This is a genomic window from Pseudomonas sp. B3G-3 (genome assembly GCF_028640915.1).
Lineage (GTDB): Bacteria > Pseudomonadota > Gammaproteobacteria > Pseudomonadales > Pseudomonadaceae > Aquipseudomonas > Aquipseudomonas chlororaphis_I.
Genome location: NZ_JAQZAB010000118.1, coordinates 1 through 54094, shown reverse-complemented (window position 1 = coordinate 54094; position 54094 = coordinate 1). Strand labels below are relative to the sequence as shown.

General features: G+C 62.3%; 62 protein-coding genes (1 of these 62 cut by a window edge). 14 read left to right on the top strand and 48 right to left on the bottom strand.

All coding sequences use genetic code 11. The features are described from left to right. The 3 genes from mprF to PVZ80_RS22670 form a co-directional block, all read left to right on the top strand. A protein-coding gene (gene mprF, locus PVZ80_RS22680) for a bifunctional lysylphosphatidylglycerol flippase/synthetase MprF (RefSeq protein ID WP_009047343.1) crosses the window boundary here: on the top strand, nucleotides 1-2434 show its 3' portion. 215 nt of this gene lie to the left of the window's left edge; only the last 2434 of its 2649 coding nucleotides appear in the window; the start codon falls outside the window, past its left edge; its stop codon occupies nucleotides 2432-2434. Next, complete coding sequence (locus PVZ80_RS22675) at nucleotides 2434-3729, top strand: virulence factor family protein (RefSeq protein WP_273864583.1); 1296 nt, start codon at nucleotides 2434-2436, stop codon at nucleotides 3727-3729. Before mprF ends, PVZ80_RS22675 begins: the two co-directional genes overlap by 1 nt. Before the next feature lie 497 nt (nucleotides 3730-4226). Then, nucleotides 4227-4502 carry a DUF3077 domain-containing protein gene (locus tag PVZ80_RS22670; RefSeq protein ID WP_016702028.1) on the top strand — a complete coding sequence of 92 codons (276 nt, stop codon included), beginning with the start codon at nucleotides 4227-4229 and terminating at the stop codon, nucleotides 4500-4502. Nucleotides 4503-4701: 199 nt separating this feature from the next. On the opposite strand, the gene PVZ80_RS22665 is transcribed toward PVZ80_RS22670, so the two are convergent. Next, nucleotides 4702-6543: a potassium transporter Kup gene (locus PVZ80_RS22665; protein WP_371920935.1), complete on the bottom strand. Its 1842-nt coding sequence runs from the start codon at nucleotides 6541-6543 to the stop codon at nucleotides 4702-4704. 391 nt (nucleotides 6544-6934) lie between these two features. Here PVZ80_RS22665 and rimO point away from each other — a divergent pair, with 391 nt between their 5' ends. From rimO to tsaA, 6 genes are all read left to right on the top strand, one after another. Then, complete coding sequence (gene rimO, locus PVZ80_RS22660) at nucleotides 6935-8272, top strand: 30S ribosomal protein S12 methylthiotransferase RimO (protein ID WP_016702026.1); 1338 nt, start codon at nucleotides 6935-6937, stop codon at nucleotides 8270-8272. Nucleotides 8273-8378: 106 nt separating this feature from the next. Then, nucleotides 8379-8852 (top strand): GNAT family N-acetyltransferase, encoded by a 474-nt coding sequence (locus PVZ80_RS22655; RefSeq protein ID WP_009047338.1) that lies wholly within the window; start codon nucleotides 8379-8381, stop codon nucleotides 8850-8852. An 82-nt stretch (nucleotides 8853-8934) separates the two neighbouring features. Then, nucleotides 8935-9645: an rRNA pseudouridine synthase gene (locus tag PVZ80_RS22650; RefSeq protein ID WP_009047337.1), complete on the top strand. Its 711-nt coding sequence runs from the start codon at nucleotides 8935-8937 to the stop codon at nucleotides 9643-9645. 66 nt (nucleotides 9646-9711) lie between these two features. After that, on the top strand, nucleotides 9712-10173 hold the full coding sequence (locus PVZ80_RS22645) for a DUF1456 family protein (RefSeq protein ID WP_009047336.1): 462 nt from the start codon (nucleotides 9712-9714) through the stop codon (nucleotides 10171-10173). A gap of 133 nt (nucleotides 10174-10306) precedes the next feature. Beyond that, the gene (locus PVZ80_RS22640) at nucleotides 10307-11077 is read left to right on the top strand and encodes an SDR family oxidoreductase (protein ID WP_038630765.1); all 771 of its coding nucleotides are present in this window, start codon (nucleotides 10307-10309) and stop codon (nucleotides 11075-11077) included. An 86-nt stretch (nucleotides 11078-11163) separates the two neighbouring features. Continuing rightward, nucleotides 11164-11859 carry a tRNA (N6-threonylcarbamoyladenosine(37)-N6)-methyltransferase TrmO gene (tsaA, locus tag PVZ80_RS22635; protein ID WP_273864654.1) on the top strand — a complete coding sequence of 232 codons (696 nt, stop codon included), beginning with the start codon at nucleotides 11164-11166 and terminating at the stop codon, nucleotides 11857-11859. 72 nt (nucleotides 11860-11931) lie between these two features. On the opposite strand, the gene fpr is transcribed toward tsaA, so the two are convergent. Beyond that, on the bottom strand, nucleotides 11932-12711 hold the full coding sequence (gene fpr, locus PVZ80_RS22630; protein ID WP_009047333.1) for a ferredoxin-NADP reductase: 780 nt from the start codon (nucleotides 12709-12711) through the stop codon (nucleotides 11932-11934). Between the two features lie 133 nt (nucleotides 12712-12844). Between fpr and PVZ80_RS22625 the strand changes: the two genes are divergently transcribed. Next, nucleotides 12845-13771 (top strand): LysR family transcriptional regulator, encoded by a 927-nt coding sequence (locus PVZ80_RS22625; protein WP_009047332.1) that lies wholly within the window; start codon nucleotides 12845-12847, stop codon nucleotides 13769-13771. Here PVZ80_RS22625 and PVZ80_RS22620 read toward each other — a convergent pair. The 3 genes from PVZ80_RS22620 to PVZ80_RS22610 form a co-directional block, all read right to left on the bottom strand. Then, a complete protein-coding gene (locus PVZ80_RS22620) occupies nucleotides 13768-14130 on the bottom strand; it encodes a diacylglycerol kinase (RefSeq protein WP_009047331.1) in 363 nt (120 codons plus the stop codon). The two genes, PVZ80_RS22625 and PVZ80_RS22620, sit on opposite strands and share 4 nt — an antisense overlap. Nucleotides 14131-14206: 76 nt before the next feature. Next, on the bottom strand, nucleotides 14207-14857 hold the full coding sequence (gene erdR, locus PVZ80_RS22615; protein ID WP_009047330.1) for a response regulator transcription factor ErdR: 651 nt from the start codon (nucleotides 14855-14857) through the stop codon (nucleotides 14207-14209). Nucleotides 14858-15191: 334 nt separating this feature from the next. Next, nucleotides 15192-15902, bottom strand: coding sequence for a tRNA-uridine aminocarboxypropyltransferase (locus PVZ80_RS22610; RefSeq protein ID WP_103331124.1), 711 nt, complete (start codon nucleotides 15900-15902; stop codon nucleotides 15192-15194). Between the two features lie 189 nt (nucleotides 15903-16091). Here PVZ80_RS22610 and PVZ80_RS22605 point away from each other — a divergent pair, with 189 nt between their 5' ends. Continuing rightward, complete coding sequence (locus PVZ80_RS22605) at nucleotides 16092-16514, top strand: PA3611 family quorum-sensing-regulated virulence factor (protein ID WP_007923938.1); 423 nt, start codon at nucleotides 16092-16094, stop codon at nucleotides 16512-16514. A gap of 1 nt (nucleotide 16515) precedes the next feature. Here PVZ80_RS22605 and PVZ80_RS22600 read toward each other — a convergent pair whose 3' ends face one another. Next, nucleotides 16516-16710 (bottom strand): hypothetical protein, encoded by a 195-nt coding sequence (locus tag PVZ80_RS22600; protein WP_009047328.1) that lies wholly within the window; start codon nucleotides 16708-16710, stop codon nucleotides 16516-16518. A 483-nt stretch (nucleotides 16711-17193) separates the two neighbouring features. On the opposite strand from PVZ80_RS22600, the gene PVZ80_RS22595 reads away from it, so the two are divergent. Further along, a complete protein-coding gene (locus PVZ80_RS22595) occupies nucleotides 17194-18309 on the top strand; it encodes a TIGR00730 family Rossman fold protein (RefSeq protein WP_016702021.1) in 1116 nt (371 codons plus the stop codon). Between the two features lie 45 nt (nucleotides 18310-18354). Here PVZ80_RS22595 and recX read toward each other — a convergent pair whose 3' ends face one another. The 42 genes from recX to PVZ80_RS22385 form a co-directional block, all read right to left on the bottom strand. Beyond that, on the bottom strand, nucleotides 18355-18822 hold the full coding sequence (recX, locus tag PVZ80_RS22590) for a recombination regulator RecX (RefSeq protein WP_016702020.1): 468 nt from the start codon (nucleotides 18820-18822) through the stop codon (nucleotides 18355-18357). 8 nt (nucleotides 18823-18830) lie between these two features. Beyond that, nucleotides 18831-19883, bottom strand: coding sequence for a recombinase RecA (gene recA, locus PVZ80_RS22585; protein ID WP_009047325.1), 1053 nt, complete (start codon nucleotides 19881-19883; stop codon nucleotides 18831-18833). An 83-nt stretch (nucleotides 19884-19966) separates the two neighbouring features. Next, entirely contained in the window at nucleotides 19967-20467 is a 501-nt protein-coding gene (locus PVZ80_RS22580; RefSeq protein WP_028681826.1) for a CinA family protein, read from the bottom strand. 82 nt (nucleotides 20468-20549) lie between these two features. Then, on the bottom strand, nucleotides 20550-21086 hold the full coding sequence (locus tag PVZ80_RS22575) for a lysis system i-spanin subunit Rz (RefSeq protein WP_110175495.1): 537 nt from the start codon (nucleotides 21084-21086) through the stop codon (nucleotides 20550-20552). Beyond that, nucleotides 21068-21631, bottom strand: coding sequence for a glycoside hydrolase family 19 protein (locus tag PVZ80_RS22570; protein ID WP_110175494.1), 564 nt, complete (start codon nucleotides 21629-21631; stop codon nucleotides 21068-21070). The genes PVZ80_RS22575 and PVZ80_RS22570 overlap by 19 nt, the downstream gene beginning before the upstream one ends. 39 nt (nucleotides 21632-21670) lie before the next feature. After that, a complete protein-coding gene (locus PVZ80_RS22565) occupies nucleotides 21671-22141 on the bottom strand; it encodes a tail fiber assembly protein (RefSeq protein ID WP_273864582.1) in 471 nt (156 codons plus the stop codon). A 1-nt stretch (nucleotide 22142) separates the two neighbouring features. After that, the gene (locus tag PVZ80_RS22560; RefSeq protein ID WP_016702015.1) at nucleotides 22143-23507 is read right to left on the bottom strand and encodes a hypothetical protein; all 1365 of its coding nucleotides are present in this window, start codon (nucleotides 23505-23507) and stop codon (nucleotides 22143-22145) included. 379 nt (nucleotides 23508-23886) lie between these two features. Then, the gene (locus PVZ80_RS22555; protein ID WP_016702014.1) at nucleotides 23887-24528 is read right to left on the bottom strand and encodes a hypothetical protein; all 642 of its coding nucleotides are present in this window, start codon (nucleotides 24526-24528) and stop codon (nucleotides 23887-23889) included. 4 nt (nucleotides 24529-24532) lie between these two features. Further along, nucleotides 24533-25387, bottom strand: coding sequence for a glycine-rich domain-containing protein (locus PVZ80_RS22550; RefSeq protein WP_016702013.1), 855 nt, complete (start codon nucleotides 25385-25387; stop codon nucleotides 24533-24535). An 11-nt stretch (nucleotides 25388-25398) separates the two neighbouring features. Continuing rightward, nucleotides 25399-25998, bottom strand: coding sequence for a YmfQ family protein (locus PVZ80_RS22545; protein WP_016702012.1), 600 nt, complete (start codon nucleotides 25996-25998; stop codon nucleotides 25399-25401). Continuing rightward, nucleotides 25986-27026 (bottom strand): baseplate J/gp47 family protein, encoded by a 1041-nt coding sequence (locus PVZ80_RS22540; protein ID WP_273864581.1) that lies wholly within the window; start codon nucleotides 27024-27026, stop codon nucleotides 25986-25988. Before PVZ80_RS22540 ends, PVZ80_RS22545 begins: the two co-directional genes overlap by 13 nt. After that, on the bottom strand, nucleotides 27016-27414 hold the full coding sequence (locus PVZ80_RS22535) for a phage GP46 family protein (protein ID WP_007923962.1): 399 nt from the start codon (nucleotides 27412-27414) through the stop codon (nucleotides 27016-27018). Before PVZ80_RS22535 ends, PVZ80_RS22540 begins: the two co-directional genes overlap by 11 nt. Next, the gene (locus PVZ80_RS22530; RefSeq protein ID WP_273864580.1) at nucleotides 27414-27923 is read right to left on the bottom strand and encodes a phage baseplate assembly protein V; all 510 of its coding nucleotides are present in this window, start codon (nucleotides 27921-27923) and stop codon (nucleotides 27414-27416) included. The genes PVZ80_RS22535 and PVZ80_RS22530 overlap by 1 nt, the downstream gene beginning before the upstream one ends. 117 nt (nucleotides 27924-28040) lie before the next feature. After that, on the bottom strand, nucleotides 28041-29081 hold the full coding sequence (locus tag PVZ80_RS22525) for a phage baseplate assembly protein (RefSeq protein ID WP_009047313.1): 1041 nt from the start codon (nucleotides 29079-29081) through the stop codon (nucleotides 28041-28043). A 3-nt stretch (nucleotides 29082-29084) separates the two neighbouring features. After that, nucleotides 29085-30323, bottom strand: coding sequence for a DNA circularization protein (locus PVZ80_RS22520; protein WP_273864579.1), 1239 nt, complete (start codon nucleotides 30321-30323; stop codon nucleotides 29085-29087). Continuing rightward, nucleotides 30310-32064: a phage tail protein gene (locus PVZ80_RS22515; protein ID WP_273864578.1), complete on the bottom strand. Its 1755-nt coding sequence runs from the start codon at nucleotides 32062-32064 to the stop codon at nucleotides 30310-30312. The genes PVZ80_RS22520 and PVZ80_RS22515 overlap by 14 nt, the downstream gene beginning before the upstream one ends. 130 nt (nucleotides 32065-32194) lie before the next feature. Then, nucleotides 32195-32491: a phage tail assembly protein gene (locus tag PVZ80_RS22510; protein WP_007923972.1), complete on the bottom strand. Its 297-nt coding sequence runs from the start codon at nucleotides 32489-32491 to the stop codon at nucleotides 32195-32197. Next, entirely contained in the window at nucleotides 32488-32835 is a 348-nt protein-coding gene (locus PVZ80_RS22505) for a phage tail tube protein (RefSeq protein ID WP_007923973.1), read from the bottom strand. Before PVZ80_RS22505 ends, PVZ80_RS22510 begins: the two co-directional genes overlap by 4 nt. 66 nt (nucleotides 32836-32901) lie before the next feature. Further along, nucleotides 32902-34398 (bottom strand): phage tail sheath subtilisin-like domain-containing protein, encoded by a 1497-nt coding sequence (locus tag PVZ80_RS22500; RefSeq protein ID WP_028681834.1) that lies wholly within the window; start codon nucleotides 34396-34398, stop codon nucleotides 32902-32904. Continuing rightward, complete coding sequence (locus tag PVZ80_RS22495) at nucleotides 34398-34580, bottom strand: DUF2635 domain-containing protein (protein WP_007923975.1); 183 nt, start codon at nucleotides 34578-34580, stop codon at nucleotides 34398-34400. Before PVZ80_RS22495 ends, PVZ80_RS22500 begins: the two co-directional genes overlap by 1 nt. Further along, nucleotides 34577-35161, bottom strand: a complete 585-nt coding sequence (locus tag PVZ80_RS22490; RefSeq protein ID WP_257374685.1) for a phage tail terminator protein — start codon at nucleotides 35159-35161, stop codon at nucleotides 34577-34579. Before PVZ80_RS22490 ends, PVZ80_RS22495 begins: the two co-directional genes overlap by 4 nt. A 142-nt stretch (nucleotides 35162-35303) precedes the next feature. After that, complete coding sequence (locus PVZ80_RS22485) at nucleotides 35304-36320, bottom strand: phage late control D family protein (protein ID WP_273864577.1); 1017 nt, start codon at nucleotides 36318-36320, stop codon at nucleotides 35304-35306. A 9-nt stretch (nucleotides 36321-36329) separates the two neighbouring features. Continuing rightward, nucleotides 36330-36542: a tail protein X gene (locus PVZ80_RS22480; protein ID WP_009042420.1), complete on the bottom strand. Its 213-nt coding sequence runs from the start codon at nucleotides 36540-36542 to the stop codon at nucleotides 36330-36332. Then, nucleotides 36535-36918: a phage tail protein gene (locus PVZ80_RS22475; RefSeq protein ID WP_016702001.1), complete on the bottom strand. Its 384-nt coding sequence runs from the start codon at nucleotides 36916-36918 to the stop codon at nucleotides 36535-36537. The genes PVZ80_RS22480 and PVZ80_RS22475 overlap by 8 nt, the downstream gene beginning before the upstream one ends. Beyond that, a complete protein-coding gene (locus PVZ80_RS22470; RefSeq protein WP_273864576.1) occupies nucleotides 36918-39125 on the bottom strand; it encodes a phage tail tape measure protein in 2208 nt (735 codons plus the stop codon). The genes PVZ80_RS22475 and PVZ80_RS22470 overlap by 1 nt, the downstream gene beginning before the upstream one ends. Before the next feature lie 6 nt (nucleotides 39126-39131). Further along, nucleotides 39132-39257: a hypothetical protein gene (locus PVZ80_RS22465; protein WP_016701997.1), complete on the bottom strand. Its 126-nt coding sequence runs from the start codon at nucleotides 39255-39257 to the stop codon at nucleotides 39132-39134. Further along, nucleotides 39254-39865: a phage tail assembly protein gene (locus PVZ80_RS22460; RefSeq protein WP_016701995.1), complete on the bottom strand. Its 612-nt coding sequence runs from the start codon at nucleotides 39863-39865 to the stop codon at nucleotides 39254-39256. The genes PVZ80_RS22465 and PVZ80_RS22460 overlap by 4 nt, the downstream gene beginning before the upstream one ends. A 126-nt stretch (nucleotides 39866-39991) precedes the next feature. Beyond that, a complete protein-coding gene (locus PVZ80_RS22455) occupies nucleotides 39992-40498 on the bottom strand; it encodes a phage major tail tube protein (RefSeq protein ID WP_038581734.1) in 507 nt (168 codons plus the stop codon). Continuing rightward, nucleotides 40498-41664, bottom strand: coding sequence for a tail protein (locus PVZ80_RS22450; RefSeq protein ID WP_041985709.1), 1167 nt, complete (start codon nucleotides 41662-41664; stop codon nucleotides 40498-40500). The genes PVZ80_RS22455 and PVZ80_RS22450 overlap by 1 nt, the downstream gene beginning before the upstream one ends. Nucleotides 41665-41666: 2 nt before the next feature. Beyond that, nucleotides 41667-41888 carry a hypothetical protein gene (locus tag PVZ80_RS22445; RefSeq protein WP_150085063.1) on the bottom strand — a complete coding sequence of 74 codons (222 nt, stop codon included), beginning with the start codon at nucleotides 41886-41888 and terminating at the stop codon, nucleotides 41667-41669. 99 nt (nucleotides 41889-41987) lie between these two features. Further along, a complete protein-coding gene (locus PVZ80_RS22440) occupies nucleotides 41988-42404 on the bottom strand; it encodes a phage tail protein (protein ID WP_273864575.1) in 417 nt (138 codons plus the stop codon). A gap of 1 nt (nucleotide 42405) precedes the next feature. Then, the gene (locus tag PVZ80_RS22435) at nucleotides 42406-43968 is read right to left on the bottom strand and encodes a phage tail protein (RefSeq protein ID WP_273864574.1); all 1563 of its coding nucleotides are present in this window, start codon (nucleotides 43966-43968) and stop codon (nucleotides 42406-42408) included. Beyond that, a complete protein-coding gene (locus PVZ80_RS22430) occupies nucleotides 43969-44604 on the bottom strand; it encodes a phage tail protein I (protein WP_038630731.1) in 636 nt (211 codons plus the stop codon). It abuts the gene before it with no gap. After that, nucleotides 44601-45596 carry a baseplate J/gp47 family protein gene (locus tag PVZ80_RS22425; RefSeq protein WP_273864573.1) on the bottom strand — a complete coding sequence of 332 codons (996 nt, stop codon included), beginning with the start codon at nucleotides 45594-45596 and terminating at the stop codon, nucleotides 44601-44603. Before PVZ80_RS22425 ends, PVZ80_RS22430 begins: the two co-directional genes overlap by 4 nt. Then, nucleotides 45593-45925 carry a phage baseplate protein gene (locus PVZ80_RS22420; RefSeq protein ID WP_007924012.1) on the bottom strand — a complete coding sequence of 111 codons (333 nt, stop codon included), beginning with the start codon at nucleotides 45923-45925 and terminating at the stop codon, nucleotides 45593-45595. The genes PVZ80_RS22425 and PVZ80_RS22420 overlap by 4 nt, the downstream gene beginning before the upstream one ends. A gap of 13 nt (nucleotides 45926-45938) precedes the next feature. Beyond that, entirely contained in the window at nucleotides 45939-46547 is a 609-nt protein-coding gene (locus tag PVZ80_RS22415) for a phage baseplate assembly protein V (protein WP_273864572.1), read from the bottom strand. 3 nt (nucleotides 46548-46550) lie between these two features. Continuing rightward, nucleotides 46551-47075: a hypothetical protein gene (locus PVZ80_RS22410; protein WP_273864571.1), complete on the bottom strand. Its 525-nt coding sequence runs from the start codon at nucleotides 47073-47075 to the stop codon at nucleotides 46551-46553. A 221-nt stretch (nucleotides 47076-47296) separates the two neighbouring features. Continuing rightward, nucleotides 47297-48061 (bottom strand): N-acetylmuramoyl-L-alanine amidase, encoded by a 765-nt coding sequence (locus PVZ80_RS22405; RefSeq protein WP_041985726.1) that lies wholly within the window; start codon nucleotides 48059-48061, stop codon nucleotides 47297-47299. A 166-nt stretch (nucleotides 48062-48227) separates the two neighbouring features. Further along, on the bottom strand, nucleotides 48228-48575 hold the full coding sequence (locus tag PVZ80_RS22400) for a phage holin family protein (protein WP_009047293.1): 348 nt from the start codon (nucleotides 48573-48575) through the stop codon (nucleotides 48228-48230). Between the two features lie 102 nt (nucleotides 48576-48677). After that, complete coding sequence (locus PVZ80_RS22395; protein WP_009047292.1) at nucleotides 48678-49259, bottom strand: DUF642 domain-containing protein; 582 nt, start codon at nucleotides 49257-49259, stop codon at nucleotides 48678-48680. An 8-nt stretch (nucleotides 49260-49267) separates the two neighbouring features. Further along, complete coding sequence (locus tag PVZ80_RS22390) at nucleotides 49268-49456, bottom strand: Com family DNA-binding transcriptional regulator (RefSeq protein ID WP_080577932.1); 189 nt, start codon at nucleotides 49454-49456, stop codon at nucleotides 49268-49270. 543 nt (nucleotides 49457-49999) lie between these two features. After that, complete coding sequence (locus PVZ80_RS22385) at nucleotides 50000-50734, bottom strand: LexA family transcriptional regulator (RefSeq protein ID WP_028681850.1); 735 nt, start codon at nucleotides 50732-50734, stop codon at nucleotides 50000-50002. 187 nt (nucleotides 50735-50921) lie between these two features. Between PVZ80_RS22385 and mutS the strand changes: the two genes are divergently transcribed. Next, nucleotides 50922-53501, top strand: coding sequence for a DNA mismatch repair protein MutS (gene mutS / locus PVZ80_RS22380; RefSeq protein ID WP_038630722.1), 2580 nt, complete (start codon nucleotides 50922-50924; stop codon nucleotides 53499-53501). Nucleotides 53502-53643: 142 nt separating this feature from the next. Beyond that, nucleotides 53644-53967, top strand: coding sequence for a ferredoxin FdxA (gene fdxA / locus PVZ80_RS22375; RefSeq protein ID WP_007924025.1), 324 nt, complete (start codon nucleotides 53644-53646; stop codon nucleotides 53965-53967). Nucleotides 53968-54094: the final 127 nt, after the last annotated feature.

Below are 54094 nucleotides of genomic sequence, written 5' to 3'. Positions count from 1 at the left end.
CGTGCCTAAACCGGCCCTGCTCGGCGCACTGGCCGCGACCGTGGTCGGCTTCGTCATCCTGCTCGGCTACGAATGGTCCGCCAGCCGCTACGCCGGGGTGAACCTGCCGCCGCGCACCCTGGCCCTGGGGGGCTTCACCGCCTTTGCCATCGGCAACGCCATCGGCCTGTCGCTGCTCTCCGGTGGCTCGGTGCGTTACCGACTCTATGCCCGGCATGGCGTGGGCGCTGGCGACGTCGCCCATATGACGCTGTTCGCCAGCCTGTCCCTGGGTTGCGCCCTGCCACCGCTCGCGGCCCTGGCGACCCTGAGCAACCTGCCCGCCGCGTCCGCCGCCCTGCGCCTCTCCGAAGGCCTGCTGGCCAGCATTGCCGGCGCCGTATTGCTGCTCTGCGCGATCCTGGTCATCGGTATCTACCGGCGCCGCCTGCCCGAACAGCCATTGCCGGACAACCTGCTGGTCAAGGCCGGGCGCCGCACCCTGCGCCTGCCGGGACGCCGCCTGACGCTCCTGCAACTGCTGATCACCGCCCTCGACGTCGCCGCCGCAGCCACCGTGCTGTATCTGCTGCTGCCCGAAGCACCGCCCTTCGGCGCCTTCCTGCTGGTCTACCTGCTGGCCCTGGCGGCCGGCGTGCTCAGCCATGTACCCGGCGGCGTCGGGGTGTTCGAAGCGATTCTGCTGGCCGCCTTCGCCGACAAGCTCGGCGCGGCGCCACTGGCCGCCGCCCTGCTGCTGTACCGGTTGATCTACGTGATCCTGCCGATGCTGGTGGCCTGCGTCCTGCTGCTGATCAATGAAGCCCAGCGCCTGTTCCAGACCCGTCAATCGCTGCGGGCGGCCTCGGGCCTGGCGGCGCCGATCCTCGCGGTACTGGTGTTCCTGTCCGGCGTGGTGCTGCTGTTTTCCGGCGTGACTCCGGAAATCGACACCCGCCTGCAACACATCGGTTTTCTGATCCCGCACCGCCTGGTGGATGCCTCGCACTTCGGCGCCAGCCTGGTCGGAGTGCTTTGCCTGCTGCTGGCCCAGGGCCTGCGCCGGCGCCTGTCCGCGGCCTGGATCCTCACCACCATCCTGCTGCTGGTCGGCGCGGTGCTCTCGCTGCTCAAGGGCTTCGACTGGGAAGAAGCCAGCCTGATGACCCTGACCGCCAGCCTGCTGGCGATCTTCCGGCGCTCCTTCTACCGGCCGAGCCGCCTCACCGAACTGCCGTTCTCGCCGCTGTACCTGGTGGCCAGCGTCTGTGTGCTGGGTGCGTCGATCTGGCTGCTGCTGTTCGCCTACCAGGACGTGCCCTACAGCCATCAGCTGTGGTGGCAGTTCACCCTCGACGCCGATGCCCCGCGGGGCCTGCGTTCGCTGCTGGGGGCCGCGGTACTGCTGGTGGTGGTGTCCCTGACCTGGCTGCTGCGCACCGCGCGCCCGGTGATTCACCTGCCCAATGGCGAGGAACTGGACCGCGCGGCGAAGATCCTCATGGCCTCGTCCCAGCCCGATGGCGGCCTGTCCCTGACCGGCGACAAGGCCCTGCTGTTCCACCCCAACGACGATGCCTTCCTCATGTATGCCCGGCGCGGCCGCAGCCTGGTGGCGCTGTACGACCCGATTGGCCCGACCCAGCAACGGGCCGAGATGATCTGGCAGTTCCGCGACCTGTGCGACGTCCACCATGCGCGTCCGGTGTTCTACCAGGTGCGCGCGGAAAACCTGCCGTACTACATGGACATCGGCCTGACCGCGATCAAGCTTGGCGAAGAGGCCCGGGTCGACCTGAATCGCTTTGACCTCGAAGCCAAGGGCAAGGAGATGAAGGACCTGCGCTACACCTGGAACCGTGGCACCCGGGACGGCCTGTCGCTGGAAATCCATGAGGCCGGGCACGCGCCGATGGACGAACTGAAAGTCATTTCCGATGCCTGGCTGACCGGCAAGAATGTCCGCGAGAAAGGCTTCTCCCTCGGACGTTTCAGCGAGGACTACCTCAAGCATTTCCGTATCGCGATCATTCGTTTTGAAGGACGTCCGGTGGCCTTCGCCAACCTGCTCGAGACCTACAGCCATGACCTGGCCAGCCTCGACCTGATGCGCGCCCACCCGGAGGCTCCCAAGCTGACCATGGAGTTCATGATGGTCGGCCTGATCCAGCATTATAAAAACCATGGGTATGCCCGCTTCAGTCTGGGCATGGTGCCGTTGTCGGGCCTGCAACCCCGGCGTGGCGCGCCACTGACCCAGCGCCTTGGATCGATGGTTTTCCGTCGGGGTGAGCAGCTGTACAACTTCCAAGGGTTGCGCCGTTTCAAAGACAAATTCCAGCCTGACTGGGAACCTCGTTACATGGCCGTGCCCGCCGGACTGGATCCGCTGGTGGCACTGGCCGATACCGCCGCCCTGATTGCGGGCGGCCTGACTGGATTGGTGAAACGCTGATGATTCAACGCTCCTGGCGGTATGTACTGGCCACTCTGGTGGTGTTTGCCCTGATAGCGGGAGGCGGCTACTGGTACTGGAATCGTCCGGCGCCCCAACCGACCCTGGAACACCTGGCCCAGACCGATGGTTCGACCCTGACCCGCGTCACCCCGGCCGCCCAGGCCAAGGCCCGGGTCGCCGTGGCCGTCCTCGCCGACGAAGCCCTGACCGATACTCAACTCATGGCCCTGAGCCGCGGCGGCGCGGCGCAGATCGTCCAGGTGATCCTGCCCAAGGACGATTGCAAGCTGCAGGAACAAGCCCTGCAGAACGCCCTTGGCCAACTCAAGGGCCCGGCGACCCTGGTCAGCGGCATCGGCCCTGGCGCCGCCCTGGCCTGGCGCTGGATCGCCACCCAGAACGATGACAAGGCCCAGGCCGTGTCGGTGGGCTTCACCATCAACCCGGCTCCGGGTTGCACCGACCCACTGCCCAAGACCCTGGCCCACGGCCACTGGCTGGTGGCCTGGAACGACAACCCGGATGACGAAAGCGCCGGCTTCGTGCGTGACACCCCCAATGCCACCACCAGCATCAGCGACTACGACATTCACCTGCCCCAGGTACTGAACAACGAGTTGCGCAAGCTGCTGGTGGGCTCGGACAACGGCGGCCTGAACATCCCGGTGGTCGAAGTACCGGCCGGCCAGGCCAAGGACACCGTGACCCTGTTCCTCTCCGGCGACGGCGGCTGGCGCGACCTGGACCGCGACGTGGCCGGCGAGATGGCCAAGATCGGCTACCCGGTGGTCGGCATCGACACCCTGCGCTACTACTGGCAGCACAAGACCCCGGAACAGAGCGCCACCGACCTGACCGAACTGATGCAGCACTATCGGCAGAAATGGGGCACCAAGCGCTTCGTGCTGACCGGCTATTCGTTCGGCGCCGATGTCTTGCCGGCCATCTACAACCGACTGCCGGAAGCCGAGCAGCAGCGGGTCGACGCCATTATCCTGCTGGCCTTCGCCCGCACCGGCAGCTTCGAGATCGAAGTCGAAGGCTGGCTGGGCAACGCTGGCAAGGAAGCCGCCACCGGCCCGGAAATGGCCAAGCTGCCAGCGGCCAAGGTGGTGTGCATCTATGGCGAGGAAGAAGTCGACGAAAGCGGCTGCACCGACAAGACCGCCGTCGGCGAAGCCATGAAGCTACCGGGCGGCCACCACTTCGACGAGAACTACCCGGCCCTGGCCCAGCGCCTGGTCAACGTCATCGAGAAACGCCAGGGTAAGGACAAGGTCGCCGACGAGTGATCTGATTGCCGTTGTATCAAAAGCCCCTGCAGCCTGATGGTTGCAGGGGCTTTTTTACGCCTGCTGAAAACGCAAGGCCGACCCGTTGGAACCTCCCCGCCAGCACGCTGCCGGAACGCCTCAAGGTGCCAAACGAAGGTGAAACATCGCAATGCCGGATGACTCCCGCGGAGGTTGTAGGCAAACTCCGAACATTGCGTAAGGGGATGCGCTAGAGCACTTTGCTGCCTTGTTGGCCTTCGCTTCGACGGGATAGGCTCCAGACGTCGCTGACTATTCAGCGATCGGGCTTGGAAACCCGAAGAGTCTGGGCAACTAGCACCCCATAGTGATTGCAGGCGAATTTAGCGCCTGCAATCCATCAGTTATGGCGGCTGTGCGTGGGAGACCTTCGGGTCTGCCGGTTTCCTGGATTCCCGGTTTTCCAACCTGCGTACAGCTGCCACCCATTCGCTTGGAAACGAACGTGGCAGCTCCTCAAATTCAGGAGTTGGTCCATGAACAATGCAAATCCGCCCCAATCTTCAAACCTGACAACAGTCGGCTTAACCCCTTTCCTCTACTGCTCAGAACGCCCGCTGTTCCACGTCAGCGCCGGCGTCCCCATTGGCGACGCCCTGGCCCAAGCCTCCGACCTGCTGTTCCTGGCCAAGGCCTTTGCCGAGGACGCCGCCTACACCAAAGACACCGACCGCCACGCCTGGGCTGCGCATTACCTGACGGCCATGGGCAAGGCCGTGATTGATGACGTGGTGAAGGTGTTGAGATTATGACCAGCTCGCCCAAAGATCAGGCCTGACCGCAGTTCTTCTGTAGGAGCGAGCTCGCTCGCGAAAAACTCAAACACAGCGCATTTCTTCAATGCCTACGCATTATCGTTGGCCATCTTCGCGAGCAAGCTCGCTCCTACAAGGGCCACAAAAAAGCCCCCGTCACCACTGAGGTGACGGGGGCTTCTGCTGTCGCGCCAGCTTACATCTCGATCTGCGTACCCAGCTCGATCACCCGGTTCACCGGCAGCTTGAAGAAGCGCAGGTTGCCGTTGGCGTTCTTGAGCATGAAGGCGAACAGCGTCTCGCGCCAGCGCGCCATGCCGACGATCTTGGAGGTGATGACCGTCTCGCGGCTGAGGAAGTAGGTGGTGCGCATCGGGCTGAAGTCCAGTTCGTCCAGGTGGCACAGCTTCAGCGCTTCAGGCACGTCCGGCTCGTCGGTGAAACCGAAGTGCAGGATCACCCGGAAGAAGCCTTCGCCATAGGAGTCCACCTCGAAGCGCCGTTGCGTCGGCACCCGTGGGATGTCTTCATAGACCACGGTCAGCAACACCACTTGCTCGTGCAGCACCTGGTTATGCAGCAGGTTGTGCAACAGCGCATGGGGCACGGCGTCGGAGCGTGCAGTGAGGAACACCGCGGTGCCCTGGACCCGATGCGGCGGCTGCACACGGATGCTGTTGATAAAGATCGGCAGCGGCAACGCGCCCTCGCCGAGGCGCTCCATCAACAGTTCCTTGCCGCGCTTCCAGGTGGTCATCAGGGCGAACAGCACAATCCCCGCCACTACCGGGAAAGCACCGCCCTGGAAGATTTTCGGCACGTTGGCGGCGAAGAACAGCCCGTCCACCAGCAGGAAGCCCACCAGGATCGGCACCGTCAGCACCGGCGACCACTTCCACAGCAACAGCATCACCGCCGACACCAGGATGCTGGTAATCAGCATGGTCCCGGTCACCGCCACGCCGTAGGCCGAAGCCAGTGCGCCGGAAGACTCGAAGCCCAGCACCAGGAGGATCACACCGACCATCAGCGCCCAGTTCACCGCACCAATGTAGATCTGCCCCTGCTCCGCGCTGGAAGTGTGCTGGATGTACATGCGCGGGATATAACCCAGCTGGATCGCCTGGCGGGTCAGGGAGAACGCGCCGGAGATCACCGCCTGGGAGGCGATCACGGTGGCCAGTGTGGCCAGCACCACCAGCGGGATCAGGGCCCAGCTCGGTGCCAGCAGATAGAACGGGTTACGCGCCGCTTCCGGGTTCTCCAGGAGCAAGGCGCCCTGGCCGAAATAGTTGAGCACCAGCGCCGGCAGCACCAGGGCGAACCAGGCGCGGGCGATCGGCTTGCGACCGAAGTGGCCCATGTCGGCGTACAGCGCTTCGGCACCGGTCAATGCCAGCACCACGGCGCCCAGAATGGCCACGCCCATGCCCGGATGCACGATGAAGAACCGCACACCCCAGACCGGGTTCAGCGCCTGCAGCACTTCCGGATGCTGGGCGATGCCGTAGACCCCCAGCCCACCCAGGGTCACGAACCACAGGACCATCACCGGTCCGAACAGCTTGCCGATGCGATCGGTACCGTGCTTCTGGATCAGAAACAGCGCCACCAGCACGATCAGCGCCATCGGCACGACCCAGTGCTCGAGCCCGTCGAAGGCAATCTCCAGCCCCTCTACCGCCGACAATACGGAAATCGCCGGGGTGATCATGCTGTCGCCGTAGAACAAGGCCGCGCCGATCAGGCCCAGGATGACCAGAACCACCCGCAGCCTCGGATAGGGCGTCGACGCCCGCCGGGCCAGGGCGGTCAAGGCCATGATGCCGCCCTCGCCCTGGTTGTCGGCCCGCAGGATGAACAACACGTATTTGATCGAGACCACCCAGATCAGCGACCAGAAGATCAATGCAAGAATGCCGAACACACCGTCGTGGTTGACCGGAACCCCGTAATGCCCCGCGAATACCTCCTTCAAGGTATAAAGCGGGCTGGTCCCGATGTCGCCATAAACCACCCCGACCGCCGCCACCAGCATCCCCAGGGGCCTGGCCCTGGAATGCTCGCTGCCTACCGCCTGACTACTTGCCTGACCCATCCACCACTCCTACTACCCAGATCGGGGCTTCTTATAAAAGGCATGACATTCAAGACAACGCTAAGCTTGCAAGACTCTCGTGAATGCCCATGCAGCATGCACCCTTTTACTTACAGTTACAGACGTTCTGTTGACTATAAGAATTCACCCGGGCGCAACGGCGCGAAGCATAACGCAGCACTCGTCGTATTTCCCTGCATAAAGCTGGTCAAGTGCGCCAGCCGTCGCTAGAATTGCGCACTTTTTGATCAGAGGCGCCCCTAGCGCCCGTTCGTCGCCAGCGGTTTTATCCAGATCGCCGAGCGACCCGACACCTATACCGAGGTTAGACATGTCCACCCCTACCGCGCCAGCCAACCCCAAGGTCGGCTTCGTTTCCCTGGGTTGCCCGAAAGCGCTGGTCGATTCCGAGCGCATCCTCACGCAACTGCGTATGGAAGGTTATGACGTGGTGTCCACCTACCAGGACGCCGACGTCGTGGTGGTCAACACCTGCGGTTTCATCGACTCGGCCAAGGCCGAATCCCTGGAAGTGATCGGCGAAGCCATCAAGGAAAACGGCAAGGTCATCGTCACCGGCTGCATGGGCGTGGAAGAAGGCAATATCCGCGACGTGCACCCGAGCGTGCTGGCCGTGACCGGTCCGCAGCAGTACGAGCAAGTGGTCAGCGCGGTGCACGAAGTGGTGCCGCCGAAACAGGACCACAACCCGCTGATCGACCTGGTACCGCCACAAGGCATCAAGCTGACCCCGCGTCACTATGCGTACCTGAAGATTTCCGAAGGCTGCAACCACAGCTGCAGCTTCTGCATCATCCCGTCGATGCGCGGCAAGCTGGTCAGCCGCCCGGTCGGCGATGTGCTGGACGAGGCCCAGCGCCTGGTCAAATCCGGAGTCAAGGAACTGCTGGTGATTTCCCAGGACACCAGCGCCTACGGCGTCGACGTCAAGTACCGCACCGGTTTCTGGAACGGCGCGCCGGTGAAAACCCGCATGACCGAGCTGTGCGAAGCCCTCAGCACCCTGGGCGTCTGGGTCCGTCTGCACTACGTCTACCCGTACCCGCACGTCGACGAGCTGATCCCGCTGATGGCCGCCGGCAAGATCCTGCCGTACCTGGACATCCCGTTCCAGCACGCCAGCCCGAAAGTGCTCAAGGCCATGAAACGCCCGGCCTTCGAAGACAAGACCCTGGCCCGGATCAAGAACTGGCGCCAGATCTGCCCCGAGCTGATCATCCGCTCGACCTTCATCGTCGGCTTCCCCGGCGAAACCGAAGAAGACTTCCAGTACCTGCTCGACTGGCTGACCGAAGCCCAGCTCGACCGCGTCGGCTGCTTCCAGTACTCGCCGGTGGAAGGTGCGCCGGCCAACGACCTGGACCTGGAAGTGGTCCCGGACGAGGTCAAGCAGGACCGTTGGGAGCGCTTCATGGCGCACCAGCAGGAAATCAGCTCGGCGCGCCTGCAACAGCGCATCGGCAAGGAAATCGAAGTGCTGATCGATGAAGTCGACGAACAGGGCGCGGTGGGCCGCTGCTTCTTCGACGCCCCGGAAATCGACGGCAACGTGTTCATCGACGGTGCCGGCGACCTCAAGCCAGGCGACAAGGTCTGGTGCCGGGTGACCGACGCCGACGAATACGACCTGTGGGCCGAAGTCCTGTAAGGCGTAAAAAACCGCACAGCCCCGCTCTCTTCGTGAGATGCGGGGCTTTTTTACGTCTATCGTTTGCTCAGGACCACGGATGCGTCACCACACAGGAGCAGGCGGCATGCGCCATCATTCGGTCATCCATACCCCGAAACACAGCGACTACCCGGAACTGACCCGGGTCTGGGAAGCCTCGGTGCGCGCCACCCACGACTTCCTGCCGGACAGCTACATCGAACTGCTGAGAAACCTGGTGCTGAACCGCTATCTGGATGCGGTGATGCTGATCTGCACCCGGGACCAGCGCCAGCACATCACCGGCTTCGCCGGGGTCGCCGCCGGCAAGATCGAGATGCTTTTCATCGATCCCGACCATCGCGGCCAGGGCCTGGGCAAGCAATTGCTCAGGTACGCCATCGAACACCTGAACGCCGACGAGCTGGACGTCAACGAGCAGAACCCGCAAGCCCTGGGCTTCTACTTCAAGCAGGGCTTCGAGATCATCGGCCGCTCCGAGCACGACGGCATGGGCCAGCCCTACCCGCTGCTGCACATGCGTCTGAAACAGCCCCAGCAGCAGGCACTGCGCGGCTAAAAGCCACAGCGGGCAAATGGACCCGCGATTAACCGGCGCCGGGCAGGTACAATGCCTGCCCCCTTTTGTTACGGCCCCTGTCATGACTGACCCGATTCGTCTCTCCAAACGCCTCATCGAACTCGTCGGCTGCTCCCGCCGGGAGGCTGAGCTGTTCATCGAGGGCGGCTGGGTCACCGTGGATGGCGAGGTCATCGACGAGCCGCAGTTCAAGGTCGACACCCAGAAAGTCGAGCTCGACCCGCAGGCCAAGGCCACCGCACCGGAGCCGGTGACCCTGCTGCTGAACGTGCCGGCCGGCCAGGACGTCGACAGCGCCATGCAGTCGCTGGGCGCCGCCAGCCTGTCCGAGGAACACCGCTTCGGCAAACGGCCGCTCAAGGGCCACTTCCTGCGCCTGACCGCCAGCGCCGACCTGCAAGCCAACGCCAGCGGCCTGCTGGTGTTCACCCAGGACTGGAAGATCCTGCGCAAGCTGACCGCCGATGCGGCCAAGATCGAGCAGGAATACGTGGTCGAGGTGGAAGGCGAGATGGTCGCCCACGGCCTCAACCGCCTGAACCACGGCCTGACTTACAAGGGCCGGGAACTGCCGCCGGTCAAGGCCAGCTGGCAGAACGAAAACCGCCTGCGCTTCGCCATGAAGAACCCGCAACCGGGCGTGATCGCCCAGCTCTGCGAAGCGGTAGGCCTGAAGGTCGTCGCCATTCGCCGCATCCGTATCGGTGGGGTTTCCATCGGCAAGGTGCCGGTCGGGCAATGGCGCTACCTGTCTGCCAAAGAGAAATTCTAGGCCGACACCCATTCAGACGCCGCGCTTGCCTGCGGCGCTCAACGTGAACAGACCAGGACTGTAGACATGATTCATAACGATGTACTGCGCAGCGTGCGCTACATGCTCGACATCAGCGACAAGAAGGTCGTCGAGATCATCAAGCTCACCGGCTTTGAAGTGAGCCTGAACGACATCGTCGGCTACCTGAAAAAGGACGAGGAAGAAGGCTTCGTGCATTGCCCGGACGAGGTCATGGCGCACTTCCTCGACGGCCTGGTGATCTTCAAGCGTGGCAAGGACGAAAGCCGTCCGCCGCTGCCGATCGAACTGCCGGTGACCAACAACATCATCCTGAAGAAGCTGCGGGTCGCCTTCGAGCTGAAGGAAGACGACATGCACGCCATTCTCAAGGCCGCCGATTTCCCGGTGTCCAAGCCCGAGCTGAGCGCGCTGTTCCGCAAGTTCGGCCACACCAACTACCGCCCGTGCGGCGACCAGTTGCTGCGCAACTTCCTCAAGGGCCTGACCCTGCGCATTCGCGGCTGATTGCCCCTCGATTCGCGGTGGCCACCCTCGGCCACCGCCATGCATGACCCTTCATTCCTCCGCACAATAATGGCTCCGCTCATCGCGACTGACGACTAGGGTATGCACTGACCCTCAACCCTCAGGATTCGCCATGCATCCCTACTTTTCCCTGCAAGGCCGTACCGCCCTGGTGACCGGCGGCACCCGCGGCATCGGCAAGATGATCGCCAAGGCTTTTGTCGAGGCCGGCGCCACTGTCTATGTCTGCGCCCGCGATGCCGAGGCCTGCCAGCAGACCGCGACGGAGCTCGGGGCCCTGGGCAGCTGCCACGCCCTGTCCGCCAACCTGGCGAGCGAAGAAGGCATCCAGCAACTCGTCTCCCGCCTCGAAGCCCAGGTCGATCAACTGGATATCCTGGTGAACAACGCCGGCACCACCTGGGGGGCGCCGCTGGAAAGCTACCCGGTCAAGGGCTGGGAAAAGGTCATGCAATTGAACGTGACCTCGGTGTTCAGCTGCATCCAGCAATTCCTGCCGCTATTGCGCAAGGCGGGCTCCGCGGCCAATCCGGCGCGCATCATCAATATCGGCTCGGTGGCCGGGATCTCCTCCTTTGGCGAACAGGCGTACGCCTATGGCCCGAGCAAGGCGGCGCTGCACCAGCTGTCGCGGATCCTCGCCCGCGAACTGGTCAGCCAGCACATCAACGTCAACGTGATCGCCCCCGGGCGCTTTCCGAGCAAGATGACCCAGCATATCGGCAACGACGAGCAGGCCCTGGCCGAGGATACGGCGCTGATCCCGATGAAACGCTGGGGCCGCGAGGAGGAAATGGCTGCCCTGGCCATCAGCCTGGCGAGCACCGCCGGGGCCTATATGACCGGGAATATCATTCCGCTGGATGGTGGGTTCAGCCTCTGACTCCACCTGTAGCCGCAGCCTGCGGCAGCGGCTACAGGTCAACGCGGGTTATCATGGCGGCCCCTACCCCGTCTCGACCCCAGACCATGACCTACAGCGTTTCCCCCATCGGCTTCGTACGCTCCTGCTTCAAGGAAAAGTTCGCCATCCCGCGCCAGCCGCAACTGGCCCCGGCGGCCCGTGGCGTGCTGGAGCTGGTGGCGCCCTTCGACCAGGGCGACGCGGTGCAGGGCCTGGAACAGGTCAGCCACGTCTGGCTGCTGTTCCTGTTTCACCAGGCGCTGGAAGACAAACCGCGGCTCAAGGTCCGCCCGCCACGCCTGGGCGGCAACAAGTCCATGGGCGTATTCGCCACCCGCGCCACTCACCGCCCCAACGGCATCGGCCAGTCGGTGGTCAAGCTGGACAAAGTCGAGGCCAATCGCCTGTGGATCTCCGGCATCGACCTGCTGGACGGCACGCCGATTCTCGATATCAAGCCCTACGTGCCCTATGCCGACATCATCGACAGCGCGAGCAACAGCATCGCCAGCGCGGCGCCGGAGCTGATCCCGGTGCAATGGAGCGACAACGCCCTGCAACAGGCCCATACGCACGCTCAACGCCTGCAGGAGCCGCTGGTGGAGCTGATCGAACAATGCCTGGCCCAGGACCCGCGCCCGGCCTACCAGACACCCACTCCAGAGCGTGAATACGGCGCGCAATTCTGGGACCTGGACGTGCGCTGGCACTATCCGCAGCCGGGCCTGATCCAGGTCCTGGAAGTGGTTCCAGCGCGCTGACAGCCGGCCGGAAACGAAAAAGCCCGCGCTGCCTTCTCAGGCAACGCGGGCTTTTTCTGTGCTGCGAGTCGCTTACTTCTCGACGAAGGCGCGCTCGATCAGGTAGTCACCCGGCTCGCGCATGCGTGGCGAAACGGTCAGGCCGAAGCTGTTGAGTACTTCGCTGGTCTCCTCGAGCATGCTCGGGCTGCCACACAGCATGGCGCGGTCGTCCTGCGGGTTGATCGGCGGCAGACCGATGTCGCTGAACAGCTTGCCGCTGCGCATCAGGTCGGTCAGGCGGCCTTCGTTCTCGAACGGCTCGCGGGTCACGGTCGGGTAGTAGATCAGTTTTTCACGCAGCGCTTCGCCGAAGAATTCGTTCTGCGGCAGGTGCTCGGTGATGAACTCGCGGTAGGCGACTTCGTTGACGTAACGCACGCCGTGGCACAGGATCACTTTCTCGAAACGCTCGTAGGTTTCCGGATCCTGGATGACGCTCATGAACGGCGCCAGGCCGGTGCCGGTGCTGAGCAGGTACAGGTGTTTGCCAGGCTTCAAGTCGTCCAGTACCAGGGTACCGGTAGGCTTCTTGCTGATGATGATCTCATCGCCTTCCTTCAAATGCTGCAGCTGGGAAGTCAGCGGACCATCGGGAACCTTGATACTGAAGAACTCGAGATGCTCTTCCCAGTTCGGGCTAGCAATCGAGTAAGCGCGCATAAGCGGGCGGCCGTTGGGTTGTTGCAGGCCGATCATCACGAACTGACCGTTCTCGAAGCGCAGGCCCGGATCGCGGGTGCACTTGAAGCTGAACAGAGTGTCGTTCCAGTGGTGAACACTGAGGACACGCTCGTGGTTCATGTTGCTCATGTACGGGGGACTCCTGGAAAGTTGTCAGCGCACGCTCTGACAGGCGAGCCGAGCGCAATTGCACAGCATTCTAATGGCGGCGACAATATCTGTTAACTGGATTATTAAGATAAGGGTTATCGGTTATATCGATATGCGATTCACTCTCCGTCAACTGCAAGTATTCGTCGCCGTCGCCCAGCAAGAGAGTGTTTCTCGTGCTGCCGGCCTGCTGGCCCTTTCCCAATCCGCGGCGAGCACTTCGATCACCGAGCTCGAACGGCAATCCAGTTGCCAGCTGTTCGATCGCGCCGGCAAACGCCTGAGCCTCAACGCCCTGGGCAAACAGCTGCTGCCCCAGGCGGTGGCGTTGCTGGACCAGGCCAAGGAAATCGAAGACCTGCTCAACGGCAAATCCGGCTTCGGCTCGTTGTCGGTGGGTGCGACCCTGACCATCGGCAACTACCTGGCGACCCTGTTGATCGGCAGCTTCATGCAAGTCCACCCCGAGAGCCAGGTCAAACTCCATGTGCAGAACACTGCGCATATCGTGCAACAGGTCGCCCACTACGAAATTGATCTGGGTCTAATCGAGGGCGACTGCAGCCACCCGGACATCGAAGTGCAAACCTGGGTCGAGGATGAGCTGGTGGTGTTCTGCGCCCCGCAGCACCCCTTGGCCAAACGCGGCCATGCGAGCATGGAGGAACTGACCCACGAAGCCTGGATTCTGCGCGAACAAGGCTCGGGCACTCGCCTGACCTTCGACCAGGCCATGCGTCATCATCGCAGCGCACTGAATATCCGACTCGAACTGGAACACACCGAAGCGATCAAGCGCGCGGTGGAGTCGGGGTTGGGGATTGGCTGCATTTCCAGGCTGGCACTGCGCGACGCCTTTCGCCGCGGCAGCCTGGTCCCGGTAGAGACGCCGGACCTGGACCTGGCCCGGCAGTTCTACTTCATCTGGCACAAACAGAAGTACCAGACCTCGGCGATGCGCGAATTCCTCGAGCTCTGCCGCTCCTTTACCGCCGGAGTGCAGCGCAGCGACGAGATCGTGCTGCCGAGCATTCCTTAAATCAGGATGACTGCCCAGACCACGGTGATCATGCTCAAGGCCACGAGTTGTGCGGCGCTGCCCATGTCCTTGGCATTTTTCGACAGAGGATGGCGATCCAGGGAGATGCGGTCGATCGCCGCCTCGACCGCCGAATTGAGCAATTCGACAATCAATGCCAACAGGCAGACCGCGATCAGCAACGCCCGCTCGACCCGGCTGACATTCAGCAGGAAAGACACGGGGATCAGAATCGCGTTGAGCAGCACCAACTGACGAAACGCAGCTTCGCCGGTGAAGGCGGCCCGCAGGCCATCGAGGGAGTATCCCGAGGCATTGAGGATGCGTTTAAGACCGGTTTGACCTTTGAAAGGCGACATAAATTAGGCAACTAGAACAATAAGGAATGGGAAAGCTAGTTCAACCAAAGTCAAAAAAGCGTGAAGAAATAGCCGGTTACTGGCTGGAAATTGACTCAAGTTGTTGCAGGAGCAGTGCCGCCTGAGTGCGGGTACGCACCCCCAGCTTACGGAAGATCGCCGTCACGTGGGCCTTGATGGTCGCTTCCGAAACGCTCAGTTCATAAGCGATCTGCTTGTTCAGCAAACCTTCGCAGACCATGGTCAGCACGCGGAACTGTTGTGGCGTCAGGCTCGCCAGGCCTTCGCTGGCCGCCTTGGCCTCAGCGGAGACGCTGACCTGTTCGAAGGCCTGCGGCGGCCACCAGACATCGCCGTCGAGCACACTGCGCACGGCCTGTTGAATGACTTCGAGAGAACTGGACTTGGGAATAAAACCACTGGCGCCAAATTCACGTGAACGCACCATCACGGATGCTTCTTCCTGTGCCGACACCATCACCACCGGAATCTGCGGGTACTGACCGCGCAACAGCACCAGGCCGGAAAAACCGTAAGCACCAGGCATGTTCAGGTCCAGCAGCACCAGGTCCCAATCAGCCTTTTCGGTCAGGCGGGCTTCCAGTTCGGCAATACTCGCCACTTCCACCAGACGGACATCCGGGCCGAGGCCCAGGGTCACCGCTTGGTGCAGTGCGCTACGAAAGAGGGGGTGGTCATCGGCAATCAGGATTTCGTATGTGGCCATTTTTCAAATGATCCTGTTTTTTATGGGAGAACCGATGCATTCGGTCCTCGCCAAGGCAACACAGGTGTCAGCCAGAATGCTGCACCCAAAGAGCACGATCAACGCCAAGAGCCCGAAAATGCGGCGTTTCAAGGATCGGTCGCGCCCTAATCGGCGCCAAGCATGCCCAGCGAAGCCGGGGTGGTCAAGCTTCGGGCCGTGCAGCATCTTAGCTTGCTAACTAATAAGAGTGCCATCACGCAAAGCCCGCGCCCTGCGCGACTGTGCCTCGATGCTGAGCGCGATACTGGTGGCACAACTCTGGCCGAAAAAACTCCAACCCCTGCCTCAGGCTTTACAGAAAAAGCTTGAGGCGCGTGTGCGTCTCGTCATCAGGGTCGATCTCAAGCTGGAACTTGGCCGACAAGTAATGGGTGCTGAACACATCCAGGTAAGCATCCAGCACTTCGCCGGCCTGCCGGTCGGCGGCCAGTTCCAGGCACAGCGCCGCAACCTCCGCGGTGCAGAAATGGTCATCGCGCTTGGAGCGCCGCAGCTTGTAGCGCGACAACTGTTCCGGCTCCAGGCTCAATACCGGCAAGTGCTCTAGATAGGGGCTCTTGCGAAACATCTTGCGCGCTTCGCTCCAGGTCGCATCCAGCAGGATAAACAGCGGGCGCTTGCCCGCCTCCAGGCGGACTTCGCTCACCACCCGCTGTGGCGCGACGAACTCTCCGGGGAACACCACATAAGGCTGCCACTGGGGATCGGCCAGCAAGGCCAGCAATTGTGGGTCGACTTCCGTCCGTGACCAGGGGAACGCCATGGTGTCTTCTATGACATCGGCGATCAGCCAGCCGGTATTGCTCGGCTTCATGGGTTCGACGTCATGCATGATCAGGCACATCGCCGACTGCGCGGAAACCTTGGGGCGCCAGGCGCACATGCAGTGGCTGGGAATCACCCGACAGCCCGCACAGCGTTCCGCCCGGGAACCACGGGCAGTAAAAGGCCTGACCGCACGCGCAAGACGTTGGGCACGCAGGCGGGAAACGGCGTGACTCATTAGAAGCCGCCCTGACAGAAAGAAGGAATCGACACGAAAGGAACTCGGAAAGCTGAAAATTCGCACAAGTTTATCAGAGCTCTCTGCTCAAACCTGTACCGCCTACCCTCGCTCCCCTATAATTCGCCGCCACTGAACGCACAGTCGCGTGACTGGTCGAAGCATCAGTCACTGAACCAGGAGAGTTTCATGTTGCGCTTTATCGTTCCCACCGCCGCCCTTCTGCTGGCCTTGCCGTTCAGTGCTCAGGCTGCATCGCTGCAAGACTTCGAACTGAACAAGACCCTGCAGAAAACCGCCGAGGAAAGTAACGTCGGCACGCCTCGGGAAGTCAACGAGAACATCCTCGACCAGGGTTATACCGTCGAAGGCAAGGAACTGATCAACCACCTCAGCGTCCAGGCCGAACACGCTGAAAAAATGCGCGCCAACCCCAAGGCGGTCTACCTGCAACTGGGCGCCAGCGTTTGTCGTGACCCGAACTACCGCAAGCTGATGGCCAAGGGCGCAATCATGCGCTACGAATTCACCGAAAACCGCACCAACCGCCCGGTCGCTTCGGCGCGCTTCCAGGAGTCGGACTGCCCGGCCCCGGCGAAGAAGAAAAAGTGATTCAGTGCCCTGCTGCGCGCCGCTGTTGATCATCGGCCCGCAGCTCCGCCAACAGGGCCTGCAAGTAGCTCGAACGGCGCTCCCCACCTTCAAGCCGGCGTCGGCATTCCTCTTCAAGAGTCAGATGATTGGCGTCTGCCGCTGACTTCAGCAGTTGATACAGCTGCGCATCTATATCCAGCACGACTTTGTGCATGACCAGCCTCCGTGCCCCCACTCGCCATTACCTGCGCGACAACCCCGTCCCGTGCATCCTGCCCTTTGACGCCAAGCTGTCTTGCTGGCGCTGTAACTTAGTAAATCAGAGCCCCCACTGGTTGGTACTCGTTCAGACAAGCGGTGAAAACACTGCGCGCCTGCGGCAATAAGTGATTGCCAGCCCCGACTTTCAAGGGCCATGATCAAGTCAGCGCGAATCATCATGAAGGTCTAGATTTCAAAGTGTTCATGCTGAATTTTCCTGGGTAGATCCGGAGGCTGCCCAAGCGCGTCTTGCAGTGCACATGCTTTCTAAATCAAGGAATAGCAGAACCTGTATGGATGGCCCGCTGGCCACGCCAGGGTTTTTCCACCCTGGCGAATCAGCCGCCAAAGCCGGGCTGACAGCGACACATGCAGTGTCGGGATGCCAACGAATGCTTCGTTCGTGTCAAAGGTTCTGTGCAGAAGGAGAAGTTGAATGCCTTACGAACCGAATGACCTCCTCAGTCGTCATTTTCAGAGCAACGGTATCGATCTCAGCAAGGTCGAAGAACAACTCAACCTGATCGCCCCCAACAGCCCCAACATCCCTCTTTATCGCGACATGATTCTCACCGTCCTGCGCATGGCCCAGGACGACCTCAACCGCTGGAACGCGAAAATCACCCTGCAGGCCCTGCGCGAACTGGAACACGCTTTCCGCGTACTGGAACAGTTCAAGGGACGACGCAAGGTGACGGTATTCGGCTCCGCGCGCACGCCGATCGAACACCCGCTGTATGGCCTGGCGCGAGAGCTCGGCGCGGCCCTGGCCCGCTCCGACCTGATGGTCATCACCGGTGCCGGTGGCGGCATCATGGCCGCGGCCCACGAAGGTGCCGGTCGCGATCATAGCCTGGGGTTCAATATCACCCTGCCCTTCGAGCAGCATGCGAACCCGACGGTGGACGGTACAGAGAACCTGCTGTCCTTCCACTTCTTCTTTACCCGCAAGCTGTTCTTCGTCAAGGAAGCCGATGCCCTGGTGTTATGCCCGGGTGGCTTTGGCACGCTCGATGAGGCGCTGGAAGTACTGACCCTGATCCAGACCGGCAAGAGCCCGCTGGTACCGGTGGTGCTGCTGGATGTCCCGGGAGGGACCTTCTGGCAAGGAGCGTTGGACTTTATTCACAACCAGCTCGAGAACAACCGCTACATCCTGCCAACCGACATGAAGCTGATGCGCCTGGCGCATAACACCGAGGAGGCGGTGGAGGAAATCAACCAGTTCTACAGCAACTTCCACTCCAGTCGCTGGCTGAAACATCAGTTTGTCATTCGCATGAATCACAAGCTCAGCGAACCGGCGCTCGAGCAGATGCAGACGGCTTTCGCCGACCTGTGCCTGAGCGATCGCTTCCATCAACATGCTTACAACGTGGAAGAACACAACGAACCGGAGTTCAGTCATCTGGCACGCCTGTCGTTCACCTTCAACGCCCGCGACAATGGTCGCTTGCGCGAGCTGATCGACTTCATCAACCTGCCGGAAAACTGGGCGGTAAATCAGGCCAGGACGTCACAACGCAGCAGAGAACCGATCAAGGTCACTTGAGCGCAAATGCAGCGGCCCGCGCATTCGATTCGCGGGCCCTACAGGTCAGTCGTCCACCCTTCGGCCGCTCAACAAGCGGCCGATCATGTCCATCGAATATCCCCGATAGCCCAGAAAGCGGCCTTGTTTGGCACGCTCCTTGGCATCTATCGGGAAATGCCCGGCAAACTTGCGCTGCCAGACCTCTTCCAGTTGCGCCTGCCAGTCAATACCGCTCTCACGCAGGGCGAGCTCGATATCGGCACGCTGCAAACCGCGCTGGCTGAGTTCTTCGCGAATACGCATGGGGCCGTAGCCGGAACGGGCACGATAGGAAACGAAACTTTCGAGGTAACGGGATTCGGATAACAGCCCCTCTTCCGTCAAACGGTCGAGGGCTGTTTCGATCATCTCGGGAGAGGCGCCGCGCTGACGCAGTTTACGCGTCAGCTCGACTCGACCGTGCTCGCGTCGCGCGAGCAGGTCCATTGCGGTTCGCCGCACCGCGACGAGGGTATCGAGTACGGCGGTCATCGGATCGATCAGATATCCGCGTCAGCCATGTCATCGATGGTCTCGTTGACCGGCGAAGCTTTGACATCAGCGCTTGGAGCCAGCAGCTTGTCGCGAATCTGCTTCTCGAGGGCATTGCCGATTTCCGGATTGTCCTGCAGGAACTTGGCCGAGTTGGCCTTGCCCTGACCGATCTTGTTGCCCTGGTAGCTGTACCAGGCACCGGACTTCTCGAGGAAACCGTGCAGCACGCCCAGATCGATGATCTCGCCGTTCAGGTAGATACCCTTGCCGTACAGGATCTGGAATTCAGCCTGGCGGAACGGTGGAGCCACCTTGTTCTTGACGATCTTGACCCGGGTTTCGCTACCGACGACTTCGTCGCCTTCCTTCACCGCGCCAGTACGACGGATGTCCAGACGAACCGAAGCGTAGAACTTCAGCGCGTTACCGCCGGTGGTAGTTTCCGGGCTGCCGAACATCACGCCGATTTTCATACGGATCTGGTTGATGAAGATCACCAGGCAGTTGGCGTTCTTGATGTTACCGGTGATCTTGCGCAGCGCCTGGGACATCAGGCGGGCCTGCAGGCCCACGTGCATGTCGCCCATCTCGCCTTCGATCTCGGCCTTGGGTACCAGTGCCGCCACGGAGTCGATCACGATCACGTCGATGGCATTGGAGCGCACCAGCATGTCGGTGATTTCCAGCGCCTGTTCGCCGGTGTCCGGCTGGGAAACCAGCAGGTCGTCAACGTTGACCCCCAGTTTGCCGGCGTATTCCGGGTCCAGTGCGTGCTCGGCGTCGACGAAGGCGCAGGTGGCGCCCATCTTCTGTGCCTGGGCAATCACGGACAGGGTCAGGGTGGTTTTACCGGACGATTCCGGACCGTAGATTTCAACAATACGGCCTTTTGGCAGGCCGCCGATGCCGAGCGCGATGTCCAGACCCAGAGAGCCAGTGGAAATGGCCGGGATCGCCTGGCGATCGTGATCGCCCATACGCATTACGGCACCCTTGCCGAATTGACGTTCGATCTGACCCAGGGCCGCAGCCAAGGCTTTCTTCTTGTTGTCGTCCATTAAAGTCCTCACGTAATCAATAAGGCCTGACGGCCAACACCTGTATAAGTAGCCAGTATTATTCCACAGCGTTCGTGGATCGCCTACCCCTGTTTTGAGATTTCTGCCGCGGCATGTTGCAGCAAGCCCTCTAGCGCGGCCTTCACCGTTTGTCGGCGGACTTCGTCCCGATTCCCGGCAAAGTGTCGGCACTCGGCCGTTACTGCCTCTCCGACGCCCCAGGCCAGCCATACGGTGCCCACCGGCTTCTGCGGCGAGCCGCCATCCGGGCCGGCCACGCCGCTGACCGCCACGGCAAAACGCGCCCTGCTTTTGCCCTGCGCGCCCCGCACCATCGCCTCGACCACTTCGCGGCTGACCGCGCCGACGGAAGCGAACAGCGCTTCCGGCACCCCCAACTGCTGGGTCTTCTGCCGATTGGAGTAGGTCACATAACCCGCCTCGAACCAGGCCGAACTCCCGGGAATGCGGGTGATGGCCTCGGCAATCCCGCCACCGGTGCAGGACTCGGCGGTGGTGACGTGGGTATTCAGAACCTGCAAGCGTCGGCCAAGTTCAGCGGCAAGCTGGGTGATTTCGTTCACGGTCCTCTCCTGATCGGGCTGGCGGAGGTCTTACCGTACACGAGCGATGCGCGCTTGCAAGGCACGCAGCGGATCAAAATGTTTAGCGGCCCAGCGCCCTGACGTAGGCCTGGCACGCCTGCAGGGCGATCAGTCCCCGGTCGCCGGCATCGGTGATGCCGACAATTCGTTGAGCATGCGCCGGGTCAAGTCGGGCTCGCGGGGCTCCATGAACCAGGCCGCCGGCGGCGGCGGTGGCAGGCACTGTACAGCCGGCGGCGCTGTCGTGGGCGTCGAGGAGGACTGACAGGCGCAGATCAGCAGTGGCAAGACGGTCGCGCAGGCGACCTTGATCACGTTGTGCATCGCTCAAGGCTCGGTAATGGGTTTGGTCGCTGGCTTGCAGCTGTTGCTCCAGGGCCAGGCGTTTGTCCTGCTCGTCCCGCTGCCGGGCAGCGGCCGCCAGGTTCAGCTGATTCAGCGCTTCACCGTACAGCCTGGCCTGCTCCGCCAGTTGCCGGCCAAAGCGCCAATCCTGGACCTGCCAGGCCAGCGTCCCGGCCACGCCGGCCACCACGGCCAGCAGCACGACGACAGCCATTGCCCGGTAAGACAGAGGCATCAGGCCGAAGGCTGGCATAACACCTCCCGCGCCCGCGCCCAGAGCTGCAGACGATCTTCCAGCCCGTTCAAGCCGCCGTTGATCCGCCGGGTGATGCTGTTGAACTGGTCGCGGTCGGCCAGCTCGTTAAGGCCGTTCTGCTGCCAGAACCAGGCGGCCGACTCGGCGGCCCATTGCGGCTGCTCCAGCAGTTCGGGCAACGCCAGCAAACGCTCGTCACCGAACAGTCCGAGGCTGCATTGCCGGTAGTTGCTACGACCGGTGACCTGGATCAGGCCACGACCCCGGTATCTCTGGCCGTCGCCATCGGCCTCCGGGGTATTGCCCAGACGGGCCGCCAGGCTGCCGGTGTCGTATTTGCTCAAGTACTGGTCATTGCCCAGCTCCCGCACATAACGCAACTGCCCCGACTCATGACCGACCTGCGCGAGAAAGGCGGCCATGCGTTTGGGCGTATTGATATAGCGGTGCACCATGGCGGCGTTAAGCGCAGAAATAAAAACGCCCGCTTGGGAGCGGGCGTTGGGCATGATCTGGCGCAAAGCGGGTTCAGTAATCAGCATGAGTGAAAGTCCTCCAACGCAAACCTCTGCAAGCTGGCCTCACTCACCAGGAGCCTCGGGCCACTCGACAACCGTTGGAAACCCCTCTTGCTCTTGCAGTCGCGACAGCAGCACCCGGTACTTTTTCCAGGCACTCAGAGAGACCTTCTTGTTGGCCAAGGCTGCGATTTCCTTATCCGTGGCAATTTCAAGTTCCACGGAGTCCTGCAGGATATTCAAGTCAGCCTGCAACTTCTCGATCACGGAATTGGCGACAGCCGTCAGCTCGGCGCGTTGTAACAGCACATTGCTCTTAATCATATCCACCCCCGGCTCGGCGATATCACCAAATTCCAAAGCCACCGCACGATCAAACAAGTCCCGACCATGAGACTCCGGGTCATTTGGAGAGGCGGTAAATATAATTTCGCCAAGAGAGTCCTTGGTATCTTCAAATGTCACATACAGGTTAAGCGTTGTATGCGCCACGTCATTCCAGCAAGGTGTATGAGCACTTAGTACTTTCATCATCTCAAGAAACCCTCAAGCATAGAGTTGTAGAGTCGGAACTGGCGCCGTCTGTATTTCTGACCCCACCCATAATTCGCCAGGTGCCAGCAGGTGCGCCGCCCCAGTCATTGCCATCCGCAGCGGCGTACCTGCAATTCACACCCGCCACAAGGGAGCTGGGCCCGGTGCCGCCACCGCCGCCAACAAGCAAGAGCGCATAGGAGCCAACCGCGCCTGTGCCAGCCGTGGCCTGCGCAGCTACCGCCTTCCAGTTACCGATATGGTCAGTCCAGATAGCCCCAAGATCGGTAGCATCGACTTGCGCCTTGAGACCCGAGCCGTCGGACCAGCCCAGCATTACCATATTAGAAGTCTGACCATTCCCCCCACCCTGGCGTACGGGGGTGTAGCCGAGCTTAAGTTGAAGAGCATAAACACCATTATCGGAAGCCCTTCTGAAGTAGGGAGTGTTCGGGTCATTACTTGCAAAACCGGCATAGGTAATCCCATCCCTTAGAACACGCTCACCTAAAAAGGAATTAACCTGAGTCGAGGTATATGCGTCGGTAATGCCATACCCCCCCAAAGTAGTCGCAGCCCTGGCCAGCCCCACATATTCGTTATTATTCTTATTGCGCATATAAGGAGCTGCCGAGTTGCCGCTGGCAAAACCGGCAATAGAGCAAGCATCGGAACTGATTTTGGCATCCAACAGAGTATTGGTCGCCGTTTTGCTGTAAGCGTCAGTAATCGCATAACCGTCCAGGGTGGTCGGGTTCGATCCCGATGTGACCTGGCCGCGTGCATTGACCACTACTTTCCGATACTCCCCGGCAGCCACACCGGTGGCACCCGCCATCAGTTCGAAAACCAGGGGCGTGGCACCGATGGTAATCGGTCCTGGGGTGGTCATTTGCCACATACGCGACTTGTTAACCTGCCCTTCATCCGTCCCGACAATAAAGTTAGAGGTCACCTGATAATCCAGCGCTGCATCCGGTGCTCGTGACCAGGAATTGGCCGAAACGATATAAAGCCCGTTCTGCGCTGCATTAGCCTGGTCCTTGACCAGCACACGATCGGCGACCGTGAGCTGCACGCCATCGATGGCTTGCAGACCGCTCAAGGCAACGGAGCCCGTGGTGGCGACACGCACGGAGTCCTTGAAATCCCGGGCAGCGAAACTCTGTATCGCCTGCAGCAACTGAGTGGTCGATGCCTCGTCGGGGACCAGACCGGCCGACTTGATGACGTTCAGGATTTCCTGGGTAACCGCATTGCCCCAGGTAGCGGGAATCAATGATCCCGGGGTACCTGCCACCGGGTTTTCGTCGACAAACTTCCCATTCAGCAACCCGACACCGGGCACGCTCTTTGGATAATCCATTGCTCTATTCTCTAGTCATAATTGATGTTCGCCAGCCCATGGGCCGGAGCACTGTGTTGAATAAGGTGTTGCGGAGCGCTGCCAGTGCCTGTCACGAAGCACTGGGGCCGAAACGCCGACCCAGCGACAACCATCCGCCGGCGTTGAGGGGTCAAGTGAATTGCGCCTTCCAGGTACCGAAATGATCGAGCGCCCCATGCAAGACGCATGGAGCCCGATAACAGAAGCGCTCAGATAACCTAGGCTGCGGGCAACTTCGACGAAGTACGCCGCGCGCTGATCGCTATGGCGAGCAGGCGCCACGACAATGAAACTCACCGAACCGCTGGCCGCTGAGCGGCCTTGAACGGCTGCTTGAAACGCAACACGGCAATCCAGTTCAGTCGCTGACAACCTTGCGAATCGCCTCGATCGCTGCCTCGCAGACGTCTTTCGCAGCCTCCTGCTTACCCTTGCCGGCCTGAGCCCGGATGCGCTCTTTTGCCTGCAATCGCAGCGTGCGAAGTGCGAGCAGCTTGCCGCTGAGCTCGGCCGCCTTGTCGAGAATCTGGTCGGCTGCTGCCTTGGCGGTACGGCCTTTCACTACCCAGGCGCTTACCGCGAGGGGCACCGCCTTTTTGGGGTACCCGGCCTCCTTGAAAGCCTGAGCGTCGCTGGCGACCTGGGCATACTCCATGGCACGCAGCGGGTCGCCGCCGAGCATCTGCCGGGCGGTGTCAGCCTCTGCGTCCACTCGCAGGCAAAGTTGCTCCGCCTCCTGTTCGGCGATGGTCGCGGCCTTCAGGGAGTCCAGCGACCACTGGCTACCGTCCCAGTAGTGAGCGGCGGAGGGTGGAGGGACATCGACCCGAGTCAGTTCGCCATCCAGCACGAAATGCAGCGCATCTTTCTGCTTCCATTGTTCGGCAGTGACCAGCAGCACCTTCATGGCCGGAGCGGGGGCGGCATAGGCAAACTGATCAAGGTCCTGCCAATCAATGACCGTCCCCGATGTCACGCAATAAAGAATTTGTTTGCTCATATTTTCACCACTCGATCAGCATGAAACCGGGCACACCATTGCCACCTGGCTGGGCAAGACCGGCACCCGCGATGTAATAGCCACCCGCTCCGCTGCCGCCAGCGCCATAACCGTAGGCGATCTTTCCCGCCACCCCGGAAGTTGTGCCGGACCTGGAGATGCCCCCTCCCGCACCATAAAGACTACCGGCCCCGGGGCCGCCAATGCCGGCAACAGTGTTGGGTGAAACATCCGTGGCATCACCTCCCGCAGGAAAACCCGACCCGCCCGGAGCACCAGGGACATAGCTGGAAAGATTGGCCCCGGAACCCCCGCCGTTCCCGCCAGACAGCGACAGCAGGGAGCCGGCTGTACCGACCCATGTATTTCCCCCGCTGGTCGCCAATACCGCGCCACTGCCACCCACCCCCGCCGCCCCGATCACCACAGGAATGACCTGCCCCGGCGTCACGGTGACAGGAAAGCGGATAACCGGCTGCCCCGCACCGCCCCCACCGCCGCCAGAAGCAGTCCCACTCGTCCCCCCAGGGCAAGCCCCTCCACCGCCCCCACCCGCGCACCCACTCAGCCAGATCTTCGTCACCCCCTCCGGCACGGTGAAGCTGCCATTGGCGGTGAAACGCTGAATACCCAGCCCCGCGCTCTTGCGGCTGATGCTGCGGATCGCGCTCAGCAGTTGCGTCAGGTTCGCCTCGCTGGGCGTCAGGTCAGCCGCCGTGATCACGGCCAGCAGTTCCTGGGTCACCCCATTGCCCCAATCCGCCGGAATCAGCGATCCCGGGGTACCGGTCAGCGGGTTCTCATCGACGAACCTGCCGTTGACCAACCCCGCACTGGGCACGCTTTTCGGATAATCCATCGGTCTATCCCCTAGTCATAATTGATGTGCACCCGCGTATGGGCCGGTGCGCTGCGGTGGATCTGGCATTCCAGGGCCGAGCCCGGGTTCATGCCGAAACGTTCGCCCCAGTAACTCGCGCCAAAGCGCCGGCCCAGGAGCAGTCGCCCACCGGTGTTGAGCGTCCACATGAATTGCGCCTGCCAGGTGCCGAAATGCGCGTCACCAAAGCGTGCACGGCCCATGCGCGGGGCTTCGTGCTCGGTGATGGTGGCGTTCGGATAACCTTGGCTGCGGGCGATCTCGATGTAGTAGGCGAGCGCCTGGCTGCCGACGGCCAGCAGTCGCCGGCGCACGGCCAGGCGGCGGTCGTCGAACAGCGGGGTCGCACCCAGGCAGGGGTCGGGCAGGTTCATCACCCGCTCCCAGTCCGGCACCAGCTCGCTGGCGCCGGCCGGGTCCATTTCGTTGAGCAGGTCGGCGGCGCGGGCGTCGAGGCGGGCCAGTTCCTGGGAGACGCCTTCGAGCACCTCCTCGAGTTCCGGCACCCGCTCCGGGTCCCAGGCCGGGCCGCTGGGCAGCAGGCTGCGCAGCTGGCTCTGGTACTGCGCGGCGGTCCTTATTCCAGCCATACGCAACCTCCGAACGTCAGCAACTGGTTACTGGCGGCGGGGACATCCGCGATCGGCGTGCTGAGCCGGTGATCGTTCTCGCCGGCGGCACTGCTGATGGCCTCGCGGATATGGCTGATCAGCAAGGTGTCGCCCAGGCCGGCCTCGCGGTTGTGCAGATCGCGCAACTGCGCCTCGACCGCCGCGCGCACCGCGCTGGTGTCCGGCGACAGCCGCAGGCTGTAGGTCACGGGCGACTGCTGCGGCGCCAGCACATGCAACTCGGCCGTCACCGGGCGCAGCGGTTCGATGTAGGCCTTTACCTCCGCCAGTTGCTCGGCATTCGGGATCGGTTGCGTATCGTCGTCGCGCATCACGAACAGCCCCACGGTGCCCGGCCCCAGGTAGCTGCCACGGCACCAGGCGCGGGTAATCCCCGGGCATTCCAGCGCCCAGGTTTCATAGTCCTGGGCCGAGCCGCCGTGGGGGATGATGCGGTAGGAGCGGATCACCCGCGCGCGCAGCGATTCCAGGCTTTCCGCGGCGACGCCGCCGCTCAGACCGGGAGCGAGCACGATAAAGCTGTTGCCGACGCCCTGGATCGGTTGCACCGGGATCAGCTCCAGGCCAGCCTCGGCATTGCCCAGGCTGCCGGCGTCGAGGGCCTGGATGGTGGTGCTGTTATTGCCAGCGCTGGTGGTGCGGGCGGCAGTGACTTTGTAGGTACGGCCGTCGCTGGCCTGCAGCAGGGTATCGACGTCCAGCACCGCGCCTGCCGCGGCGCTGAAGCTCACCGAACCGCTGGCCGCCTGGGCGGCCTTGCGTGGCTGGTTGAGGCGCAGCGCGGCGATGCGCTCCAGGGTCGACTCGTCGGCCTTGTCCGGCAGGATCTGATCGGCGATCCAGTCCAGGTAGCCGTAGAGGCCATAGGCGGCGCCACCTAGGGCGCGGGCCAGCACTTGCGCATCGGACTGGCGCAGCGCATCGCTGGCCAGGTCGCTTTGGGTGCGCTTGATCAGCACCGGCAGCGAAGGGGTATCAAAGGGCATAGGTCACCTGCCAACTGTTATCGGGGTTGATGTCCAGGCGTTCACCGTTGGCCAGGACCAGCGTGGTGCGCAGGTTCAGGCGCTGGTCGTCGAGACGTTCGCTGATGATCTCGACCGCGCTGCAATGGCCATCGTCGATCAGCCATTGCAGGGCTTCGCGGGCATAGAACTCGGCGTCGAGCTGGGTCTGGCGGGTGAGTTTGACCCGGCGCAGCAGCCACAGCCGCGAGCCGATGCGGTCGTCGGCCACGGTGGGAAAACTGTCGCCCCACCAGCCGAAGCGCTCCTCGTCGTCCAGCGGATCGTCGTCCGCCGCGCGGCGCCAGGTGAACAGGCTGATCAGCACGGAACGGGTCAGTGCGCGGTGCAGGTCTTGGCTGATAAACATCATTGGCCTCCCGCCGGCGCGCCGGTCTGCCCGCTACCGGACTGCACGCCGCCATGCACGTGCTTGATCTGGCTGATGCCACCCGCGACCTGATCGCCCTGGGAGACGATCTTGCCGGTCTGGGTCAGGGTCGGGGTGTCGATGTGCACCGCGCTGCTGGCGCGGATATTGAGCGTGGCGGTCTCGATGTCGATGATTCGCCCGCGCTTGAAATGAATCTTGTCGCCTTCGTCGGTGTAGATCGCCACTTCGCCGGGGGCCAGGGCCTTGAGGCGAAAACGGCGGTCGGCGACCACCAGCACGACGGCATGGGAGCGGTCGCCGCCGAGAAAGGAGGCGATGCCTTCGGCGCCGGCCAGCGGGTTGCTGGTGAAGCCGTAGGGTTCGAAGTGCTCCATGTCGTCGTTCACTTCGCCGGCGGTCAGGCGCATTTGCAGCGATTGCAGTTTGTTGGCCGAGTTGGCGAGCACGACGGTGCCGCGCGCCAACAGGCGTGTCAGTAGGCTCATGGTTTTTTCCTTGACCTCTGTAGGAGCGAGCTTGCTCGCGATGGAGGCAGCACGGGGTGTCAGGCGGAGCGCTATCGCGAGCAAGCTCGCTCCCACACATGCATAAGGGGAACGACGTCAGGTTTTGGGGGGCACGGGGCTGGCGTCGAAGGTATGGGGCGGCGCCACCTGCAGGGTGGTGATCGAGCCCTGCTCGGAGAGCGAGTAGGTGACCTTGGAAATCAGCAGGTCCTGGTCGAAACCCAGCACCGGGTCGATCACCCGCACCAGGGTGTTGTGGCGCCACAGCTCGCCGTTGCTCTGGCGCCAGCCCTGCACCTTGTAGGTGCTGGTCAGGGCCTTGCCGGTACGGATGGCGCTTTCCCAGTCGGCCCGTTGCTGGGCCAGTTCCTGGGTCAGTTGCGCCGGCTCGTTGATCACCGTGACCCGCTTGCGCTTGGCCGTGCTGTCGCTGGCCACGCCCGACACTTCGCTGACCGCGGCGCCGCTTTTCTGGTCGTTGCCCTTGTGCTGGCCGATCACCCGGTACTCGGAAAACACCTGGCTGAAATCCATCGGCGCGCTGGCCGATAGGATGTTCTGGCCCAGCTCCAGCACATCCACCGCGCGCCCGCCGCTGCCCGGCCGGGCCAACAGCACCCGGCCTTCGGCGTCGTCGGTGGAGAACACCCGGAACAACGTCAGCAGGCGGTCGATGGACTGGAACACGGTTTCCCCGGGCACGATGCTGTGGCTGCTCAAGCGCGTGGTTTCCGCGATCTCGCTGACTACACCAACGCCGTAGGACGCGGCCAGGGCCTGGACGATTTTCAACAGGCTCTGTTCGCGCCATTGGCCGGGCTGGTTGATCGCCGCGCAATCCACCAGGTCCTGGGTCAGGGAGCTGCCCTCGATGCTCAGGCCGATCTGCCGACCGTCATAGCTGATCGGCGCCTTGAACACATGGCCGCTGAGCAACAGGTCGGCGCCGATGCGCACCTGGCACTTGGCGCCGGGACGGATCCGTTGGTCCAGGGTCTGCCCGGGCCATTGCCAGGTCACGTCGAGCTTGAAGGTGCGAAACTGCCGCTCCAGGTCGGCGCTGATTTCGACGCTTTTCCAGCCGCCGTAATCCTGGCCGTCCACCGTCAACAGCACCCGGTTATCGAAGTTGCTCATGGCTCACTCCCCCGCCACTTTGACGTTGGTCGGCGGCAGGAAACCGGGATGGGCCACGCCGTTGCGCTGCTGCACTTCGGGCGCCCGGGTGGCGTCGCCGAACAGCCGGTAGGCGAGCACCACCGTCGGCAGGCTCTGCATCGGGTTCTTCACCACCAGCCGCACACCGGACGAAGCCACCGCGGTGAGATGGCCGTAGACCAACTGGCGCAAGCCGTTGAGCACCTCGTAGTGCGCAGCATCGGCTTTTTCCGCCGCCTGCCAGATCGCTTCGTTGATCGAGTTGCGCAGCTCCAGCACCTCATCGGCCACCGGCACTTCCGCACGGGTCACCGGCTGGATCGCCTGCTTGCCCAGCGACGGCGTGCCGCTCAGCTTGACCGCCGGGGTCGCCACCGGCAGCGACGCCACGGCCTGGGCGATCCGCACCAGCACGGCGTCCTGCACCAGGTCCGCCATGGCTTGCGCCGCGGCGGTGGTGTCCTTGCCGGTGGTGAGTTTCGGCGTGTCGATCTTCTTCACCGCCTCGACCTGCTGCGAAACGTTGGCCAGCACGCCGCGATAACCGTTGCGCGCATAGTCCTTGAGGTCCTTGATGTCCCCCAGCAAGCCCTTGAACTCGGCGCTGACTTCCTTGGGCAAGTCCTTGATCGCCCGCACCAGCAGATTGAGATCGCGGTAGGTGTCGATCAGCGGCTTGAGCTCCTGCTCGATGGTCTGGTAGACCTCCTTGAGGCTGTTGCGCAGATCGGCGATGCCGATGCGCGCGGCCTTGACCAGGGTCATGGCCTCCTCGAAGCGGCGCACCGCCGAGCCGATAAGGCTGTCGGCCGACACCAGCAACAACTGGCGGGTGTTGACCGTGGCGCTGGGGAATTGCAACGGCTGGTCGGGGTAGAACTTCAGGGTGAAGGTCACCAGGCCGCCGTCCTGGCGGCTCTGGGTCATCTCGCATTCGCCGACCTTGACCTGCAGGCGCCCCAGCCACGGATGCACCAGCTCGCCACTGCCCTGCTCCAGCGCCTGGAGCAGCTTGTCACGCTGCTCCAGACAATCGGCGCCGACGATGAACGCCGTCAGGTCGTGGGTCCGCGCCTGCCGCCCCAGGCTCTCGTAGAACGGCAGGTCACGCTGCGGGTACTCGTGCAACTGGCCCTTGTGGCCGACCGGGGTTTTCGCCTGGTCGACCCAGAACCCGACGCCACGAAACGACGCCGGCAACAAACGATCACGCCAGCTCATTGGAACCTCCTAGCGAAAGTGAGCGATAGCCGACACGCGACGACAGCGCCACGCCGGGTTGGTTGATTTGCGGCGCGCTGGTACGCAGGCCCGCCGGGGCGTTTTCGAAGCTCACCGTCAGCCCGCCCTGCAATTGCGTGCGGTTGTTGGCCGCGCTCTGTTGCAGCAGCAAGCTGGAGTTCTGTTGCAAAGCGCCTGGTGCGAGAGATGCGACCTTGGGCAATTTTCCTGGCAGCACACTCGCTGTCTGACCGAGCTCCTCACCACCACCGAAAAACACCGGGGCCAAGGCCCCCCTGTCCTGCTCATTGGTCTTGAGCTGGTGTTCGGTCAGGCTTTCCACTTTCCCGGTGATTTTGGTGATGAAGCCGCCAACGCTTCCGCCCAGCAACTCCTTGATCGGCTCGATGATCGCCTTGAGCTTCTGCCACCAGGTGGAGAACCACTCAGTGATTGGCTCCCAGCTCTTAATGATCTGAGGCAGCGGAGTCCATTCGAAGATCTTATAGAGCGCGGCATACATGATCATCGCCGAGGCCTTGATGCCATCCCAGACACCAGCGAAGAACTCAGTGATCGGTCCCCAGTTGGCAATGATCAGCGGGATGGGCGTCCACGCGAAAATACCCCGCAGAAACTCCGCAACGGGTACGGCCAAGGCCTGGAGCAAGCCCCAGATAGCCGAAAACAAACCCGTCAACGGTCCCCAGTTGGCAGCAATCAAAGCGATAGGTGTCCAGGAAAATAACTCCTGGAAAAACGCTACCAATGGCGCCGCGGCCGTTTTGATGGTTTGCCAAAGCCCCGCCAGGAATGCTGAGATCGGTGCCCAATTGGCTACGAACGCGCCCATGGGCGTAAGGCTGAAGGTGAACTTCAACACCTCGATGACGCCACCGGCCACCGTTTTTATCGCCGAGAAGATGTCCCCGAAAGCAGCACTGACCGGCCCCCAGTTGTTCGCAACCTGCCCCAGCGGGGTGAACGCAAACAGGGTCTTGAAGAAGTCCGCCATGGGTACAAGCACGGGGCGAATGCCCTGCCACAGCCTCCTGAAAAAACCAGAAAGCGGTGCCCAGTTTGCAACGATCAATCCCGCAGCCAAGGCTATCCCTGCAGCCACCAAGCCGACGGGAGAAGTCAATGCGGCCAGTACGACCGCCATCGCTGTTGCCGCCGAGGTCACGACGGTAAAAGCCACCGCAGCAGCGGCCAGTCCCTCTACCAGCGCCGGGTTGTTCGCTACGAACTGCCCGACAGTGGTCAACAGTGGCTGCAACTCGACTACGATTTTGTTGACCGCAGGCAGCAGGGCCTGCCCGACCTTCAGAGAAATGGCATCCAGCGATGCACTGAAATTGTTGAGGTTGGTAGTGGTGCTCCCTCGAACCACATCCGGCACCTCAAGCTTCTGAGCCTTGAGATTGGCCGCCACCAGTTCATCCTCGGCCTTTACCGCCGATTTGATGCCCTTCACGAATGGAGCGACCAACCCGGTGCCTTCCATCAGGCTGGCAAAGTTCAGCTTATCGAGACCATTGTCCGCCAGATCCTTTTTGAAACCGGCGATCTTGCCGCGAATGCCGGTGATTTCCTTGTCCAGCTTTTCGGCACCTTTGGCGACCACCACCATGTCGGTCGTGGCTTCGACAGCTGGCCCATTTTCAAGCTTCTGAGGTTTTGGAGTTTCCTCGGCTTTAGGAGCCTTCACCTGCTTTGCTTTACTCGTTTTTTTCGCCATCACTGCACCTGCTGCATCGCATTGATCCGTTGCGCGTGCTCCAGGGACTCCCGGAGCACATCCAGTGGCCTGGCCATCATCTGTTCGGGGTCAACCTTCCAGAACCAGGCCAGGTCATAGGCAACCGCGATCAGGTCGCTGATGGCTCCGATGCCGCACTCATGAAAAAACTCGCGACCGCCCAGCTCAGGGCGTTGAGGTCAGCCAGGTCCAGCTGGTTGACCGAGGACGGAGGAATACCGGCACAGACCGCGATGTACTTGGCCGCGACGTCCATGTCGAGGCTGACTTCTTCGCTCTTGTCGATCTTGTACGGCAGCGCCTTGATCGCCCGCACTTCCTGCACCGTCGGGCGGCGCAGGGTCAGTTCGGTCAGCGGTTCGCCGTGGGCTTCGATGGCCACACGCAGCTTTACGCTATCGCTCATTGCCAGGTCCCCTTGATGCCTTCGAACTTCAGTTCGATGCTCGCGTCGTCACCCTTGGAAACCGGCTCTTCCACCAGGTAGGCGCCGGCCAGGACGTAGACCTTGCCGTTGCTGAATTCGCAGGTGACGGTCATGTCGGAACCGGCCACCAGCTGCTTGAGCGGGAAGTCCGGGGTGTGCAGCGCCGTGACCTTGAAGGACGGGGCAATGTCGGTTTCCTTGTAGAAACCCGGCACGATGGTTTCCCGTTTCACGGACATCAGCGGCGCTTCGCAGCCGCCGTTGATGGTCAGTTGAGCGCCGTCCACTTTGACGTAGCAGGTGCCCGCAATCAGTTGACCCATGGTGTTTCTCCCAAAAAATGAGCCCGCACTAGGCGGGCTGGAAAAGCGCAGTGAAAGAGGCTCGGCTTAGGCCGCCGCGTCGTACTGCAGACGGAATTGGTTGAGCAGCGCGAACACTCGCAGGCCGTTGATGTAGTCCGGCGGGAACAGCACGTTGACCCGGCTCGGGTCCTGGCTGTCGCGCTCGACGATCAGGTGCTCGGCGAACAGCTCGGCGTTCTCCACGTGGCCTTCCAGTTCCAGCTTGGCGTACTGGGCGATCAGCTCGCCGCGGATGGTGCTCGGGGTCACGATCGGCTGGCCGGCACCGAAGCGGGTACCGTCGGCGGCCAGTTTGTGGCGCCCGTACTTGCTGGTGATCACGCTTTGCAGGCGGCGCACGATAAAGGCCGACTGGTGCATGGTTTCGCTGTCCAGGTAGGAGTTGTCGGCCTGGCCGTAGGCGTTCTTCTGGTAGGTGGTGATCGAACGCTGGATGCGCACGTAACCGCCTTCGTAGTAGGCGGTGGCGATGCCGTAGCTGAGCAGCGACTGACGCTCGGTCAGGGTGAAACGCTCGCTGGCCGGCGCCGGATCGACACCCGGCAGGCTGCCGCTCTGGGTCGGACGGCTGGCATCGGCGGAGATGAACACCGAGGTGCGCGCGGCCAGTGCGGCGGCCTGCACCCAGAACGGTTGCGGTACGCCCGGCTCCAGGGCCTGGATGGTGATGTGCTGGTCGTTGCGTGCCTGACCGGCCGCCACCAGGGTACCGACGGTACCGCGCTTGGCGCTGTAGACATGACCGAACAGTTGCTTGGCCCAGGACCAGCGACCGGTGCTGTCATCCATGACGGCTTGCCAGGCGTTGAGGGTCGCGGTGTCGGTCCACGGCATGCAGATGAACTCGAACGGTTCATCGCCCAGGGCCGCCAGGGCCGCGACCTGATCCGGCACGCCGGCGCCGCCGGCCATTTTGCCGACCGTCACGCTCAAGCCAGCCGGGGTTTCTTCGCCATTGCTCTTGCCCAGGCGGTTGAGCTGCAGGCTGATGTCGTTAGCGCTGTCGCCGGTCCACTTGGCGGTCAGGGTCAGGGTGCCTTCGACCGCGGCGGCGCTCACCGGCAGGTCGGCGGCGGCGTTGATTTTCAGCGCCAGCGCACTGGCGGCCTGCGCCGCGGTGGCGGCATTGACGATGGCGGCCTGAACCCGCACACCACCGACATACAGGTTGAGCACGCCGCTTTCGCTGGCGGTGCCGGTGAACTTCAGCTCGGCCTTGGCCACGCTGCCTTCGACGTTGTGCAGCGGCAGGCACCAGATCTCACCGATCGGGTCGGTCTTGCGCCAGGTCTCGTACATGGAGGCGAGCATCGAGCCCTGACCGCCGATGCTCTTGGCCAGCGCGACGCTGGACACCAGCACCAGCTTGCCGGTTTCGGCCGGCGCGACGTTGTCGTTGACCTGGGCCACGATCAGTCGACGCATGGCCGAAGACGCGCTATTGGCCGCCGAATTGTCCATCTCGGCGTAGAACAGCGGCACACGAATGTCCGCCGGAATATTGCTGAATCCGATCGCCATTATTTGGCTCCTTGTGGTTTGGCCGCCTTCGCGGCCTTGAGGGTGATATCGCCATCGGCCAGACGCCGGCGCCACCAGGCGTTGTCGTCGACTTCACGGCCTTCCAGCGGCAGCAGGTCGCCGGCTTCGGGGTCCGGCACGGCGCGGCCCGCGGCCGGCAGCACAGTGATGCGTTTGCTCATTGCGTTACGTCTCCAGAGAAAGTCAGTTCCAGGCGCCCGTCGGGCCCCGGGTGTTGCAGGTTGGGGTCCGCCGGATCGATGGCATCGACCCGCACCGTGACCCCGGTAAAGGACGGCAGGCCGTCCAGTTCACGCTCACGCCAGGTTTCCGCCGGCTGGCTGGCCAGGTTGCGTCCCAGCTGGAACTCGGCGAAAAAGCGCAGCTGATAGAACAACCGCGTGGCACTGAGCGAAACCAGCTCGCCACCGTCGTATTCGATCGGGTTGTAGTCCGCGCCCGGCTTGAACCCCACCAGCGCCCGCCACAACTCGGCCCGCAGGCTTTCGAGTTGCTCCAGCGCCTGCCGGGCATCGCTGGCATCCAGCACCAGGGTGATCACAAAGCGGTCGCGGATGGCCTGGCGGGTAACGTTCTGCCCGCTGCTCGGGCTGGCCAGATCGGCGATCGGCGTCACATGGGCACTGGGGGTGGGCAACGCGGTATTGCTTTGCAGCAGCGCGAGATCGACGCCGACGGCCACCTGATTGGCCAGGCCGGGGCAGTGATCGCGCAGCTGCGTGAGGATCGGAGTGATCTTCATGAAGAAGCTCCAAAACTGAGTGAATGGGAAACCATCAGGCGCGGCCACAACGGATCGCCCAGGCAGCGGGTGCCCGGGCAACAGGATGGAGCCGTAGAGAAGAAGGACGCGGGAGAACAGGATGCTGGGCAAGGCCCGGCAATTAAGGCTGCTTCTCCAGGCAGGTTGCCTCGATCATGCAGCGATAGTTTTTCTCGCGACTGCCGCTGGCAGTCACCTTGTCGATCGACCAGGTGCCCTGCATGAATGCTGGCCAGCTGTTGTCCAGCAACACCAACCCCTCGGCCGACAGGGACGGGTCGCCGGGACAGTCGAGCTTGAGCTTGATCGCTTCGCGCTCGATCCGGCGCATCGCCCCTTGGGCTGCGCTGCGGGCCTCGCCCTCCCCCGGGTAACGCTGGCGCAGGGTCTGGAAGGGGGTCTGCCCCAACTTGACCACACGCTCCTTGCCGGCCGCCGAATCCCACCAGGTGGCCTGGCAGCCCTTGTGCTTGGCCCGGCCGTTCTCATCGATGCTGGCGGAGATGAACGCCGGATCCCCCGGACGGTTATCCCGGGTGACGCTCAAGCGCACCGGCGAAAGGATTTTCCCCGAGAGCGACTTCGCCTGCCCTCGCAGCGCCAGCACATACATCTCGTTGAGCGGCTTGGTGACGGCATCGTGCGGCCGCGCAATGCGCGTCAAGAAACTCATGTCGGTCTCGTTGCACTGATCGACATGCGGGACAGGGATCGAGTCCAGTTCGGGCGCCACCCGGGGTGAAAAACCGTGCCGGGAGGTCAGCTGGCGAAACAGCGCGCCGAGGGACGTGGGACCATGGCTGGCGGAGCGGCGCTGCTTGAAACCGGTCGCGTCCGCCACCTTGAAGGGGGCAGCCGTGGCCACCAGGGTCAGGCGCGGCGGAAACAGGTTGGGCGTGCGCCGGGTGATGATGAACTCGCCACGATCCACCAGTCCCGACTCCAGATAACCCACCCGCAGCCCGACTTTCCCTCCCAGTTCGGGAAGCCCTTCCAGGCCTTCGATATCGAGGGTCAGCGTGAGCTGGTCGGACTCGATACCTGCCGCATCGATGTGCGTCCAGCTGATCAGCCGTTCGTTGAGGCGCGCGGCATTGGCGCCGTAGAGCTCAATGCTCGGGGTGAATCCCAGGGTCATATGCCCTCCTTAGTCCCAGGCCGAGACCGGGGTCGCGGCAACCGGCCGGGACTCGATCTCGGGCACTATCACCCAGACACCCGCCGGCAGCACCGGACCCTTCTCGGCCAGCAGTGGATTGAGGCGCCAGAGCGCCTCCTCGACCGCATCGTCGCAACGTCCCACCTCGCGGTAGAGCAGCAGGTTGACCGAATCGCCAGCAATACTTCGAACCCTACGCATTGACGAATTCCTCGAGGTTGATGGTCCAGTTGATCACCAGCGCGGTGCCGTCATCGATGATGGAGGTCTGCACCTCCGTCACCAGGTTGACGCGCCAGCGCCCCCAGTTGCGGCCGATGCCATCCACCAGCGGCAAGGGCACACGGGCGGCCTGCAACTCACGCAACTGGTCCAGGCGCGCCATGCCCGTGGCGTACATCGACTTGCCACTGATCTGCAGCGTTTCCAGCTTCTGCCCGGCCTGCTGCGATTTCGGCTTGCTGGTGATGATGTCGATACTGGCCCAGCCACCGTCCGTCTTGCGTTCAAGCCGGTCGTAGGCAAAGCCGGTGGACAAGCCGAAAATGAAATTGCCCAACGCCATCTGCTGTCGCATCACATCACTCCATCGGTCAGGGCCACGTCGCGCCGTACCGCGAGCGGGTTGGTCATCATCAGAGGCATGACCTGCATCTGCATTTGCTGGATCACCATGTCCACCAGTTGCCTGGAGGTAGCCTGATCCTGGCCATAGATATTGATGACCGGGGCGAAGGTAACCTGCTGGCAGGAAGTCGAGCTGGCTGCGAGGTTCTTGCTCACTTCATCCGGCGGCTTCAAGCGGTCTCCAACCTCACCCCCCAGCCGACTGAACGCCTCGCTGCCAAGCCATCCGCCAATGGCTCCACCCACCAGCCCGCCGACAGCCGTACCGAGGATCGGCACGACGCTGCCCAGGGCCGCTCCGAGCGCGGCACCGGATGTGCTGCCGGCCCAGGCACCACCCAGGGTCCCCAGGCCGGAACCAATGGCCTTGGGATCGCGGTTACGCACGCCCCTGAACACATTCAGACCGGCCCTGAGCAGCTTGAGCGGTCGACTGGCCACCCGGCCGGCCACAGAGCGCAGACCGGCGAAACTGCCGCTCAATCCGCGGCCAATGCGCGAGATCAGGCCGGCGCGCGGTGCAGCTGCAGAGCTGGTTTTTGTTGCGGACCTCGCCGTATTGGCTTGGTTCTTTTGCCTATCTTTCTTTTCTTGCCTGTCCCGTTGCCTTCGCGCTCTTCTGTTCGGGCCGCGGGTTTCACCACCGCCCGGAGGACCGCCACAGCAGCCCCCACCTTCGCTGAACAGCTTGCCAATACTCGACGGCAGGCGCGGAGCCGCCAGACTCAAGAGCTTCTTCGCCACCTGGGTAAAGACCTCGTCCAGCACCGACTTGAGCAAGCGCCCCACCACCGGCGCAATGGCGGCCCCGGCCAGGGCCAGGCCAGCAGCAATCTTCGGAAACTCCGTCGCCAGGCTGGCCAAGCCATCGACCACCCCACCAATGGGCACCATCGCCCCTTCCGCCACTGGCGCGAGGGCGGAACCGAACGCGGTGTTCATCCGGTTCAAGCGGGCATCGAAGGTATTCGCCTGGGCCCATGCAGACTGGCGTACCGAGCCCTGGTCGCCCAGCTTGGAGGTGGCGTACTGCTTCTTGTCGGCGACCTGCGCCAAGGCCTTTTGAACCTCAGGCAGTTGTTGCGCCAGGCGCAACGCAGCTCCATTCGCGCTGCCGAACAGGGTAGCGGCCAACGCGGAACGCTCCCGGCTCGACACGTCGGGCGCTTGCAGCGCCTCCAGCACCTTGGTCAGGCCACCTGCCCCATCCAGCTTCAGCGGGTCGATGTGCAACCGTTGCAAGGCCACTTGCTGCGCCTCGGACTTGGGTTCGCCCTTGCCCAGCAGGGCAGCGATGCCTTTCAGCGCGGCTCCGGCATCGGCCTTTTGCGTGCCGGTGTTGAGCAATGCCGCCGTCAGCGCCGCCGCCTGCTCCGGGGCCAGCCCCGCCGCCGTGGCGGCAGCGCCATGCCGTTGCAGGATCACACCGATGTCGGCCGCCTCGGCATCGCCCGGAAGCTTGCCGAGGTGGTTGGTCGCGTCTGCCAGATCGAGCGCCTGGTTGCGGTCCAGCTTCATCGAGGTGCGCCAGCCGGCCAGCATGTCCCCGGCATCCTTGCCCGGCATCTTGAACGCGGTTGCCATGAGCGCGGCGTCAGCGCCGAATGCCGTCAGGGTCTGTCGTCGAGACACGCCTTTATCGTTCTCGATCCCGGCCTTGGCAGCGGCGTATTCAAGCTTCGCCAGATCGACCGCCGTGGTTCCACCCGCGGCGATGCCTGGATAACTGGCCATGCGGTAGTTGTCTTTCGCGAGTTCCTCGCGTTCATTGCCGGGGAGAGAAACCACTCTCCCCAGATCGGCCAGCGCCGCATTCATCGCCATCGCCGACTTGAACAGGTCAGGCGCTTGAAGCCCACTAGCGGCCTTGTCCGTGGCTTTGGCGCCGCTCGCCTCGGCCTTGGCGCTGCCGGAGGATGCCTGCTGCAACGGGCGTTGCGACGACAGCGTCAATTTCAATGAGTCGATGGCCTTAGTCAGCAGACGAATGTCCACGCTGGCGGTATTCAGGGCCAGGATGAAACTGATGGATGACAGGCCGGCATTTGCCGGGCTCGCCACGGCTGTGCTCCGGTCATCTGGCTGGCCGGTACCGACAGGCGCCAGCCAGGACGGCTCCATGCTGGCGTTCTTGAGCGAAAACTGATTGTTCGCCATCCCGCTCTACTCCTCTTTCACGCCAAGGCGAGTAATCGCGATGTCGTAGCGGCGCAAGGCCTTGCCAGCGTCCCACTCCAGGATTTCCGCCTCACTTACCGGGTAAATGAGCGGCACCACATCGAGAATCACTTCGATGTCGCGCTCCGAAAGAAGGCCGCCGGTTTGTTTAAAAAATCGTCGATGCGCTCTTGCAACTGCGTCCAGTCAGGCACGCTGAGCAACGCCAGGTCGGGCAGCATCAGGCCGGTGCAATGCGCGGTGATGAATTCGGCGCGTTCCTTGGTGGTCTTGAGCTTCTTCATCACCTTGGTCGCTCGCAGCGCGGGCATTTCCAGGGTCAGGGAAGTCAGGCGCTGGCCCGCCACATCGAGTGGCAACAGCAGGTTCACCTGGTCCAGGTCATCCTGCGCCGGCCCATCGTCGAGGGTATCGCTGGCCGTTTCGGACTCGACACCCTGCTGGAGGAAGTACGCAGCCGGGCGCGTCGACATGTCATGGACGTATTGAGCGATGCTCACGTAGTCCGGACGCTTGAGCTGATCGAGCTCATTGGCCGACAGGCCGGTGGCCAGCTTGGCCAGCTCGAAGAACTGATCGTCCTCATCGTCGCCGGCGCGGGCCAGCGCTTCTTTCTGCGCGGCGTAGAACAATGGCTTGAGCTGAATCTGCGCGATCTGCGACTCGTCGTCGGCAGTGATCGGGCACAGCAGGGCATGGATCGGAGGCGTCCAGGACATGAATGAATTCCTATGTAAAAGGTAGGAGCGAGCAGGCTCGCGATAGGAGATGAACAGCGCTTGCGATGCGGGCTGTCGGGCCGTCATCGCGAGCCGCTCGCGCCTACAGAGGGGAAGTGTCGCGGGTTACGGCATCAGTACGGCGCGACGGGCGTCGCCGAGAATGTCGACGCCGCTGAGCACGAACTTCTGGGTGCGCACGTCGATGTCGATCACCGGCACGCCGTTCTCGATGCGGTTGTAGGTACGGCAGGAGAGTTCCAGGGTGGTGGTGGGTTTTTCATTCATCTTCATGGCCGTTTCGGCCAGGGATTTCAGCTTGCCGCCCACGGTGTGGTAGGTGAACCAGGTCTTGCCATCCTGATCCTGGCCCGCCTCGCGGACATTGAGCAGGATGTCGTCACCCAGCTTCACGCCCAGCGCCAGCATGATTTCCGGCCCCAGTCCCTGCAGCTTGAGGGTGGCCGTCAGCGCCTTGCCGCTCTTGGCCATTTCTTCAGCGATGAAGCGTCCACCAGTCATCGCTTCCATTTCGAATTCGATCTTCGGCGGGGTGAACTCTTCCACGGTCGCCGACAACGGCAGGCCTTGCAGGGTGGCCGCGATGGCCTGTCTTACGCGGTTGGTAAACATTAGAGAACATCCTCCAGGAACTGCTCGATGATTTCATCGCGGGCGTTGAGCTGATACACCATGTGCTCGTTCGGCGCGTAGCGGCCGTAGTCGATGACCACGTACCAGGTACCGTTCTTGTACTTCTCGACGCTGTTCAGCTCGGGGTGCAGGTACACGCTGCCGCCCGGGATGGTTTCGTCGGCGACCAGGGTCTGCAGCCAGTCGTTGATGCGCTTGACCTCCTGGTCCATGAAGGACTTGGTCAGGTTCTTGGCCATGGCTTTCTGGCCGGCCTTGACCAGCTTGCGGCTGATGGCATCCTCCAGGCCGACATAGCTGATGAACTTGCCGGTGATGGAGCGGTTACCCAGCAGCGAGAAGCCACCGAGCACGGTGCGGGCGTAGTAGCTGACGCCGTAGCGGTTGAGCAGGTCGCCCTCGGTCGAGGTGTCGAGGATGTTGTATTCCACGGTGCGCGAAACGTCTTCGGCGTAGGTCACCTGGTTGCCCGGGCTCTCCCACTGCTTGACCTTGGCCAGCGCAGCGATGGCCAGGCTCGACGGCGCCAGGAACACGTTCTTCTTGGCCGCCTTGGAGTACACGGCCGGCATGTTGTGCACCACCAGGCAACGGTCGAAACCCAGGTCCGCGCCGCCCAGTTCCTTGCTGTAAATCACCTGGTCGGCGACCGAGGCGTCCTTGCCGTCCAGCACCACACGGGCCTTGATGCGCTTGCCGAACGAGGCGAACTCGCCAGCCACGGCCTTGGTGCCGGTGAAGCCCGGCGCGCCGATGATGGTCAGGTCTTCCGGGACGCTGCCCAGGGCAGCCAGGCCGAGCTTGCGGCCGGTGGTGGCATCGACGCCGCCGATCACGTTATTGACGGTGTCGGCCGGGGTCGCGCCCTCTTCGACGATCACCACATAGACCGGAACCTTGACCACTTTGAGGATCTGGTACACCGCCTGGAACAGAGTGCCCGACTCGGCACCGGTCGGGTCCAGCAAGGCCTGGGTGGTGAAGCTGTTGATGCGGAACGGCGCATTGCGCGGAATCAGCGGGTCGGCCTTCGGCGCGGTGCCGACCAGACCGATGACGTTGTCACCCAGGCCACCCATGGCCTCGGGGGATTCGGTGGCATTGACGGTAATGCCGTTGTGCTCGAAGTTCAGAACCTCAGCCATGGTTATTCAGCCTTCTTGGCAGCGGCCTTTTTGGCCGCGGTGGATGGGGTGGCCGGTTCGGCCTGTTGGCGCGTTTCAAGGACGCTGGTCAGTTCCAGGCGGCCGGCGGCACGCAGGGCACTGGCCTCGACATCGAGCAGTTCCAGTTGCTGGCCGACGCTCGACCAGTGGCCACCACCGGAGGGGAATGGCACGAGGACGGTGTAGGTTTGGCGGTTAGCCATTTCAGTCTCTCCAGATACGAAAAAGCCCCAGGTGAGTGGGGCTGTTGGGTGTTGTGTATTGCTTTGCGGATAAGAAAACGCCCCGTCGGTGCGGGGCGTTTATTGGATCTGTTCATTCAGCCACAGCGGCGCGGGTGGGCGATGCTCTCTCAACGGGAACTCGCCATTTTCTGGCCAGTTTCGGAGACTACGGCGGTATGCCTGCAACTCGCTGTACCATGCGGGAGTCAACGTGGTTTCTGAGCCCTCCTCCAACTCGTCGCGATGGCGAGAGACAAGCGGATCAGTTACACGCAATTGCCCATCCAGCCAACCGCGCTCAAGGTCAGCCAGCTGCTCAGTCGTTGGAAGCGGCATATCGACCAATACTGGCCGACCGTTTTTATCGACCCCAATACGCCTATTGATGAAAGGCTCAGCAAACAGCGCCCCGTAATCACCGTCCGAGATCTCGACAGCACCAGGCACTTTACTGTCGAAAAAGCTCAATGTTTCAGCCAAAAAATACATAGCCATGTTAACGCCCCCATACCAAAATACGCCCCGTTGCAACAGCGGGCTGTGGACCCGCCGTACCAGCAATAACCCTGACTTGCGCAACCGCCCTTGATGTAGTGCTCGCCCCGGGGTGGAACCCCCACACTGTGACAGAAGTTGCCCCCCAACCTCCCGGGTTAGCCTCACCGGCAAGACCGCCTAGAATCTCGTTTGGAAACGCAACCGGCAAGGTCAGGCTCAAGGTCCCATTAACATCTGAGTTTCCAGTTACCCACTGAAAGATAAGACCGGAAGGATTCGCTTGACGACCGTTAGATGTTAGCGACGCCGCAAAAAGCGAAGAAGTACGAAGAGTTTCCGTGCCCAAATGAGCCCGCCAGACATTACCCTCGCAGATGACGAGGAAGTCGCTATTTGCTGAAAGTTGGCGCGGGGTTGGCACAGCGATGTTACACATAGAAAGAACATCGCCCGCAACGACCCCAATTTGTGCCGTTGCAGCAGCTTGAGTACTGATAAGCAACGCTGCTCCAGAGGGAACTGTAGAACTCGGCGGCAAAGTTATGCTGACACCCGGCGCCAACTCGATGCGCTTACCGACATCAGCAACCGTTAGATCTTTGTTAGCAGTCAGGCCAAACGAGCCGCGCATACTGCCGAGCGCCCGCTGCACAAATTCAGCGTTAATCAGCAATTTGCTGGCATCGAACTGAGGCGGTGTTTGGCACGTTGGCGTCCCCAGCAATGCCGGCGAATTGATCGGCGCAAAGCCCTGAGTGATGTTCTGAAACACCAAGCTCGTCAAGCCGAGAACAATTGAACCATCAGTAATCAACTGCCATATCGTATCCGCGAGCGCAGTACCCTCCTCCACTGATACGCTCAACCCCGACGTAACCTCAACACTTTCATCAGCGTCCTTGGCGCGCGACCAAGCACCATTGGCGGCAACATAAATTCCGTTGTCTTTCGCCAGGGCCTGCGACTTAACAAGGACTCGATCCCCGGCAACCACGGCCACGCCATCAATAGTTTGCGCACCACTTAAAACAATGTTGCCCGTGGTTGCCGCGCGAACAGACTGCTTTCTGTCGAGCTTAGCAAGCTCGTCAGCGACATAGCCCGCCACCCATGCCCGAGTTGCCTTTACGACCGTATCGTCGATCAGCAGCGTGACCAACGACGCATTACTGGTCTCGAAAATCGAGCGGATATAGAACTCTTTCCCCGATCCCGAAGTCGCCAGCACCGGCTTGAACGACTCCGGATACTTGACGATGGCGTAAAGGATCCCGGTATCGGTCCACAGCCCGGCCTCGCGTACATACCAGCCGCCGACTTCAGGTGGGATGGTCACTTCGGCCAGCAGCCAGCTGGGGTTTTTCTCGTCCTGGAACAGGGCATTGAGCGGACCGCGCCAGACTTCGCGCTTGAGGGCAGTGTCGGTCGCCGCCGGGTTGTAAACCGCGCCACCGCCGTCACCGACGGAAATCTGCGACAGCTTGATCGGTACGCCTGCTGCCTTGCAGGCAGTTTCGTAGGCGATCCCTGCATTCGTGAGCAGGGTGTAATAGTCGGCCATTTAGGACCCCTGAGGATAAATAGTGGATGTTTCGACGCTGTACAGCCCGGCGGCCATGAAGGCCTGGCCCGAGGCTTCGAGCCCCTCGACAACGATCGGGTAGATGGTGGTCAACTCGCCGCAGACGGTCGCCGCCGCGATGGAGTGGGAACCGAATGCACTCAAACCCACGGATACCGTCAAGATGTCGCGTTCGCTTTTGGCATCCGCCAGGCGCCGATCGAGGCGCGCGTCGATCTCTTCGCTGTAAGGCCGCTCGGTGAAGGCCCTGACCGAAAAGCTGTAGGGTGCCCCAGGCGGGGTCTGCTCATACCAGGCGCGAACCTCGGGCATCAATTGCAAACCCTTGGCGGCATTTTCCAGCGCCTTTCGTGTGCCAGCCTGACGCGCGGTGGGCCAAGCCAGCTCGACCGTCAAACGTTTTTCGGCCTCGGGCGCTTCGGAGCGCCACTCGCCGACACCCCGATCAGCCGCGAGATAAGGCAAGAATTCAACCGGTGTTTCGGCGGGGCTCATCAGCTCCGGAAACGGCGGCGCGATGCGTTCGAGCAACCGGGCAAAACCCAGGTCGAGCGCTCTTTCCAGAGGCGAGCTGTTGACCGGCAGGAGACTCGGGTGAACGGCTTCATCCTTCATAGCGTGAGCACCTCCACCTCGACATCCGTGCAATACGGCGCCTGGAAAGCCGTCGTGACGATCGGCGCCAAGGGTTCGAGAATTTCCAGCTGCACCGCACCCGCGGCATGCAGCGTGTAATCGATCCAGCTCGGATCCACCCGCCCTTCCAGGCGATGACAGCTGTCCGCGTAGGCCTGTAGTTGCCGCTGCGTGGCGACCTGGGTCAGTCCGGAATCGGGGCCCGGGTTGATCTTGGCCACCACGCGAATCTTGTAGGGTTTGATCTGTGCCGCCTGCACCGTCACCCGATCCGTTTCCGGCTTCACGTCCGGCCGGGCAAAGTGTCGGCGCACGCCTTCGAGCAGGTCCTCGGACGGTGTGCCGTCGCCTTCCCGCGAGAGCACGGTGACCTGCACTTCTCCCGGTGCGGTACGGCGGCCGTTGCCATCCTTGACCTGAGCGGCGAAGCCGTCCGGATCGAAGGTGTAGGTGACGGTCACCACGCCCGCATCGGTGGAGTCCACCTTCACCGTCGGCCGCTCGCCGAGGGTGAACACCTCGCGGCGATACTGCATGCGCGAACCGGCGGCCGGCGCATGGGGCGCCAGGTAGTAGCGCAGGCGGGCATCTTGGTCGCTTTCATAGACCGCGGGGACCGGTGGAAAGGCCGCCGGATCGCCCGGGTCGAGCAACTGCCGCTCCAGGCCCATGTCCGACAGGCGCGCATCGAGATTGCTGCCGGTGGCCCACCAGGCCAGCATCTGCTTGATGCGGGCGTTGTACTTGCGCTCATGGGTTTGCAGGCGCAGGCAGAAAGCTTCCAGCGCCAGGGTCAGCAGCTCGCTTTCGTTGGCCAGGCTGGCCTGCAGTTTCTGCGCATGGGCGGGGGAACGCTGGGCCACGTAATCGACGACGAAGGTCTTGAACTCGGCGAGCAGCGTCTCGAATTCATCGACTGTGACAATGGCCGGCTCGGCCAACTGGTGTTCACCGGGTATCAGCATGCTCATGTCACGACCTCGAACGTCTGTTGGCGGTTTTTCCAGGTGCCGGCGAAACGCAACAGCAGCCCGGCGCCGCGCCGGCTGGCGACTATGACCTGCGGCTCGAAATCGCCGATGCCGTTCTGCTCGTTGTAGAACGCCTGCGCGGCATGGCTCTGGGCGAGGATCAGCAGGTCGTCGCCGAGGTTCTGGCCCAGCAGGTCGGGAATCAGCGAACCGTACAAAGGACGCTTCTGCCGGGTGCCCAACGGCGTGGTCAGGGCACGGGTCGCGCGCTGCACGAACTGCAGCCAGTCATCGACCGCGGCGCCGGTGTTTCTATCGACTCCAATCATGGAAAGCCTCTTATCAAGGGCTGATAACGCGGCCCTGGTGTTCCACCAAGGGGCCGCTGAAGTGGATGCCGGCGCTGTCGAGCAAGATGCCCACCGCGCCCAGCCGCAGCTCGATCGCTTCGGGCCTCATCGCCAGCCGGGCGGGACCGATGCTCAACTCGACCGCCTCGCGGGAAGCGGTGAGCGCGGTCGGGCCGTTGCTCCAGCTCAAGACATGGCCGGCATCGTCATAACTGCTTTGGGTGCCATCGGCGTATTGGCGGCGGGTCAGCGCGGCCAGGGTCGACACCGGTGGAAAGCGGTCGCAGTTGAGGCCGAACAGCGCCACCGACTGAGCCCCGCTGTCGCCGCCACCGTAGTTGAGCAGCAGGCATTGCTCGCCCACGGAAGGAATGCGCGATTCGCTTTGCGCGCCGGCGCTGGGGTTGAAGAACCTGATTGCCGGCGTCAGCAGCTCTCCGTGGCTGACCCGGCAGGTGTTGCTGGCCGCATCGACCGACTGGCATACACCGATACGGCAATGGTTTTCCGCGCGCCGGTGCAAGTCATCGAGTTCGGTTTCCATTTCGGCCAGTCGCTCGATGATCGGGCCCAGCTGCATGCGCAGCAGCTCGTCAAACATGGCTCAGCCCTCAAGTGCTTGGTATTGGTCGGGGTCATCGATGTTCGAGACTTCCCAGGTGCGGGCGAACCTCGGTATGCCGGTCGGGTCGTCCAGCAATGGCTGGCCGAGGTACAGCGTCTGAGTGAACGACAGCGTCCAGGCGGCGTATTGCTGCTCGCCGCGAATCAGGGTCGAGGGCAGGCCCTCGAGGTTCATCGGCAGGTCGCACTGCGCTGCCGGGAGGCCCCAACGGTTATCCATGGCCAGATCCTTCAGCGCGCTCGCCAGGTCGCAAGCCTCGAACCCGGACCGCTCGGCCCCCACAGCCGCCACAACTTGCAACGAGATCGTCAGGACATGGGCGATACGCCCTTCCTGGCTGCGCATGCCCGGGGCATCGCGCTCGATCGCCATCAGCACCCAGGCCTGGTCGAGCAGACCATCGAAGTCCTGGTGACTGCCAACCTTGAGACCAAGGCCCGCCCCTCGCAGGGTCTCGGCAATGGCAAAAAACAGCTGCGACGGCTTGTCGATGACGGCGGGCATAGGGGGGCTTCCTGTTCGGATATCAGGGTTGAGATTGCGCTGGGGTGCTGCGGATGTAGTGCGAGCTGGAGGAGCGGTGAACGCCGGTTTGAGCAGGGCTCTGGCTCGCCAGATCGGTGCACGACATCGCGAAGGGCTGGGTGATGCAACGGATGACTCACGAGACTTTGCTGAGGTCTGGCATCACCTTCGATGGAGACCTCAGCCCTGATTTCGCCGAATCAGGCGTACTTCTCGTTCAGCGCATAAAGAATCGCGCAGGTTTCCACATCCAGTTTCCCGGTGTAGTTCTTCGGCCTGAAGTGCATCTGGAACGCCCGCACCAGCGACTGGAAGAAGTCATCCGTTGCCTGGGCCGGCACGCCATAGCCGTAGATGGCGAAAGCCTTGAGCACTTCGGCACGCTCGGGCAGCCCGGCAGAGCGGAATTGCTGGACGTATTTCTTCTTGGTCGGCTCGTCGTACCAGGCGCCGATACCGGCCTTGTAGAGTTCTTTCCAGGGCAGCTTGGGGCCCGGATCGGATTTGCGGCCCACCGCGATATCGGAGTGGCCCACCACGTTTTTCGGCGACATGTCCGGATAACGCTGGAGAATATTCAAGGCCAGTTGCTTGAGCGCCTCGACCTGGGAGCGTTCGTAATCCGGGAAAGTGAAGACGCCATTGACGTCGGTGGCCTCGTTGACGATCTCGATGCCGATGGAGGTGTCGTTCAAGCCGCTGCGACCGGCCCAGTCACTGACACCGGCATGCCAGGCGCGGTCTGCTTCGGCCACCAGGTTGAAGATTCGTTGTTCCTGGAAACCCGCGGCCTGATACGTCGGATCCTGCACCGCCGGGATCAGGTAATGGGCACTCGCCGCGCCGGTGGTCAGGGCCTTGACCGACGCCTCGAAGTTCAGCGCCGTGTAATGCAGCACCAGGAACCGCACCCGCTTGTTATAGGGCGCAAGGGTGCGATAGCTGTTGTAGTCGATTGGGATCATGGTTTGCCTCTGTTTGAAACGGATGGATGGACGGCGCTGGGCCGTACCTGGCGCCTCCCTGCCGGGAGGGCCGATTGAGCTCGTTCAATACGAGTACGCGTCCTGCGTCAGGCGGGTATCACGGCAGCGTCGACTCAATGAATCGACGATCTGTTTTGGTGGTTATTCAGGAGTCCGAGCGGGGATCCTTGGGCGGCACTTCGCACACACCCAGCCGCTTGGCCGCCCAGCGCTCGTAGAGCCCGATGGCTACATCAGCGCCCGCCATGGCGGTCAGGCAGCCGAAGGCGCCAGCGGTCCAGATCGATACGCCGGCGGCGTACAGCAGCATGATGGTCGAGACCCCGCAGATCACGCAGGCCCCGGAGCGCAGTGCCAGGCGCCGCAGCAACAACCAGCCGCGGGCGCCCTCCTTGTCGGCGCGCCACATTTCGCCGGACACCCCGCCCACCAGGGCGAGGACGATGACAAGCCAGATCGGCATGTCCAGCAACGCTTGTTGCTCGTTTGTCATGTCACGCCTCCTGGGAGCGTTGATGAGTGCAGGGATTGAGGGCAAGACAGCACCGAGTCACCGGCACTGTCTTCAACCCTGGAAAAGTCCGCTGAACGGGAGTTACAGACGTTCAACAATGACGTTGTCGATAAAGGCAAAGTTGGCGTACGGATTCTGTTCGTTGGAGAACGCCAGGGTCGTTTGCGTGGTAGTGGCGGTGAAGTCGTAGGTCAGGGTGCTCCACTCGATCGCAACGCCTTTGGCGGTCGGCGTATTGAAAGTGGCGGTTTGGCCGGCCACTTTGACCTGTACCACACCGTCGCCCGAACGACCGGCGAACTTCGAATTGCCGGCGCTGAACGTCAGCCGGTACTTGGCGCCAACGACAGTGGCAAAGTTCTGTTGAATGCCCCCGCCGTTGCCATAGACATAGTTCGCCAGGTCAACAATCACCAGGCCATCCGCGGCTACGGAGCCGCCAATCGAAGCCGGCACGTTGAAGTACTCGGCACCGGACAGGAATGTCGTCCAGCCGGTAATGAAGTTGGTTTTTGCCGGGGTATCCAGAATACAGCTACCACTGCAACCGGGCTGTTCAAAGCTGCCGTTGACCAGCAGGTTGGCCGCAACGACATTGGCTGCGGAGCCCAGCAGCACAGCGGCGGCCAGAATGGGAGCGACGTATTTTTTCAAGACTTTCATGTGTTCACCTATGGCTGTGATGGATTGGGTCGTGCTACCGAAGCAGCACTCATGTCGCTCACAGGCGATCGCTCGGGGCTCGTGGCCCTCACATGATTCAGCGTTCCGCACCGGGAACATTTGATCTGGAGCTCTGCATACTCGCCGATCCGGGCGAGCAGTCTCTTGCAATGTCCACATCGGCAATCTTTCAACATCTGCAATGCCTTGTGATGTTCATCGGATCCTTCCTTTTGCATTGGCCATCCAGGGATGAGGCCTGATGTGCCTGTGCGCTTCAGGTAGGCATTCCAAAAAGCCCGGCAATCCGTCGGGCTTTTCAGAATGCGATCCTTCGCCTTCCTTTCATCCTGTGAACAAAAAGGAAGCTGACTTTTCGGCGCTACTGGCGCGGTACGAGTCTATTCAAATTGTTTTTCCGACCGCGGTCCCTGCCCGCCGGATAACTGTTCACGGTGCTTTACGCTGCACACCCGGGTCAGTTGCCAACCCTCTGAACCGTCGAGGCCGGTTCATCGCTGCCTTTGCTTTTGCCACTAAAGAGCGGTGTCGCTCGCCGCTGTCGGGCGGCTTGGAACGAATAATATGCATGGATGCATATACAGTCAATGCACAAATGCATTTATTTATGCGCAAGAAATGCATAGGCGCATGAAAGCCGCATAAATAAAGGCGTGGAGGGTTTTCCGCGGGCACAAAAAAGCCCGCTCGATGGCGGGCTTTGGCGTTATGGGCTGCGGTTAGCGGGCGTACATGCCCCACCAGAAGACGTGACCTAAGATGACGATCTGCTCTTCCTGCATTTCCTGGAAGCTGTAGTCCTCATCCGGATGTTCGTCGCGGTTGAAGCTACGCAGGCGAATGCCGGAAGGCAGGCGATAGAGCTGCTTCACTCGCAGCTGGCCATTGTGGTTGATGGCATACAGGTCGCCGTCGATGATGTCGCCGATACCGCATTTGCCGGCATTGACCCCCACCGTGGCACCGTCACGCAGCACCGGCAACATGCTGTTGCCGCGCACGGTCACGCATTTGGCCTGGTCGAACTGCACGCCATTGTGTCGCAGGCTGCGCTTGCCGAAGCGCAGACTGGAGCGCTCGCTTTCCTCGATGACGAATCTTCCTGATCCCGCAGCCAATTCAACCTCGCGAAGAAAGGGGACCGACACCTCGTCGTCATCGACGGGGGTATCGTCGTCCCACAGACTTATGTCCTTGAGTTCCGAATGCGGATCGGCCGACCGGGCAGAGGCGACAGCCGCGCGCCCGCGCAGTTGATCGGTGCTCACCTGGAAGTACTCGGCGATCCGCGAGATGTGTTTGTCCGAAGGATCGACAATCTTGCCGCTGAGGATCCGCGAAAGGGTGGATTGAGGCACGCCGGTACGCCGATGGAGTTCCGTGGGGGAAATGCCATCGCGATCGAGCAGCTCTCTTAAGACGGTAGAAACGTTGCGCTTTTGCATAACGCGCATATTGCGGGTTATTTTCGTCGATGACAAATGCTAAAATGCATATTCATGCATAAAACACTCGAAATCCGCCTAGGTTCATCCCTGCGAAGGTCGGACCGCCCATGGTAACCTTGCGCCCATCGCGAAAAAGCCGGGCCCATGCCCTCTGCTTTTGCCCACCCTTTCAACGAATCAACCTGACGACCCGATGAATAAAGCGCTCACCGATCTGTCCTCCCACACGCCGATGATGCAGCAGTACTGGCGCCTCAAGAACCAGCACCCCGACCAGCTGATGTTCTATCGCATGGGCGACTTCTACGAAATCTTCTATGAAGACGCAAAGAAGGCCGCCAAGTTGCTGGACATCACCCTGACCGCGCGCGGGCAGTCGGCTGGCCAGGCGATTCCGATGTGCGGGATTCCTTATCACGCCGCCGAAGGTTACCTGGCCAAGCTGGTGAAGCTTGGCGAGTCGGTGGTGATCTGTGAACAGGTCGGCGACCCGGCCACCAGCAAGGGCCCGGTGGAGCGCCAGGTGGTGCGGATCATCACCCCGGGGACCGTCAGCGACGAGGCCCTGCTCGACGAGCGCCGGGACAACCTGATTGCAGCGGTGCTGGGCGACGAGCGTCTGTTCGGCCTTGCGGTGCTGGACATCACCAGCGGCAATTTCACGGTCCTGGAAATCAAGGGCTGGGAGAACCTGCTGGCCGAGCTGGAACGCATCAACCCGGTGGAACTGTTGATCCCGGACGACTGGCCGCAAGGCCTGCCGGCGGAAAAACGCCGTGGCGTGCGCCGTCGCGCGCCCTGGGACTTCGAACGCGACTCGGCCCACAAGAGCCTGTGCCAGCAGTTCTCCACCCAGGACCTCAAGGGCTTCGGCTGCGAGAATCTGACCCTGGCCATCGGCGCCGCGGGCTGCCTGCTGAGCTATGCCAAGGAAACCCAGCGCACTGCCCTGCCCCACCTGCGCAGCCTGCGTCACGAACGCCTGGACGACACCGTGGTGCTCGACGGCGCCAGCCGGCGCAACCTGGAGCTGGACACCAACCTCGCCGGCGGTCGCGACAACACCCTGCAATCGGTGGTCGACCGTTGCCAGACCGCCATGGGCAGCCGCTTACTGACCCGCTGGCTGAACCGCCCGCTGCGGGACTTGAAAGTCCTGCAGGCGCGGCAGACCTCGATCGGCTGCCTGCTGGACGGTTACCGCTTCGAAAGGCTGCAACCGCAGCTCAAGGAGATCGGCGACATCGAGCGGATCCTCGCCCGTATCGGCCTGCGCAACGCCCGTCCCCGCGACCTGGCGCGCCTGCGCGATGCCCTGGCGGCGCTGCCGGAACTGCAAGTGGCGATGACCGAGCTCGAAGCCGAGCACCTGAGCCAACTGGCCGTGACCACCAGCACCTACCCGGAACTGGCAGCACTGCTGGAAAAAGCCATCATCGACAACCCGCCGGCGGTGATCCGCGATGGTGGCGTGCTGAAAACCGGCTACGACACCGAGCTGGACGAGCTGCAATCGCTGAGCGAAAACGCCGGCCAGTTCCTTATCGACCTGGAAGCCCGGGAAAAGGCCCGTACCGGCCTGGCCAACCTGAAAGTCGGCTACAACCGGATTCACGGCTACTTCATCGAACTGCCGAGCAAACAGGCGGAACAGGCCCCGGCGGACTATATCCGGCGCCAGACCCTCAAAGGCGCCGAACGCTTCATCACCCCGGAGCTCAAGGCTTTCGAAGATAAGGCGCTGTCCGCCAAGAGCCGCGCGCTGGCCCGCGAGAAGATGCTCTACGAAGCCCTGCTGGAAACCCTGATCGGCCACCTGCCGCCGCTGCAGGACACCGCCGCGGCGCTGGCCGAGCTGGACGTGCTGAGCAACCTGGCCGAGCGAGCGCTGAACCTCGACCTCAATTGCCCGCGTTTCGTCAGCGAGCCGTGCATGCGCATCACCCAGGGTCGCCACCCGGTGGTCGAGCAGGTCCTGACCACGCCGTTCGTGGCCAACGACCTGAGCCTCGACGACCAGACCCGGATGCTGGTGATCACCGGCCCGAACATGGGTGGTAAATCCACTTATATGCGGCAAACCGCGCTGATCGTGCTGCTGGCCCATATCGGCAGCTTCGTGCCGGCGGCGAGCTGCGAGCTGTCGCTGGTGGACCGTATCTTCACCCGGATCGGCTCCAGCGATGACCTGGCCGGTGGTCGCTCCACCTTCATGGTGGAAATGAGCGAAACCGCCAACATCCTGCACAACGCTACCGAACGCAGCCTGGTGCTGATGGACGAAGTGGGTCGCGGCACCAGTACCTTCGATGGTTTGTCCCTGGCCTGGGCTGCGGCAGAACGTCTCGCCCAGCTGCGGGCGTACACCCTGTTCGCCACCCACTACTTCGAACTCACTGTCCTGCCGGAAAGCGAACCTCTGGTGGCCAACGTGCACCTCAATGCCACCGAGCACAACGAGCGCATTGTGTTCCTGCACCATGTGCTGCCAGGTCCTGCCAGCCAGAGCTATGGCCTGGCCGTGGCCCAGTTGGCGGGGGTTCCGAGCGATGTAATCGTCCGCGCCCGCGAGCACCTGAGTCGCCTGGAGACCACCAGCCTGCCCCATGAAGCGCCGTCTCCGGTACCGGGCAAGGCTTCGGTCCCGCAGCAAAGCGACATGTTCGCCAGCCTGCCGCACCCGGTCCTCGATGACCTGGCCAAGCTCGATCTGGACGACATGACCCCGCGCAAGGCACTGGAAATGCTCTATACATTGAAGACACGCATCTAACGCTGATGCTTTCAAGCTGTTAGAATCTCGCGCGGTTTGGGATGCTGCGGACTATTAGCCTGGTCCGCAGACTATCGCTCCCGAACCTGGCGACCCCGTCCTGAAGGGGCTCCGCTGCCGCCGCCTGAGGAGAGAATTAGAAATGACCTTCGTCGTCACCGACAACTGCATCAAGTGCAAGTACACCGACTGCGTAGAAGTCTGTCCGGTGGACTGCTTTTACGAAGGCCCGAACTTCCTGGTGATTCACCCGGATGAGTGCATTGACTGCGCGCTGTGCGAGCCTGAATGCCCCGCTGTAGCGATCTTCTCCGAGGACGAAGTTCCGGAAGAGATGCAGGAGTTCATTCAGTTGAACGTTGAGCTGGCCGAAATCTGGCCCAACATCACTGAAAAGAAAGATTCCCTGCCCGATGCCGAAGAGTGGGATGGCGTCAAAGGCAAGATCAAAGATCTCGAACGCTGATTACCTCGCGTTCCCCAAAAAGGCCCCTTGCGGGCCTTTTTGCTGTTCCGGATTCACTTTTACGCAGGCAAAAAAAAGGTTCTTCACGGAATTCCGGGAAACACAGAAACAAGAACGCCGATTTGAT

Bases quoted from the DNA above. Each gene is read 5' to 3' on its own strand.
- PVZ80_RS22475 (WP_016702001.1), bottom strand. From the start codon at position 36,918: ATGCGACAGCAGATGGCGTTGGGCAATTTCATTTTCGGCTTGTCCACC.
- PVZ80_RS22540 (WP_273864581.1), bottom strand. From the start codon at position 27,026: ATGCCCTTTGATACCCCTTCGCTGCCGGTGCTGATCAAGCGCACCCAA.
- PVZ80_RS22670 (WP_016702028.1), top strand. From the start codon at position 4,227: ATGAACAATGCAAATCCGCCCCAATCTTCAAACCTGACAACAGTCGGC.
- PVZ80_RS22395 (WP_009047292.1), bottom strand. From the start codon at position 49,259: ATGAAAGTCTTGAAAAAATACGTCGCTCCCATTCTGGCCGCCGCTGTG.
- PVZ80_RS22620 (WP_009047331.1), bottom strand. From the start codon at position 14,130: ATGTCGCCTTTCAAAGGTCAAACCGGTCTTAAACGCATCCTCAATGCC.
- PVZ80_RS22625 (WP_009047332.1), top strand. From the start codon at position 12,845: ATGCGATTCACTCTCCGTCAACTGCAAGTATTCGTCGCCGTCGCCCAG.
- PVZ80_RS22440 (WP_273864575.1), bottom strand. From the start codon at position 42,404: ATGGCTATGTATTTTTTGGCTGAAACATTGAGCTTTTTCGACAGTAAA.
- PVZ80_RS22570 (WP_110175494.1), bottom strand. From the start codon at position 21,631: ATGCTGATTACTGAACCCGCTTTGCGCCAGATCATGCCCAACGCCCGC.
- PVZ80_RS22430 (WP_038630731.1), bottom strand. From the start codon at position 44,604: ATGAAGGATGAAGCCGTTCACCCGAGTCTCCTGCCGGTCAACAGCTCG.
- PVZ80_RS22495 (WP_007923975.1), bottom strand. From the start codon at position 34,580: ATGAGCAAACGCATCACTGTGCTGCCGGCCGCGGGCCGCGCCGTGCCG.
- fdxA (WP_007924025.1), top strand. From the start codon at position 53,644: ATGACCTTCGTCGTCACCGACAACTGCATCAAGTGCAAGTACACCGAC.
- PVZ80_RS22655 (WP_009047338.1), top strand. From the start codon at position 8,379: ATGCGCCATCATTCGGTCATCCATACCCCGAAACACAGCGACTACCCG.
- PVZ80_RS22390 (WP_080577932.1), bottom strand. From the start codon at position 49,456: ATGTTGAAAGATTGCCGATGTGGACATTGCAAGAGACTGCTCGCCCGG.
- PVZ80_RS22400 (WP_009047293.1), bottom strand. From the start codon at position 48,575: ATGACAAACGAGCAACAAGCGTTGCTGGACATGCCGATCTGGCTTGTC.
- PVZ80_RS22505 (WP_007923973.1), bottom strand. From the start codon at position 32,835: ATGGGTCAACTGATTGCGGGCACCTGCTACGTCAAAGTGGACGGCGCT.
- PVZ80_RS22510 (WP_007923972.1), bottom strand. From the start codon at position 32,491: ATGAGCGATAGCGTAAAGCTGCGTGTGGCCATCGAAGCCCACGGCGAA.
- recX (WP_016702020.1), bottom strand. From the start codon at position 18,822: ATGACCGCCGTACTCGATACCCTCGTCGCGGTGCGGCGAACCGCAATG.
- PVZ80_RS22515 (WP_273864578.1), bottom strand. From the start codon at position 32,064: ATGGCGAAAAAAACGAGTAAAGCAAAGCAGGTGAAGGCTCCTAAAGCC.
- PVZ80_RS22565 (WP_273864582.1), bottom strand. From the start codon at position 22,141: ATGATGAAAGTACTAAGTGCTCATACACCTTGCTGGAATGACGTGGCG.
- PVZ80_RS22405 (WP_041985726.1), bottom strand. From the start codon at position 48,061: ATGATCCCAATCGACTACAACAGCTATCGCACCCTTGCGCCCTATAAC.
- PVZ80_RS22610 (WP_103331124.1), bottom strand. From the start codon at position 15,902: ATGAGTCACGCCGTTTCCCGCCTGCGTGCCCAACGTCTTGCGCGTGCG.
- PVZ80_RS22385 (WP_028681850.1), bottom strand. From the start codon at position 50,734: ATGCGCGTTATGCAAAAGCGCAACGTTTCTACCGTCTTAAGAGAGCTG.
- PVZ80_RS22675 (WP_273864583.1), top strand. From the start codon at position 2,434: ATGATTCAACGCTCCTGGCGGTATGTACTGGCCACTCTGGTGGTGTTT.
- PVZ80_RS22640 (WP_038630765.1), top strand. From the start codon at position 10,307: ATGCATCCCTACTTTTCCCTGCAAGGCCGTACCGCCCTGGTGACCGGC.
- PVZ80_RS22410 (WP_273864571.1), bottom strand. From the start codon at position 47,075: ATGCCCGCCGTCATCGACAAGCCGTCGCAGCTGTTTTTTGCCATTGCC.
- PVZ80_RS22420 (WP_007924012.1), bottom strand. From the start codon at position 45,925: ATGATTGGAGTCGATAGAAACACCGGCGCCGCGGTCGATGACTGGCTG.
- PVZ80_RS22665 (WP_371920935.1), bottom strand. From the start codon at position 6,543: ATGCTGGTGGCGGCGGTCGGGGTGGTTTATGGCGACATCGGGACCAGC.
- PVZ80_RS22575 (WP_110175495.1), bottom strand. From the start codon at position 21,086: ATGCCAGCCTTCGGCCTGATGCCTCTGTCTTACCGGGCAATGGCTGTC.
- PVZ80_RS22500 (WP_028681834.1), bottom strand. From the start codon at position 34,398: ATGGCGATCGGATTCAGCAATATTCCGGCGGACATTCGTGTGCCGCTG.
- PVZ80_RS22560 (WP_016702015.1), bottom strand. From the start codon at position 23,507: ATGGATTATCCAAAGAGCGTGCCCGGTGTCGGGTTGCTGAATGGGAAG.
- PVZ80_RS22470 (WP_273864576.1), bottom strand. From the start codon at position 39,125: ATGGCGAACAATCAGTTTTCGCTCAAGAACGCCAGCATGGAGCCGTCC.
- PVZ80_RS22480 (WP_009042420.1), bottom strand. From the start codon at position 36,542: ATGCGTAGGGTTCGAAGTATTGCTGGCGATTCGGTCAACCTGCTGCTC.
- recA (WP_009047325.1), bottom strand. From the start codon at position 19,883: ATGGACGACAACAAGAAGAAAGCCTTGGCTGCGGCCCTGGGTCAGATC.
- PVZ80_RS22555 (WP_016702014.1), bottom strand. From the start codon at position 24,528: ATGAGCAAACAAATTCTTTATTGCGTGACATCGGGGACGGTCATTGAT.
- PVZ80_RS22605 (WP_007923938.1), top strand. From the start codon at position 16,092: ATGTTGCGCTTTATCGTTCCCACCGCCGCCCTTCTGCTGGCCTTGCCG.
- PVZ80_RS22645 (WP_009047336.1), top strand. From the start codon at position 9,712: ATGATTCATAACGATGTACTGCGCAGCGTGCGCTACATGCTCGACATC.
- PVZ80_RS22595 (WP_016702021.1), top strand. From the start codon at position 17,194: ATGCCTTACGAACCGAATGACCTCCTCAGTCGTCATTTTCAGAGCAAC.
- erdR (WP_009047330.1), bottom strand. From the start codon at position 14,857: ATGGCCACATACGAAATCCTGATTGCCGATGACCACCCCCTCTTTCGT.
- PVZ80_RS22415 (WP_273864572.1), bottom strand. From the start codon at position 46,547: ATGTTTGACGAGCTGCTGCGCATGCAGCTGGGCCCGATCATCGAGCGA.
- rimO (WP_016702026.1), top strand. From the start codon at position 6,935: ATGTCCACCCCTACCGCGCCAGCCAACCCCAAGGTCGGCTTCGTTTCC.
- PVZ80_RS22535 (WP_007923962.1), bottom strand. From the start codon at position 27,414: ATGTTTATCAGCCAAGACCTGCACCGCGCACTGACCCGTTCCGTGCTG.
- fpr (WP_009047333.1), bottom strand. From the start codon at position 12,711: ATGAGCAACATGAACCACGAGCGTGTCCTCAGTGTTCACCACTGGAAC.
- PVZ80_RS22455 (WP_038581734.1), bottom strand. From the start codon at position 40,498: ATGTTTACCAACCGCGTAAGACAGGCCATCGCGGCCACCCTGCAAGGC.
- PVZ80_RS22525 (WP_009047313.1), bottom strand. From the start codon at position 29,081: ATGAGCAACTTCGATAACCGGGTGCTGTTGACGGTGGACGGCCAGGAT.
- PVZ80_RS22600 (WP_009047328.1), bottom strand. From the start codon at position 16,710: ATGCACAAAGTCGTGCTGGATATAGATGCGCAGCTGTATCAACTGCTG.
- mutS (WP_038630722.1), top strand. From the start codon at position 50,922: ATGAATAAAGCGCTCACCGATCTGTCCTCCCACACGCCGATGATGCAG.
- PVZ80_RS22530 (WP_273864580.1), bottom strand. From the start codon at position 27,923: ATGAGCCTACTGACACGCCTGTTGGCGCGCGGCACCGTCGTGCTCGCC.
- PVZ80_RS22650 (WP_009047337.1), top strand. From the start codon at position 8,935: ATGACTGACCCGATTCGTCTCTCCAAACGCCTCATCGAACTCGTCGGC.
- PVZ80_RS22550 (WP_016702013.1), bottom strand. From the start codon at position 25,387: ATGGATTATCCGAAAAGCGTGCCCAGTGCGGGGTTGGTCAACGGCAGG.
- PVZ80_RS22435 (WP_273864574.1), bottom strand. From the start codon at position 43,968: ATGGCCGACTATTACACCCTGCTCACGAATGCAGGGATCGCCTACGAA.
- PVZ80_RS22545 (WP_016702012.1), bottom strand. From the start codon at position 25,998: ATGGCTGGAATAAGGACCGCCGCGCAGTACCAGAGCCAGCTGCGCAGC.
- PVZ80_RS22460 (WP_016701995.1), bottom strand. From the start codon at position 39,865: ATGTCCTGGACGCCTCCGATCCATGCCCTGCTGTGCCCGATCACTGCC.
- PVZ80_RS22425 (WP_273864573.1), bottom strand. From the start codon at position 45,596: ATGAGCATGCTGATACCCGGTGAACACCAGTTGGCCGAGCCGGCCATT.
- PVZ80_RS22490 (WP_257374685.1), bottom strand. From the start codon at position 35,161: ATGAAGATCACTCCGATCCTCACGCAGCTGCGCGATCACTGCCCCGGC.
- PVZ80_RS22450 (WP_041985709.1), bottom strand. From the start codon at position 41,664: ATGGCTGAGGTTCTGAACTTCGAGCACAACGGCATTACCGTCAATGCC.
- tsaA (WP_273864654.1), top strand. From the start codon at position 11,164: ATGACCTACAGCGTTTCCCCCATCGGCTTCGTACGCTCCTGCTTCAAG.
- PVZ80_RS22520 (WP_273864579.1), bottom strand. From the start codon at position 30,323: ATGAGCTGGCGTGATCGTTTGTTGCCGGCGTCGTTTCGTGGCGTCGGG.
- PVZ80_RS22445 (WP_150085063.1), bottom strand. From the start codon at position 41,888: ATGGCTAACCGCCAAACCTACACCGTCCTCGTGCCATTCCCCTCCGGT.
- PVZ80_RS22485 (WP_273864577.1), bottom strand. From the start codon at position 36,320: ATGACCCTGGGATTCACCCCGAGCATTGAGCTCTACGGCGCCAATGCC.